Origin of the sequence: Pseudoalteromonas sp. MMG024 (assembly GCF_021654175.1) — a bacterium.
Lineage (GTDB): Bacteria > Pseudomonadota > Gammaproteobacteria > Enterobacterales > Alteromonadaceae > Pseudoalteromonas.
On sequence record NZ_JAKFZO010000004.1, the window covers coordinates 1 to 57,671 of the forward strand.

Here is a 57,671-nt window from a genome sequence, read left to right on the forward strand (position 1 = left end):
GCTATCAAATGACTGAGTAATCATCGGTTGGAAGCGCCAACCCCACATACAAGAATTGTTAGCTCGGAAACTTACAGAGCCTGTTAACTTTTGATTATCTTTGTCTTTTAGTACCACAACATAATTAACTAAACCGTATGGCTCAGTTTCATGTAATTGAACATTTGCATCAATAATTTCAGGGTTCTTGAATTTACTTAGGTCAGCAAACTTGTTTAGCTGCTCATAAACAGCTTCCAAACTTGATAAAGGAGTTCTTTCCGCAATATCAGAGCATAAAAGTTCATGCGCTTTTTTAAAGTTTTTTTGAGTTAAATATAAATCAACAAATTCATGAGCTTTCGCTTTTGTATTCTCAATTGATGACTCAAAGAAGGATTTTGCATCAAACACTTCGGCATTTGATTGGGAACTAAATAAAAAGGTTAATAACAATATACGTGATAATTTCACAACTCTATCCTTGATAGCTAACGCCCGCATAATGGGCGGATTAAGCTTGGCTAAAATTAGCGAAGAATGAGCGCAGCCAAGCTTTAGACGTCCATTCATTAATGCGTTTGTTATATGGCTATTTGCTGTCTAGCCAACATTTAGAAAATACTATGTCATTGGAGTTGGAAACAATAAGCTTGTGAACATAAGCCAAGCCATGAACAGGGGCTGGGTCTTTACCAACCATATACAGAGTATTTGATGAAGCAATGAGTTTTTCATTGATACTTACCGATGCTTCATTGTTTAACAATAAGCCTTCGAATAACCCTTGGTAACCCGCCATAACATGAATTGCTTTATTTAACTCTTGCCCTTGCAATCCTTCTGTCGCGATCCAAAGGTTCGAATGATCCACGAGTTTGTTTTTCGGTAACACAGACAAGCTATTAATTATGTACTCTTTGGCGCTTTTCAAATAAGGTTTATGAGTTGACATATTACCTTCAACAAAATTTATCGCTTTTGAAACAGAGACAATAACTTTTGAGTTGTTAGTTTTATAGAAAATTGCAGGTAGCTCATAAGATACGGGATGGCTTAAATCGGATTTCCATTTAACAGGGTACTTATTTGACTCGCAAGGGTCAGAATCGGCATAAACTAAGCTAGAAGCTAAAAATATCATCAAAACTAAAAATTTACGCATACTTTCCTTAGCCATATAACGCCGTTTGTAACCGGCTAATAATAGTTGGCTAAAATTTGTGAGGAACGAACAAAGCCAACTGTTATTTGTCCGCGTTTACAACCTTGTTAGCTTTCGAGTAGTACTCACTAAAAACTCTTTTGCCATTTTTACTTTTAAAAAAATAGTAAAATGAGAACGGTACCAACAGAAAATAAGACAAAGCAGACCACCACACCAAGTCACTGTTATCTGGTATGACGAATATCCTAACCAGTATTAATGCCAAGAATAAACTAGATATTGTGCTCAGACTTGTTCTTGCCCAATTATCACGCCAAATATGAGTAAGTAGTTTAATATTTTTAAAGCTAACAGCAGTAGTTATCCCAAAAAGAAGAAGTAAGGTTTCGTACCGCCCATTTACAGCATGGATTGCAGCAAAAAAAGGAATAAAAAAGTAAATAAACAACGACTGAGAATACTCTTCTTTTGCTTTCTTTTTCTTAAAGCCCTCAGGGTTATTATGTTTTTCTATATCTTCACTACCTGCGTTTGCTGGGCAGCCGCAAAAAGCACACTTATCCAAATTTGGCTCATTACCAGACTCACATGCCTGACAAGTCCATCTGTAACCTACCATTATTCTCCAATCTCAAAAGAAAGCTAACGCCGCCGTAAGAGGCGGAAAATGCTTGGCTATAATTAGCGAAGAATGAGCGCAAGCCAAGCTTTTTGCGTCGTTTCTTGACGGTTTTGTTAGAGTTTTACTGCCAGATCTTTATTTATCTTGGTATAAACCTGCGTTAGCCTTTTTATATGAAAGCTTACTTTCTTCCAATCCCAAGAATTAGGCTTGCCAAATTCAGGCAATGTATCTTCCCATTCTTTAGCTTCTTTTTCATTACGAGAATGTAAGCTAAATAAACCAAAATGGGCACCTTCAATAAATACGTTGAAGTTAATAACTCCCCAGCCATCACTTGTATATCTGTATTTGGCACCATTACCCTCATCAGGGTTAAGTTCGTGTTTTTCAGTAAACACTTGTCCGCAAGTATCTACATAATGTAATGACAAATTAATATCTTTGTTTAATTCGTTGTTTTTGTTAATTTTATAGGAAACGTAATCTTTTAACTCATTTAGAGAAGAAAATAGCCTTAGCTCAGAATCAAAGTCAGAATAAGCTTCATAAACTAAAACATCATATTCAAATATATGGTCAAAGAAATCATTGAGTTCACTTATGTTGATTCCGCTAGTCATGCCCATCGATATATTCCAAAAACTCTAACGCCGTATTAAACGGCACAAAATAACAGGCTAAAATCAGCGACGAAGGAGCACAAGCCTGTTGTTTTGTGTCCTTGGTTTAAATACCTTGTTAGGTCTTGATTTTAAAACCTTTTAGTAATTCTTGTGTAAAGTTAACAGACTTTTCATAAGACTGACACCAATAATCATGAATAGAAAAAGTCACCAGCTTATTACCCATTCGAAAGTGCTGTGTATAAATTCTAAAGCTACTTTTTTTATCATATGCATCAAGTACAAAGGATTGGATGTCTGAAGCCAAATCTATTGTTTCTTGCATGTATTTAAAATTATTTTCTGGGTTTGAATGCTTGGAGTTTTTAACAATTTCGAGATCTCGTTGTGCCCAACCACTTAAAGGAGTATCAACATTGTATGTGGATACATAAATCGAAAAAATCTCGTCTGCTGAATCTACTCTAACCCCACCTTCGATAGCTTCGGGTTTCCATGACTCAGGTAAAGATAAAACCCAAGTATCAGTAGATAATTCTATGTGTTTCGATTCTGGTTTCACGTCAGCTCCATTAACGTTTAATATTTGAAGAAAGAATAAAATTGATATGGTTTTTATAACCAATTGCATAAGAAATACTCTAGAGACCTAACGCCCACGTTAAGGGGCTTTTTATTAGTTTGCTAAAATCGTGTAGCGAAGCGAAACCGAGCAAACTGTAAAAAGTCCCGCTTGAACTGCTTGTTATAAAGCCATTCACCTAACCCAGTACATTACTTTGTTTACACCTTCATTTTCAACCACTTGAGGATGAGAAGCAACAGACATGATCTTTGATTTAACTGCTTCAATACCAAAAGACTTTACACAGGGCTTAATAAACCATTTATTAAAACTAGGATCATGTTCGATTAATGAAGCAAAGACTAAATCATCGAAAAGAGCTTTAGGTAAAGGATTAACTTTTTCCAAAAGCTTTACCACAAACCACTTTTTCTCAGGGTGCATTAAAGCCGCAGTAAACCAAGCTAAAGAGTCAGGGTTATCTTTTGGAAAATTAGAAGCAATTCTACCTACAATCTTGCGGACAAGATGATGACTTTCATTCTTATCTTTTAGCGATTTTGCTTGAGTATAGTCTTGGTAAAATGCTTCGAGGTTCATCAGTTACCTTAGGCTTTATAACAGTTTATTAAGAGGCAAGTTGCCTCTTTTTCTACCGCAACATCGCCTGTTTATCTTCAAGCCAGTTTATAACATTTGTTACAAACATTTACTAGTCATCAACTTAGCTGAATAACTCTTCATAGTTAATTGGTAAAAAGAGGCAAATTGCCTGTTAACTTGATTAAGGAGGAAAAACCGCAATACTGTATATAAGCACAGTGCGAATGAAAAGTTAATTATTATGAAAACACGTTCTCCATTTTTAAATTTTATTATTGAGGAAATGTATTCTAGAAGATATGCAAAACAAACAATCGAATCATATATTCATTGGATAGCTGCATACATTAATTTTCACAATAAGCGTCACCCAGCTTCAATGGGAGATACCGAAGTTGAAACGTTTTTGAACTACCTAACAGTACAACGAAATCTTGCAGCAAATACACAAGCACTTGCTCTAAATGCTATTGTCTTTATGTATCGGCACATTATTAAACAGACGCTTTCGATAAACTTAAATTTTATTAAAAGTAATCGCCAACAAAAACTCCCCACCGTTTTAACTCGTGAAGAAGTTCGCTTGTTACTTTCAAACTTAACTAAGCGGAATTATTTAGTTGCGAGTTTAATGTATGGCAGTGGCTTAAGAAGTAGAGAAGTGGTTAACTTAAGGGTTCAGGACATTGATTTTGATTACCTCTGCGTGCGTATTTGGAACGGTAAAGGGAACAAACACCGCATAGTCACTCTTGCCAAACAGCTTATTCCTTTATTGAGGAATAAGATAATTCAAGTCAATGAGTATTTAAAACGTGATTTAAACAACACACAATTTGCAGGAGTATGGATGCCAACAGCGCTTGCTAAAAAACACCCTACTGCCAATAAGTCACTCGCATGGCAGTTTTTGTTTCCTTCTTATAAGTTAAGTGCTGATCCAGAAACAGGCGAAATAAGGCGTCACCATTTTGATGTAAGTTGTATTCGTAAAGCTATAAAACAAGCTGCTAAACAATCTGGCTTTATCAAACTAGTAACGCCACACACATTACGGCATTCCTTTGCGACTCATCTTTTACAAAGTGGCGCAGATATTCGTACTGTTCAAGCACAATTAGGTCATAGCGATGTTAAAACTACGCAAATTTATACGCATGTGTTGCAACAAGGAGCGAACGGTGTGATTAGTCCCTTGTCGCATTTGTAAACATTTTGCTTTTTGGCTACTAACCAAAAAACCAATAGCACACACCAATGGCAGTTAGAATACCGGCAAAATCTGCAGCTAAGCCACAACCCACTGCATGGCGGGTATGTTTTATGCCAACTGCACCAAAATACACTGCTAACACATAAAACGTGGTTTCGGTTGAACCTTGAATAGTAGAAGCTAAACGCCCTGCGAATGAGTCTGCACCATGGGTATTCATGGTTTCTAACATCATTGCCCGTGCGCCAGAATCCATCACTGCTAAACATATCCTTATGCGTAATTTTTATAACAAGCTAAGAGGTCGATGGTTTTTATATGCATATATTTCAGTTAGTAAATTAGTGGCATTAATGTAAAAGCCAATATTGTCGAGGCGATTAATGATAGTAATGAACCTAAACGTACCATAATTGTAACTATCAATTCGAAAGTGACGATTGCTGAAAAGCCTGCACCAGCGATAGGAAGCGCTTTACTTGCACCTGTCACGGAGGCAATCGTTATTCCAAGCCAAATAAGTATAAACCCAAGGGCAGAACCATAAGCCACAACAGTCTCAATAAATAAAGGCAACTCTACCAGCGACCAAATCACACCAAAAATTGCCAGAGCCATACCGCACTGAACAGCTGTTAAATGACCAGAAAGCGCCATTCGGGAGTTTTTTGCTCTAGGGATTACCGCACCTTGTATTAAACCAATAAGAAAAAGCACAATTCCCATAAATATTAGGTGCCCGCCTATTTTCGTCAGTTCTATCATAAAAACCTCCACGTATTAACAGCGTGAACTACGTCGTCTGGCAGATTTAGCAGAGCACAATCAGCGTCAAATTTGCGTAACACCCACTGCTGATTTTTAGCTTGTATATGGGGATTAAATTGTTTTTGTGTCTTCATTGTTTAACTCCATTATTAAAAATGGAATGGTAAACAACAAAATAACTTAACTCATTCACCTAGATTCATTTTTTTAATTTACTCAGTGTTTGGGGAGCAACACCGAGATATGAGGCGATATGATAGGATTTAACTTGCTTTAATATTAATGGGTATTCGTCTAGTAAGCGGGTGTATCTTTCGGCAGCGGTTTCTGACATAAGTGAGAGTACTCGCTTATATGTTGATGAATAATATGTGTTATGTAGCCAGATTCTTGCTAATGTCTCCCACTTTTTTTCTTGCATAATAAACTTATCGAGGGTTTCAAGAGACGTTACATAAAAAACCGAATCTTCAAGAACTTCAAAGTTAAGCATTGAACCTGTTTTTTCATAAAAACTGACACTGTCATCCATAAAGTGATTTAAGCCATGTTTGCTCTTGCCGCGAAAATAGAGCTGCCACGTATGGTCTTTCCCATTTATATCGGTAAGGTAAGACCTCGCTAACCCACTTTTTATAAACCAGATTTCACCGAACACGTCACCTGCGCAATGTACCCTGGTGCCTTTTTTAACACGTTTTACCTCAAACATTTCACACGCATGTGCCCACTCAGCATCATTGACTGGAATAAAGTGTTCAATCATTTTTCTAAAATATTTCATAGAGCTACAATTATTAGTTTTAAAAAGTTACGCCTAAATATGAATGAAGATTACTTGGTTAAACTTAATACAAAGGCAAGTTAACTTACTAAATTTATGTGTTATGGAACTTAACGAACAATTTCAGCTTTCCCTAACAATAGTGACCTAACCAAAAAACCAATAGCACACACCAATGGCAGTTAGAATACCGGCAAAATCTGCAGCTAAGCCACAACCCACTGCATGGCGGGTATGTTTTATGCCAACTGCACCAAAATACACTGCTAACACATAAAACGTGGTTTCGGTTGAACCTTGAATAGTAGAAGCTAAACGCCCTGCGAATGAGTCTGCACCATGGGTATTCATGGTTTCTAACATCATTGCCCGCGCGCCTGAGCCTGAAAGTGGCTTCATAAAAGCAGTTGGCATGGCATCTACAAATTGTGTATCTCCGCCTAACGTAATGACTACAGTACGCAGCCAATCCAATACATAATCAAGCGCCCCACTTGCTCTAAACACCCCAATGGCACATAACATGGCTAATAAATATGGAATTAACGAAACCGATAACTCGAATCCTTGTTTGGCACCAGTAATAAAGCTGTCGTACACGTCAATTTTTTTAATGCTTGCCCAACACAAGCACAGAATAATAAACGCAAATATTAAAAAGTTACTGAATATTGCCGAGTGGGTTTGCATCAACTCGGTGGTTAAGTTCATAAAATACAAAATTAACGCCATAACAATTGCTACTAACCCACCAAGGTATAACAGCACAACAGTATTAAACAGTTTAATTCGCTGAATAGCGCAGGTAACCAATAAACCAACAAACGTTGAAGCAAAAGTTGCCAATAAAATGGGAATAAACACATCGGTTGGGCTAGCAGCGCCTTGCTGCGCGCGATAAACAAATACCGCAATTGGAAATAGCGTCACTGAGCTGGTGTTTAATACTAAAAACAGAATTTGTGCGTTGGTTGCGGTATCGGGCGTTTTGTTAAGAGATTGCAGATCATGCATGGCTTTAATGCCCATTGGCGTTGCTGCATTATCAAGACCCAGTAAATTAGCGCTTAAATTCATGGTAATTGAGCCAAACGCTGGGTGGCCTTTTGGCACGCTGGGCATTAAGCGGGTAAATAGTGGCGATAAGCCTTTGGCAAGCACATCTACCATGCCGCCGCGCTCGGCAATTTTCATTACCCCTAACCAAAAGCACAGCGCGCCAATTAAGCCTATAGCAATTTCAACGGATACTTTGGCCATACTAAATACAGCTTGTACCAACCTTTCAAATACTAAGCCGTCACCGCCAATCCAAGTAGCTAATGCAGACACAAACGCGATAATGAAAAATGAAAGCCAAATTTTGTTAAGCATAATCAGATTATTATTATTTTGAATGCTGCTTAGTGTGCCACATTTCCTGTATTATTGTCGCAATTACCCTTACATGGCAGATAAAAAGTGCATTCTAATATTTATATTCCACAAACGTTTATTGACGATGTTGAAAGCTATATTCCAAATCATCTCTCAATAGATGATTATCTTGCCTCATGTAAGAAGCCACTTAGAACCGCCGTTCGCGTAAATACCAAAAAGATGTCAGTTGCCAGTTTTAAACAATACGCAGCCCTAAACGATTGGCAAATAACGCAGGTGCCGTGGTGTGAAAATGGCTTTTGGCTTGAACGCCCTGAAAACCAACAATCACTTTCACTGGGTAATACTGATATTCACTTATCTGGTTGCATTTACGTGCAAGAAGCAAGCTCCATGATGCCTGTTACCGCCCTGTTAGATGGTAACGACATAAGTGACTGCTGTGTACTTGATATGGCAGCAGCTCCCGGCAGTAAATCAACTCAAATTGCTGAGGCCCTTTCAAGCGAAGGTGTATTAGTTGCCAATGAGTATTCGAGTTCGCGTATTAAGTCGTTAAGTGCCAATATGCAGCGTTTAGGTATTAGCAACTGTGCCCTTTCGCATTTTGACGCCAGTATTTTTGGTCAGTATATGGAACAGAGCTTTGACCATATTCTGCTTGATGCACCATGCTCAGGCGAAGGCACTATTCGTAAAGACGAGAGTGCATTAAAAAATTGGTCTATTGAATCTAATATTGAAATTGCCGATGTGCAAAAGCGCCTAATCGAAAGTGCGTTTTATGCCTTAAAAACCGGTGGCACGCTAGTGTATTCAACCTGCACATTAACGCCACTTGAAAACCAAGCAGTATGCCAATATTTACTCACTACATTTGCCGACCATATTGAGGTAGTGCCGCTAAATCACTTATTTGAAAATGCGAAAGACTCGGCAACCGATGAAGGTTACTTACATATTTGGCCACAAATTTACGATACCGAAGGTTTTTTTGTCGCCAAGTTTGTTAAAAAGTCCCATGTGCCACAGCCTGAGCCTAAAGTTAAAAAAGGGGCGTTTCCGTTTACCCCCGCAGATAAAAAAACAACCGAGCAATTTAACCAAATAATCAAAAAGCAATTTGCTATGAAACCGCTTGCAGGCAAGCTTTGGCAACGCGAGCAAGAGCTTTGGTTGTTCCCTAGCAATATAGACTCGGTAATAGACAAAATTAAATACAGTCGCATTGGGATTTTGCTTGGTAAGGTGCATAAAAATGGCATTCGATTACATCATGAATTTGCAACTTGCTTTGGCGCTGAAGGCCTTAAAAACACCCATAAACTGTCAGTTTCAGAGGCTTGTGACTACTTTCAAGGAAAAGATATTAAATTAGCACAAGTTACTAGCGCGAAAGACGAGGTATTACTTTTATTAAACGATACTTGCGTTGGCTTAGGCAAATGGCAAAAGAACAAAATCAAAAATGGGTTGCCACGTGAGTTAGTTCGGGATAGTCGGTTGATAACTTGGGAATAACTTAATGAAAACTTGTTAACAATTTTTTAAATAATTTATAACCAACTGTTTTTGTTGAGTTTATTTTTTAAGCAAAAATTTCCTTTTTTTGATTAATTTAACTACAATTATTAATACTTTTTCACTTCTCCCTATGAAATGATCAAGTTTGTAAGTTAGCGCACGGCTCATTAAATGAGCCATTCCCCTAAGCCCAGGACAATGTGGATTGGTCCTGGGCGATTTTTATTGGGCGTTTGTAAAAGCGCAACAAACTTGGCTTTAGCCCCGTATTTTGCAACTTTTGAGCTGTATTGAAGGTTAAAATCGGGGCTTAATTTAACTTTTCTCTTTTAGATCAAATTCTGTAATGTTTCCATCACCATGTAATAGCTGGTAGTGCGTCAGCCGTTCGTTGTCTAAACACACCAAACTAATTGCCGAATCACTCACTAAATGCTTTGCTGATTGCTTATGACGGTGTTTATGCACCTTCATTTGCCAACGTTTTGTAAAGAAATTAAGCGGGCTACTTGGATGGTACAAAATGCTATCTAAAGTGTTTAATTTGCTGAGCAAAGATTTGGGAAATTCATTTTTAATGCCGCTGGCGGTAAGTTGCCAAATACGGTTATCACGATTTGAAAAACGGCTTTGCACCGAAAAGCAAAACGAATAATGCACATCACCTGACAAAATCAGCGTTTCAATTGGCGTATCTGCGCGTTTGAATATTTGCATTAATTTTCGCGCTGCCCCTTCATGGGCCATCCAGTTTTCCACATCAACTAATAATGGCTGACCACAAAAGTTAAAAATCGCTTGAATCGCTTCAATTGATTTAACACCAAATACCGGCGCTGGTGAGATTAAAATAACCTCCTCAAGCCCTGTCATATTATCGTCAAGCTCTACCAATTGTTCCCAATCTAATAAACCTGACGGTTCGTTAAAATCGGTTTCGTTACGCCAGCGGTGTGTTCGGGTATCGAGTGCAATAATTTTAGGGTGAGTATCAAGGGTGTAATGCCACCTATCAAATGCCAATATTTGATTATCAAATTGCTTTAAATGACGATACTGCGTAGTGATTTGCTCATCTAGTGCATGTAATAGCGCCTTGGTATATTCGCCGCCATCGTTACCCACACCTTGGAATACTAAATAACTTATCAGACCGTTAGCAATAATGCGTTTGCTTATCGGATTTGAATAAACTGCCTGCTCCCACCCCGCCGTTAAATTCCAATCATCAGTGACATCATGATCGTCAAACATGGTGATATGGGAAATATTAGCAAATAGCTTTTCAACTTCGGGCAATCCATCAACAAAGTCGATTAAGTTTTGTTTTTCTTGTAAAAAGGTATTGGTGTGTTTTTGATTATTCGATTCGAATGTTAAATCGTCTAACCCAACCAACTGCCAACACGCTGCACTCGTTGTTAATAAATAAAGCGCAAAAAATTCTTCAAGATGCACCAAGTGGTTATGCGATTTTAAACTGGTAAAGTGCTCCAAATCTTGGCGCAGCCAATAGCCAAACTCGAGTTTAGAACGCTCATGCCATTTGGTTATCGGTAAAATAGTATCGCGCGTATAAAGCGTATGTTTTGCATCAGCCTGAAGTTCGTCAATCAGACTAGGCTCTTTAAAAAGCTTTAGCTGGTGGATTAACTGTTCAACCGCTAATAGCATAGGGCCCGCAACATCATCTGCGTATATCTGATCGCCCGACATCACCAGTAACCTTGGTTCTGGCTCATTATTTTTGCGTTTACTTGCCAAGAAATGGCTTGCGGTTATAAGCGCGTCTTTTGATTCATGATGTGGATTACGACACGAGCCATGCAAAATGCTACTAAGCTGTTTAGCAATAACAAAGCTGCACGATGATTGTCCATCAAGATAAAACGCCGACAAGTCAACGGGCGCGTTGTTGTGCTCTAATTGATAGGAAATTAGCGTATCAACCACAAACCCTGTAGTCGATGTGCTATTTAGAAAGTAAAAGTGGCAAAAACAGTGTTCGCCAAGCGCTAAAATTTGTTGCGTTTGCTCAAATTCACCAAGCGCCGGGGCATTCACTTTAAACGGCGCTTGCTGGGAACTTACAATAAATAACGTGACCTGTCTCGGTTCTGCTCGCCGGATCATAGGTCCTGTTAACAGAATAGGCAGTGTCACGCAGTTATCCTGTTTACTTAGCTAGTTTAAAGAGGTCGTAAAAGTTATCTGTGGTTGCCTTTGCAAGCTCTTTAAACGATAACTTTTTAAGATCCGCGATAAAGTACGCAACATCTTCAACATACGCAGGTTGATTAGTTTTGCCACGATGCGGTACTGGCGCTAAATAAGGCGAGTCTGTTTCAATTAACAAACGGTCAAGCGGAATTTTTTCTACCACTTCGCGCAGCGCTGCGGCATTTCTAAAGGTTACAATGCCCGAAATAGAAATATAAAACCCTAAATCTAGCGCTTGCTTTGCCATTTCCCAATCTTCGGTGAAGCAATGCAATACGCCACCGCAGTTTTGCGCATTGTGAGCGCGCATAATATCAAGGGTATCTTGCTTTGCATCGCGGGTATGAATGATTAACGGCTTGTTTAATTCATTGGCAACATCAATATGCCCTGCAAATGAATCTTGTTGTACTTGGTGGGTGTCTTTACTGTAGTAGTAATCAAGACCTGTTTCACCAATCGCCACTACTTTATCGTGCGTTGCAAGCTCAACTAAACGTGCTTTATCAAGTACGTCTTTTTGGTCTAGTGGATGTACACCACAACTAACTGACACATCGGGATACGCTTTAACCTTTTCCAACATACTTGGAAATTGATCTAAGGTTACCGACACACATAAAAAGTGCTCTACACTTTTAGCGCGGGCGTTTTCTAATACTTGGTCAAGAGAAAGACCAAGCTCATCAAAATTAAGTCTGTCTAAATGACAGTGAGAATCTACAATCACAAAAAGTCCATAAACTACATGGTATAAGTGGGATCGCTAGAGTTTAACATACCGCCTAGCATTTTTTCGATTTTATCGCGCACTTGGCTCTTATCATCGATAAAGCTCACACCAACACCCGGTGGATTTGAGTTTTGGCTACCTTGTGGTGTGATCCACACGACTTCACCGGTGATAACATCTTCTTCAAGTGCATCTGGCAAGCTAATGCGCAATGCTAATGGTTGAGACATTTCAAATTGCATATTGGTGCGTACAAATAAGCCACCTGTTTTTAAATAAGGCATGTAGCTCTTGTACAATTCACGTGTATCTTCAAAATCGACTAGTAATTCTTGCAAAATAATGTCCTATTTATAAATAACTTAATTGTTTTAACAGTTGGTTTAGCTGCAATGATAAATTAAGTCCTTTAACTTCTTTAAACTTATGCGCAAAACTGAGCAATGCTTGATTTTTTTCTTGATAGCGTTTTACATCAAGCGTATTACTGAGTAGCTCAGTTTGCAATTTTTGTGCGCAAAATTGCGCAAATATATCTATATAATCAGTGTTTTGGTTAAAAAGTTCAAGCAATTGCTTATGACATGGTTGTAACGTTTGCTGCTGAGATAACTGATACAAAGATTCAACGGCACTTAGTTGCCCGTCTTCTTGCCATTGCTTCAAACATAGCGGCCTATGTAAAAACGCATTAACCCAAGGTTGTGTCGCATCAATGCTTAAATCACCAATAAATTGTTTTGCTTGATTGGCGTCTACCGTCAACGTAATTTTAAAGCAACGGCTTAAAATTGTTGCTGGCAGTGGCGTATTGGGATCACTTAGCAGTACCAAGTAGCGATTAGCGTTGGGTTCTTCTAAGGTTTTTAACAGTGCATTACTTGCTGATAAGGTTAAAGAATGGGCATCTTTTACAATAACCACTTTATTACCTTGGAAGCTTGCTGTGCTGACAAAAAAGTCGCTGATCGCACGCACTTGTTCAACGCTAATGCTGTCTTTTTCGGCACTGACCAACATAAAGTCTGGGTTTGTTTGGCTTTTATTTAAGGTACATGCTTTACAAACACCACATGCCTGAGTGCCGTTAGACATACACAATAAATCTAACGCCAGCTGATATGCCAAATCGAAACTACCAACGCCCTCTTTTCCAAGTAGCAACAGGCCGTGATGCAGCTGCCCCGTGGCGCCTAATTGCTGAAGCTGTGCGTAATTATGTTGAAGCCAGCTTGGGATCACGCATTCGCTCCATCAATAAACTGCTTAAGTGCTTTTTCAATGTTCATGTGAACAGTTTCCATTGGTAAGCTAGCATCAATGGTAACAATTGAACTATCGTTTTTTGCGGCGTTTAAATACACTTCGCGAGTACGTTCAAAAAAGCTTAATTGTTCAAGTTCAATACGGTCTAACTCACCACGATTCGCGGCGCGTGCTAACCCAATTTTTGGATCGATATCAAGGTACAAGGTTAAATCTGGCTTTAGCTCGCCCAACACTATATCCGCCAAGGCTTCAAGTTTGTGATTATCGATTTCACGGCCACCACCTTGGTATGCTTGCGATGATAAGTCATGTCTGTCGCCTAATACCCAGTCGCCACGATTAAGTGCAGGAAAGATAACATTTTCAACCAATTGCGAGCGTGCTGCGTACATTAACAGTAATTCAGTTGCATCACTTACTTTTTCCTCGTGCGTTGCTTTCACTAAACTGCGCAGCGATTCGGCAAGTGGTGTACCACCCGGTTCCCGGGTATTAACAAAATTAACCTGCGCGTCATTTAATACGCGCTGACACACTGCTATTGCAGACGATTTACCAGCCCCTTCAAGGCCTTCAATAACAACAAATTTACCGTTCATTTTTTTAAAATATATTTCCTAACTGCTGCATTATGCTCAGCTAATGTTTTAGAGAAATGGTGTTTACCATCTCCTGATGCAACAAAATAATAAAAATCAGAGTATCGTGGATTTAAAGTCGCGTAAATAGCCTGCTCTGATGGCATAGCTATAGGTGTTGGCGGCAATCCATTAATACGATACGTATTATAATCGGTGTAACGTTTTAAATGCTCTTTTTTAATATCACCTTGGTATTCATCCCCTAACCCATAAATTACTGTTGGGTCGGTTTGTAAGCGCATGCCCTTATGAAGGCGATTTACAAATACAGACGCAATTAAATCACGCTCTGCATTGTGACCTGATTCTTTCTCAATAATCGATGCAAGAATAAGCGCATCGTATTTTGATTTAAGTGGTACTGAGGTATCGCGGGTTTGCCATGCGATATCTAAGGTATTAGCCATTTTTTCATAGGCGCGGTTTAAAATATCTAACTGCCTATCGCCAGCAGAATAATGATACGTGTCTGGGTAAAACCACCCTTCTGGATTAGTTTGATTAATGCCCCACATGCTGAGTGTGGTCCGCAACGATTGCTCTGATACTAATTCTAAATACGGCGCATCTTTAAAGCTGGCTAACACTTGTTTAAAGGTTGAGCCTTCAACAATAGTAAACGCAAATTGATGATCGCGCCCTTTATTCATCTTGGAAATTAACGATAGCAAAGGCTGCGACTCAATTAAGTACATGCCTTGTTTTAATTCCACTAACTGAGGGTTTATTTTGGCGTATACCTTGAGCCAAAAGCAGTCGTTTATCCAACCATTTGCTTTAAATGTGCGGCACATTGCGTTAACGCCCGTACCTGCCTTTACTTGATAAAGTGTTGGTTCAGAAATGCTAATTTGTGTCGCTTGTAACTGCTTAAGCTGAATACCCACAAAGGCAACCGCTGCAATTAAGGTCGTAAATAAAAACGCAAACGCTCGTATCATAATGCTTGCTCGTTTAAAAATTGAAGTGCGTTTTCAAGGCTGTAGTAATGTGCATCAAGACGTGTAATTGGTACGATCCCCATTAAGCTATTACAACAAAATAAATTATCTGCGCTGTAGCAGTCGCTCAAAGAAACAGTATCAAATTTAATATCGATATGCTTCGCTAAATGCGCTAAAAAAACACCAAACACACCCGATTTGTCGAGTTTTGGGGTAATTAACTGGCCATTTTTTAAGAGCAGAACATTAGCAACCGTAGTTTCAATGACTTCATGGTTACAGTTAAGCAAAAGCCCCTCGCTAACACCTTTTTGTTGTACTTCTTGCTTTGCTAACACCTGCTCCAAACGGTTAAGGGTTTTTAACCCTGCAAGTAAAGGATTAATTGCCAATTGCGTTGATAAGGTATCGAGGGCGACGCCCTGTTGTTTGAGCGTTAAATAGCTCTCTGGAAAATCAGAAGTGTAAATATATACCTGCGGCACTTGTACGGTAGGCAGTTGATAACCCCGACCACCCTGACCACGACTGACAATGACTTTGATAACCGCCAGAGAATGGTCGCTTGCAAGCGCATTTATTTGGTTTTCAATAGCTGATAAATCAACATTATCAAAATACAAACGCGCCACACAGCGCGCTAGCCGTGCTAAATGCTGCTCTAACAAACACGGTTTGCCATTTTCTACTTTAATGGTTGTGAAAAAGCCATCGCCATATTGCAATGCTCGGTCGGTAGAGGCGACGGTTTGAGTTTGGCTATTTTTTATTATTGTTATATCCATACACACAAAAAAGCCTAGGAAATCCTAGGCTTTTATTCGCAATTCGATTTCTGCTAACGATTATATCTTCTTAAATAATAAAGAGCCATTAGTTCCACCGAAGCCAAATGAATTACACAGCGCGTAATCCAATTTCGCATCGCGCGCCGTGTGCGCAACGTAATCTAAATCACAACCTTCACTTGGGTTATCAAGGTTGATTGTTGGTGTTACTTTTTGGTCACGAAGCGATAAAATCGTTACAATTGATTCAACAGAACCTGCAGCACCAAGTAGGTGACCCATCATTGATTTAGTCGAGCTAACTAGCACATCACTTGCTGCAGCGCCGTAAATAGACTTAACCGCGTTGGTTTCAGCAATATCACCTGCCGGCGTTGATGTACCGTGTGCGTTGATGTAACCCACTTGCTCAGCATTAAGGCCTGCGTCATTTAGTGCGTTTTTCATCGCTAACGCCGCGCCTGCGCCATCTTCTGGTGGAGATGTCATGTGATACGCATCGCCACTCATACCAAAGCCTACAAGCTCAGCATAAATTTTTGCGCCACGCGCTTTTGCATGTTCGTATTCTTCTAGGACGATTACACCTGCACCGTCTGCAAGAACGAAACCGTCACGGTCTTTATCCCACGGACGCGATGCCGCTTGTGGGTCATCGTTGCGTGTTGAAAGCGCGCGTGCAGAGCTAAAACCGCCCATACCGATTGGTGTTGATGCTTTTTCTGCACCACCCGCAACCATTGCATCTGCATCACCGTAGGCGATCATACGTGCTGCATGACCAATATTGTGAAGACCTGTCGTACATGCCGTAACAATCGAAATATTTGGACCTTTTAGGCCGTGCATAATCGATAAATGACCTGAAATCATATTGATAATGGTTGAAGGCACGTAAAACGGTGATAATTTGCGAGGGCCACTGTTAAGTAATTTAACATGGTTTTCTTCGATAAGTGTTAGACCACCAATACCTGAACCCACAGCGACACCAATGCGCTCAGCATTTTCTTCAGTTACTTCTAAACCTGAATCCTTAAATGCTTGTACACCAGCAGCAATACCGTATTGAATGAATAAATCCATTTTTTTGGTATCTTTTTTCGCCATATAAAGTGTTGGGTCAAAATCTTTTACAAGACCCGCGAATTTAGTACCGAAATCAGACGTATCAAAATGCTCGATTAAACCAATGCCACTTTGACCCGCTAATAAACCTTGCCATGTTGAATCAACATCATTACCTAGTGGGGTTAACATACCTAGGCCAGTAACCACTACTCGACGTTTAGCCACAGTCATCTCCAAAATATATTAGGTGCAGATAATACAAAAGCCCTAATGAGGGCTTTTGAAAAACTAAAGGCAGCTGGAATGCTGCCTTTAATGTCTATGCTTTAATTACTCAGCGTGAGCAGTAACGTAATCGATAGCTGCTTGAACTGTAGTGATCTTCTCAGCTTCTTCGTCTGGGATCTCAGTGTCAAACTCTTCTTCTAGAGCCATAACTAGTTCTACAGTGTCTAGTGAATCAGCGCCTAAATCATCAACAAATGATGCTTCTGCTTTTACTTCTTCTTCTTGAACACCTAGTTGCTCTACGATGATTTTTTGAACACGTTCTTGGATGTTGCTCATTCTTTTTTCCTTAATTAAAAAACGCTGTTGCGTTATTTTTCAGATTGCGGCGTAGTTTACGCTGCAAAATTTTATGATTCAAGATTCATTTCGATTTTTATTATCTGGTCGAACCTCATAAATCTAAAACTAACCTTTTATCGCCTACTTTCACCGCAATTTCAACCCTAAATTAAACAATTTCGCCGAAATTGCGATAAGCGCATGCGCTAGATCATGTACATGCCGCCGTTTACATGCAAAGTTTCGCCTGTTACGTACGCCGCTGCGTCAGATGCTAAATAAGCCACTGCCGCTGCAATTTCGTTCGGTTGACCTAAACGGTTCGCAGGCACGTTAGCAAGCGTTGCTGCTTTTTGATCATCTGTTAGCTCGTCAGTCATATCTGTTTGGATAAAACCAGGCGCTACTACGTTAACCGTAATGCCGCGAGAAGCCACCTCACGCGCCATAGATTTAGAAAAACCGATTACGCCCGCTTTTGCTGCTGCATAGTTAGCTTGACCTGCATTACCCATAGTGCCAACCACTGAACCAATATTGATAATACGGCCATTTTTCTTTTTCATCATTGGACGTAATACCGCTTTTGATAAACGGAAGATTGACGATAAGTTAGTATCGATAATGTCATCCCACTCGCTATCTTTCATACGCATAAGTAGGTTGTCACGAGTAATACCAGCATTATTTACTAATACATCGATATCGCCTAAGTCAGCTTTTACTGCAGCAAGTGTCGCTTCGATTGATTCAGCGTCGGTAACGTTAAGTGCATAACCTTTGCCGTTTTCGCCTAAGTAATCACTAATTTTACCTGCACCGCCTTCGCTTGTTGCAGTACCTGCAACTTTAGCACCTAGCGATACCAGTGTTTCAGCAATTGATTTACCAATACCACGGCTTGCACCAGTTACTAGTACTACTTTGCCTTCTAAAGAGAATAAGTTACTCATAAAATTTTCCGTAAATTATGCGTCTAAAACGCTAGAAAGAGTGTTTAAATCGTTAACTGCAGCGCAACTTACCGATTTATCAATACGTTTTGCAAGACCCGTTAATACTTTACCTGGACCAAACTCATAAGTCGTAGTTAAGCCATCTTGCGCTAATTTTTGTACTGTTTCAGTCCAACGCACTGGGCTGTAAAGTTGACGCACTAATGCGTCTTTAATTGCTTCGCTTGCAGTTTCAGTAGCCACGTCTACATTATTAATCACCGAGATTTCAGGTGTATTAAATGTAATCGCTTCTAAATCAGCCGCTAATTTATCAGCTGCTGGCTTCATTAATGCACAGTGTGACGGTACGCTAACAGCTAGCGGAAGTGCGCGTTTTGCACCTGCTTCTTTACATAGTTCCCCTGCACGCTCTACTGCTGCTTTTTGACCAGCAATAACAACTTGACCAGGTGAATTAAAGTTTACTGGCGATACTACTTCGCCTTGCGCTGCATCTTCACATGCTTTTGCAATTGCATCATCGGCTAGACCAATAATTGCGTACATTGCGCCAGTACCCGCTGGTACTGCTTCTTGCATATAAAGGCCACGTTTTTCAACAAGCTTTACTGCTTCTGAAAGTGAAATAACGCCAGCACAAACTAATGCTGAGTATTCACCTAAGCTGTGACCTGCCATTGAACTTGGCTTTTCGCCACCTGCTTCAATAAAGTGACGATAAATAGCCACACTTGACGTTAATAACGCAGGTTGAGTACGGTGCGTTTCATTTAATGATTCTGCAGGACCAGTTAGCACAAGTGCTGCTAAGTCGTAACCAAGTGCGTCACTTGCCTCGGTAAAGGTTGCTTTAACAACATCTGATTCTGCAAGTAGTTCAGCCAGCATGCCCACAGTTTGTGAACCTTGGCCTGGAAATAAAATCGCTGTGTTATTTGACATAGTTTCTTCTTCTATAACAAAACAAAACCAGCATTTGCTGGTTATAAAATTCTTTTGGTGGTGAAAGTGGCGCTATTTACTGCACGGTGAACAAAGTGGATCATTTTCCTCATTGTCAAGCGCAAGTTGTTGCCCTTTCAGCGCAGCAAATCGTGCTGCTATTTTCTCAGGAAGTTGCTTTTCAACCTCCCGCACGGCTTCGTTTATCGCCGCCAAAAATGCCGGCGATTTCGCATTACCGTGACTTTTAACCACAATACCGCGTAATCCTACCAAACTTGCACCGTTATACTGGTCGGGGTTCATCTTTTTATAGAGTTTTTTTAGCACTGGAAACATTAAAAGTGCTGCGGCGCGGTAAAAAATGCTTTTTTTGAGGGTTTTATTTAGTTTATGAATGATCATTTTGGCAATACCCTCACAGGTTTTTAATGCAATATTGCCCACAAAGCCATCACATACAATAACATCGGCCTTGCCTTTAAAAATGTCGGTGCCTTCACAATAACCGATGTAGTTAAGTGCATTTGATTGTTCAAACAACTCCGACGCGCGTTTGATATCTTCATGCCCTTTAATATCTTCTGCGCCGATATTAAGTAACCCTACAGTCGGGTTTTCAATGCCTTGCGATTGTTCGGCAACCACACTGCCCATTACGGCAAAGTCAAACAATGTTTCGGGATCTGCAGTAACATTAGCCCCTAAATCCAATAAATAAACGGGTTTAGGTTTTTCAGTTGGAACCGAACTGATTAATGCAGGTCGACTAATGCCCGGCAGCATTTTCAAGATGCAATAAGCCATCGCAAACAGTGCACCGGTATTACCGGCAGACACACATGCTTGTGCTTCTCCTGATTTAACTAAATCAAGGGCTTTTCGCATTGAGGAATCTTTTTTACAGCGTAACGCTGTGGATGGTTTATCGTCGTTATTGACGACTTCGCTACAATGTTTAATCTGTAATCGAGGGTGTTGCAAAGCATCGAGCTTTTCAAGCTCTGTGCGAATGAGGGTTTCGTTACCGCATAATATCAGGGTGATATTATCGTGCGAATTTACAGCTTCAATTGCTGCAGGCAACGAAGAACGGGGGCCGTAATCGCCCCCCATTATATCTAACGCTATGGTTAGATTAGACATCAAAATAGCTCTATTAAGAAACTACTTTTTCGCCTTTGTAGTAACCGTCTGCAGTTACGTGGTGACGACGGTGCGTTTCACCTGATACTGGATCAACTGTTAGAGTTGGACCATTGATCGCATCGTGTGAACGACGCATACCACGCTTAGAGCGAGACTTCTTGCTTTTTTGTACAGCCATTGCCTTATCTCCTAAGAATCTTTCTTAAGTTGTTTCAAAATTTCAAATGGATTTGGTTTGTCATCTTCTGCTTCTATTTCACCAAAGCTCAAAGGCTTTTCTGAAAATCTGCAATGAGACTCTTCATGCATCGGTACTATTGGGATGGCTAACATTAATTCGTCTTCAACTAGTTGATGTAAATTAATTTCACCTTCCTCATCCATCTCTACCACATCATAACATGACGGTAGATGCTCAGATGACTTACCTATACCTATTGGCGAATAAGCAAAGTCTAGTTCCAAATCCAACCCTAACTCTTCATTACAGCGCTGACAAATAGTTGTAATGTTGGCGTTGGCATGGCCTTCAACAACACTAATTCCCTGTTCGTCTTTTCTGAAATGAATTTTAACTTCGACCTCACCCTCGTTCCGTACAACTACATCGAGTAATCGAGGAAGTTGCTCGAACAACACAATACCGTCATAAGTGACCTGTTTTTGTGCGGTTCGTATAGGATCAAGCGTGATCGGAATCTTCACCTTTTGCATAGGGGCTGCATCATATAGATTGTTAGACTTAGAGTCAAAATAAAATTCAACTTTCCTTTGCATTTAGCGCAATTGAATCCTATTCTGCGCAAAAAGTAAGTATTCGATGAAAATTATCATGAAAACCCCGTTTATTTTAGCGTCAAGTTCGCCGTTTCGAAAATCAATTTTAGAAAAAATTTTACCGGTATTTGAGAGCTTTTCACCTAATATTGATGAATCGCCAAAAGCCAATGAAAATGTGATTGAATTGGTTGAGCGATTAGCGCTTGAAAAAGCCAAAACAGCGGTTCAATTTTATCAACAAGGTGTGGTGATTGGTTCTGATCAAGTTGCCGTATTTGAAACGCCTGACAACAAAGTGCAAATACTCGGAAAACCACATACGCGCGATAACGCAATTAAGCAACTTTCGTTATTTTCAAGTAATAAAGTGCGTTTTATTACCTCGCTTGCCGTGTTTGATATTGCAACTAATAACACCTTAGTAACGCATGACACCACCGATGTGTACTTTAAAACCTTGCGCCAAGCCCAAATTGAACAATATATAGATAAAGAACAACCACTGAACTGCGCGGGCAGCTTTAAATCGGAGGGGTTAGGTATTGTGTTATTTGATAAGATCTTAGGTGAGGATCCCAATTCCCTTGTGGGTCTGCCTTTAATTAAACTAACCAACCTGCTTGCACAAATTGGTATTGACCCACTGGATTTAAAATAAATCGACTAGCTGCTCGAACTGATCGATGATCGCGACTGGCGCATAAGGCTCTAATTGAGAAACCGGATGTGCGCCAAAGCTAACACCAATAGAGGCTACCTTGGCATTTTGAGCCATTGCCAAGTCCATGCTGGTATCACCTATCATCACCGCCTTATTAGGAGCAATATTAAGTTCGCTACAAATTTCTAAAATCATTTCTGGTGAAGGTTTAGAAGCGCACTCACAAGCGGTACGTGTCGCTTTAAAAAATGAAATTAGCTGAGTCTCGTGCATTAAACGATCAAGCCCTTTGCGACTTTTGCCCGTCGCCACAGCCAATGTATAACCTTTGTTTTTTAATGCAGTTAAACATTCAAACACATGAGGAAATAAAGTCGATGGCGTATCGTCTTCTGACACATACACCTCTTTATATGATTGCGCTAACTCAAACGTGGCACTTGGTTCATTAAAAAGTCTCTCAATTGCGACCTCTAAACTAAGACCAATAATTTGACGAATAGCATCGTCACTTGGCCTTGTTAACTGGTGGCGATCTGCAACAAGCTTTACCGTATTCACAATTTTTGGCACGGTATCCATAATGGTACCGTCCCAATCAAAAATGATAAGTTCTTTCGCTGTCATCTATGCTTCTTCACGTAGTGTTTTGATGCAGTTCTTTAACTGATTATCCAATGGTGCTTCAACACGCATCCCCTCTTCTGTTTTAGGGTGAATAAAGGTTAGGTCATGTGCGTGTAAAAATAGGCGATTTAAGCCTTTTTTCTTCATTTCGCTATCAAACTCAGCGACACCATATTTATCATCACAGGCAATTGGATGACCTTTACATTGCGTATGTACACGAATTTGATGCGTTCGACCCGTTACCGGTGATGCTTGCACTAACGTCGCAAATTGGCCAAAACGCTCTAAAACACGAAAACGTGTTTGGCTCGGCTTACCTTCTGCTTCGTCTACGCGCACTACTCGCTCACCCGACTGCAAGGTATTTTTACGAAGTGGCTCAGTAACATTCTTAATTTTACTTGCCCAGCTACCTGTAACCAGTGCCCAGTAATTTTTTTCCATGGTTTTTTCACGCAGTTGTTCATGTAACCCACGTAACACCGAACGTTTTTTAGAAACGAGTAAACAGCCTGACGTATCGCGGTCTAGTCGATGAACCAGTTCAAGATTACGTTCATCTGGGCGAATGCTGCGTAGCGCTTCGATTAAGCCATAACTTAAGCCACTGCCACCATGAACAGCCATACCAGATGGCTTATTTAGTACCATAAGGTATTTATCTTCAAATAAAATTGCGTCTTCAAGCTTTGCTATTTTATCTAAATTTTTAGGTACAAACTCTTGTTTCTCAGCCACTTTAACTGGCGGAATACGCACCACATCACCCGCTTGTAGCTTATAAACTGGCTTAATGCGTTTTTTATTTACACGCACTTCGCCTTTACGCAAAATTCGGTAAATTGCACTTTTTGGCACCCCTTTTAAAGCGGTAATTAAAAAGTTATCAATTCGTTGCCCATGGTTGCCTTCATCGATGTCAACAAATTGGACCTGATTTTTTTGCTGTTCTGACATTGCCTAATCACTGATTTGAGTAATAATTTAGTTGCGAAGCGTCCATCTTTAATGGGATAATCGCGCTTGAAATTGACCTTTTGTGAGCAAAATTCACGCTTCACGTGTCAATTTGGTGTTTTATTAGCCAAAGCTAACGATGAAACACGCTTTAAGACGCAGATCATACAGGTCTATGACAGCTTTCTAAAGCTTTTAACGATCTTAAAGCGCATGTAGCGGCCCCCTGAACCAATGAGTGTACTAGATTGTAATTCAGAAAAGCCCCATCTAACTCAGCTAATAAACGTATTTTAAAAGATAAAATACGAGATTTACGACCAAACGTCGTTCAGAATAAAATTAAATGAATTTTTGTGCTGGGTAAGAAACAAATACCGAGCACCTGCCTAGAGTGGCAATTTAACAGAAAATCGGAGTTATACTCCCCCCAGACAGCCCAGTCGTGAGACTGCACAAACTCGTGGGTGTCTGAACAACACTGGTTGTTAATCTCTTACTACTATTACAGAGTTTAACAATATGAAACGTATGCTGATCAATGCAACGCAACAAGAAGAAATGCGCGTTGCACTGGTTGATGGACAGCGCTTATATGATTTAGATATCGAAAGTCCTGGCCATGAACAAAAAAAAGCAAATATCTATAAAGGTAAAATTACCCGCGTAGAACCATCTCTAGAAGCTGCTTTTGTCGACTACGGCGCTGAGCGTCACGGCTTCCTCCCTCTTAAAGAAATTGCCCGCAGTTACTTCCCTGAAGGTTATACTTTCAACGGTCGCCCAAACATCAAAGATGTTGTAAAAGAAGGCCAAGAAGTAATTGTACAAGTTGATAAAGAAGAGCGCGGCCAAAAAGGTGCAGCACTGACTACCTTTATTAGCGTTGCAGGTAGCTACCTAGTATTAATGCCAAACAACCCACGTGCTGGCGGTATTTCTCGTCGTATCGAAGGTGATGAACGTACAGAGCTAAAAGAAGCGCTGTCTCGTTTAGAATTACCAAAAGGCATGGGCTTAATTGTACGTACTGCCGGCGTTGGTAAGTCTTTCGAAGAACTTGAATACGATTTACGCGCCCTACTTGTGCATTGGGATGCTATCAAAAAAGCGTCAGAAAGCGGCCCTGCACCATTTTTAATCCACCAAGAAAGCAATGTAATTTTCCGCGCTATTCGTGATTATTTACGTCGTGATATTGGCGAGATTTTGATTGATAAGCAGCGCGTATTCGATGAAGCAAAAGCACATATCGAACGTTTTCGCCCAGACTTCATTAACCGTGTAAAACTGTACACAGGTGATGCACCACTGTTTACCCATTATCAGATTGAAAGCCAAATTGAATCTGCATTCCAACGTGAAGTACGTTTACCGTCAGGTGGCTCAATCGTTATCGACCCAACTGAAGCGCTAACCTCAATTGATATCAACTCGTCTAAAGCAACAAAAGGCGGCGATATTGAAGAAACGGCACTAAACACTAACTTAGAAGCCGCAGATGAAATTGCGCGCCAACTTCGCTTACGTGATTTAGGTGGCCTAGTTGTTATCGACTTTATTGATATGACACCGCCGCGTCACCAACGCGCTGTTGAGAACAAATTAAAAGAAGCAGTAAAACCAGACCGCGCACGTGTACAAATCGGTAAGATTTCACGTTTCGGTTTACTTGAAATGTCGCGTCAGCGTCTTCGTCCATCATTAGGTGAAGCAAGCCAAGGTACCTGCCCTCGTTGTAACGGCCAAGGTACTGTACGCTCAAACGAGTCACTTGCATTATCGATTCTTCGTCTACTAGAAGAAGAAGCGATTAAAGACAATACGTCACAAGTAAATGCACAAGTACCTGTGCCGGTAGCAACTTACTTACTAAACGAAAAACGCAAGAGCGTGCGTCGTATTGAAAAACGCCACGGCTGTCATGTAGTGATTATTCCAAATCCACATTTGGAAACACCACACTACGAAGTATTGCGTTTAAAGAAAGATGAAACGATTGAAACGGTAAGCTTTGACCAAGTGCAAGCACCTGAAGTAAAAACGGATGCCATTGTTCACGCTGAAAAAGCGGTTAAAGAGCAACCAGTACTACAAGGTGTTGTTGTACCAAGCGAACCTGCGCCAGTTAAAAAAGAAGTAAAAGAAGGCTTATTCACTAAGATCGCTAAGTGGTTTGGTAGCCTGTTTGCTTCTGAAGAACCAGAAAAGCCAGTACAAAAACGCGGTGGTCGTCGTAATAACCAACGTGGTAACGACAATCGTCGTCGCAATCAGCGCAAACCGAACAACCGTAATAAGCAAGGTGCTGGTGAGCAAAAAGAGAAACGCGAACAGCGCGATGAAAAACGTAACTCAAAAGAGAACAACAATCGCCGCCGCCGTAACAACCGCTCAAACGCTAACAAGGTTGAGAAAGAACAAAAGCCTGTTGAGGCGGAAGCAAATCAACAACAGCCGGTTAAAGTAAAAGAGCGTCGTCAACGTCGCAATATGCGTAAAAAAGTGCGCATTGAGAAAACCAATGAAGCGTTAGAGACAAATACAGAAACGCAAGCGCCTGTAGTTGAAAATGCAGCCCCAGTTGAAAAGCAAAAGCCACAGCGTTCTAAACCTGTAAAAGCGAAAAAGCCAGCAAAAGTGACTGAAGAAGTAGAAAACGCTGATCTTGTAGCGGCTTCAGAAACAAAGGCTGACGCGCCGGTTGCAGAGCAGAAAACACAAGAAGTTGCAGAGCAACAGGTTGTTGCTAACGACGTAGCCAATGAACCTGTAGAGCAAGTTAGTGAGCCAAAAGCCGCGACTGAAAGCGCTGAATCACAAAACGACGACGAAAAAGAGACGCGTACGCGCTCTCGCCGCTCGCCGCGCCATTTACGTGCAGCTGGTCAGCGTCGTAAAAAGCCAAGCGAAACCAAATCTGATATTGAACTTGAGACAACAGAGTCACCAGGTTTTATACCAGTTGCTGATCAAGCAATGGCAGAAGTGGAAGTTGACTCAGTCCCAGCTTCTGAAGTGCAAGAGACTAAAACCGAAGCCGTTGAAGCACCGATTGTTGAAACAAAGTTAGCAGAAAATGCAGCAGTTGCCGTTGAACCAACTAAAGTTGAAAAAGCACCAAAAGTTGAACAAGCGCAGCCTGAAGTCAAAGCTGAAGTAGTTGCAGACGCTAACAGTGAAAACCTTGAAGCTGTCGCTCCAGTTTCAGGAGACGTTGTTGTTGAAACGCAACAAGCGGAAACGACGACAGTTGAAACACCAAGTGTTGCAGCGGTTGTCGCTCAAACTGAGACAGACACAGCACCTGCGACAAACGGTGTAGCGTATTGCCATGCTAGTGCGCCAATGACAAAAGCGTCTGGTGGCGCAATGACTGAAGGTTTTGAAATGCCATCAGCAATGCCACACAGTGAACGCCAAGTACCAAGTGCAAGCAGTATGCAACCGGGTAGCATTAACCCAGTTGGTAAAGCAAGCGCACCAATGGCAAAAACAGTTTAATCTTAAGTTGTAACTAAAAGAGCCGCAATATGCGGCTCTTTTTTTGTCTGAAATTTAGTGTAATAGCAATTCGTATTTTTTAATTAAGCGAATTGGAATAGTAACTCTTCAACTAGCGTTAGTTTTCTTCAAAGAAACGCTCTAATTGGTCTTTCAAGTTAGGTGGAATTCCTTTAATGGTTAAGGTGTCGCTGTACTTATCATATAAAACACGTTCGCCTAAATGCTTGCGCTCAAAACTCACACTTACGCCACTACCTTGACCAGAAAATTTCACCATAGACGTTACCGTCTTTTTATCAACCGGAAATGACTCTTCTAAATCGTAGGCTTGCTCTTTATAAAAGCTATCAAAGCTTACTTCATCATCTTTACTTATGGTGCTTGATAACTGTGATACGTCAGCATCGCTGCCGCTAGCAACACAGTCTGAGCAATAATCAAAGACTTGTTTGCGTAAATCATCTTTTTCGGTTTTATCAAATTGTCTATCCGATAAGTAGTCTTCAACCGCAGATAACATTGCTTGCGATTGCTGACGCGCATCAATACCCTCTTCACAACCTAAAAAGTCTAAGAAGAAATCGGCAACTTTACGCCCTGCACGGCCTTTAATAAATGAAATATAACGGTTATCTTCAAGCGCTGTTGCCATACCGTTAAGATCGATACGTGCCGCTAACTGCATTTTCGCGATATCTAAATGACGCGACGAAGTAAGATCGAGCTCTTGGTTAATCGAGTAATGCTCTTTTACATTCACTAATGCAATCATCACATAATCGTCGGCAACAAAGCGGTAATGGCAAAAAATAAGGTAACCCGTTTCATTAAACGCGTATTTGTTTAATTCTTCTTTTAAAACCTCGGCAGCCTGTTCAGTTAAATGGTAAAAATGCATTTCACCTTGGCGATAACTTTGAATACTCGAACTTACCACGCCGTTTTTCTCTGGACTAAAACCGCAAAAGCCTTTTCCTGGCTTACCGTTGTAAGCATGGTGTAACTGCTCAATAAACACATTAACCTTGTCGTTGACTGGCATTTCATCATTACGAAGATGAATTTCAACTGTTTCGTCTTTTTTGTCGACATAGTGAACGACGAGTCTTTCTACTTGCACTGTCATCTTTGTTTTTCGCGCCTCAAATGTTAAAATATGAGTAATTTTATAAAATTAGAACTTAATTGATGCCTATCTTATCAAAATATTCAGACCAGCAAGTAGAAAATCTTGTTGATGACCTTTTAAAAACCCTTGTAGCCCACAAAGCGCCATTAGATTTAAGCCTAATGAGTCTTGGCAATACACTTTCACATATCATTAATGAAAAAGTGCCTGCAGCACAACGACAAGCTCTAATAGATAATTTTACACAAGCATTAAAAGACTCAGTAAAGTAACGCTATGAATTTGTCATCACAACAAGCGTTTTCGTCTAAAGCGGCAAAACTGTTGAGCTGGGGCCACTGGTTCACCTTTGCAAATATTTTATTTGCATTGATTGTGAGTAGCCTCTATTTAATTTCAGACCCAATGCCGATGACGTTTAGCGGCAAAGTATTCTTGTTGTTAAACTGGCTAGGTCACATTAGCTTTTTGACATTTTTATGCTTTGTGCTGACAATTTTTCCGCTCAGTCTTATTTTTCCATACCCGCGGCATATTCGGGGCATGGCTGCGGTAATTGCGACCTTCACCATGTCGCTTCTGGCATTAGACGCCTATGTTTATTTTCAACTTGGCTATCATTTGTCGCCGCAGGTATTTGAACAGATTGTGTCCTTGATCAGTGACACAATTTCTACTAATCCTAGCCTTTCGCTATTTATCGCGGGTGGCATTATTTTTGTCATTTTGTTTTTTGAACTCGTTGCCAGTAACTTTACGTGGCGACACCTCACAGAATTGAGACAAAAACCGTTTCGTCGTTATATCTCTCCGGTATTTATTGTTGCCTTTGTCGCCAGTCACCTACTTCATATTTGGGCTGATGCGAATGTTAAGCTAGATATCACCAAGCAAGATAATGTTTTACCGCTTTCTTACCCAACCACAGCGAAAAGTTTATTAGCGCGTTACCAACTTGTTGATTTAGACGAATACAAAGAAGCGCAAAATGTTAGCTTTGCCAATGAAAAAGTAACTTATGTTGCGCCAAACCAGCCGCTAACCTGTAATACACATTCAGCTTCTGCAGAAATATTAGTTTTTGATAACCAGACCTTATTAACTCAGTATTTAAGCGACAAAGTGCTTAATGCCACAGATAACTTTTATCAGCCAGCAAATAAGCGTGAATCACTTTTCAACCTAGTTTATGGCTTGCCAAGCTATTATCAAAAAGTAATTCGTGCACAGGGGATTTTACCAGCATGGAGCAATAGCGTTAATGCGTCGTTTATCAATCTTCCGCGCTTAGCGGAAGATGAGAGCGCCAGCTTAACGGTTCACTATGTGAAAACACAAGACGAACTTGCAACCATTAAAAATAGCGTTGTAGATTTTGCATTTTCTCTGGCAAACAGTGAAGAAGATGCATGGTCAAAGTCAACACTTTATACCGCTGCACACATTACACCTACAGGCATTATTACACCACAAGATGTGATTACAACAGTGCTTGCCAACACCTTTAATTGCCAAAACGTGCAAAATACGACGTTAGGTAACAACCTGTATAATGGTAGCGACACTGGTGTGAATATTAGTGGCAATACCTTACTTATCTATAAAAAAGATAAACTGACCTTGCTTACGTCTGACGGTAAACATGAAACAGTATCAGCACAGCAAGGATTCGCGATTGATAGTCACCTTGAAGTACCATTTTTAGTGCAAAGCCTGAAGAAATTAAAGCAGTTTGAGCAATAGCCATTCTCTTTCTATAATCTAGTGACGAGACAGGATGTCACTAGATTATGAGGGAATCGCAATGAAACTACTCACCACCCTACTCTTTATTCCATTCACATGTTCAGCGCTTGATTACTATAAATGCACAACACAAAGCGGCATTACTTTTAGTCAATTTCCATGTGAATCGAAACAGCAACAACAAACACTGACTTTGAAAGCGGTTAACACCAGCTCTAAGCCCTTCGCTAAAAAAGACACTATCGATCGCTATACCCAAAAACAACATGTGCTAAAAATTAAATCCGACATAAAAGGAGTTGAGCATAAAATAAGTGCACTGAAAAAGGCGCGATTAAATGAGCTGGCCCAGTTAAAAACACAGCTCGATAAGCACATGTCAAAAGAAGACAAAACAGCCTTAAAAAGAGAGGTTAAAACCATACGCAAGCAAATTAAGGAAGAGTACAGGGATTTAATCAACTTGCAGCAAGACGAATTAAAAAGGCTAAAGAAAAAACTCAGCAACAGTCGAAAATAACTATCATTTTCTAACGTTTTTTAACTTGCGTACTATTTCACTAATACGTGAATAAATGAGAGCAAACAAAATTAAGTATTTATATTTCATCAGTCTAAATAGCTAACTACTAACACCGTTCTGCTGATAGTTATCTGCAGTGGAGTGGCAATAAAAAAAGCCACTAATGTGGCTTTTTAAAACGGGCTTTACTCAATTTTAAGAGTTAAAAGTCCATTATACAAACGCTGGTTTAATGCGTGCTAACAGCGCTAACGATTCACTGTCAATTTCACCTTTACTAAGCCACTGCTTTAACAAGGTTTCATTATCTAACGCTGCACCATTCACTTTTTCTTGAAGTAATGTTACTTGTTCACTCAGTCGTGCCGCATCATCAGATTCTGGAGAGCCCATTTCGTTTAACAATTCAATACGAATCGTAATTTGCTGGCGCGTTAACTCGCTAGGTACTTTTTGTTGCCAAGACGGAGGAATAATACCTTGTTCAAGTTGTTCAAACAGTGAAATTAATTTTTCTTTATCTTTACTGTTTTTGAGTACTTCTTGCTTTGCAGCATACTCAGTCAACGTACTACTTACCTCATTTGATAACTGAGATTTCAGCAAATAAGCCTGCTTCAGTTCATCACGTAAATTCGCTAGCGATGAAATTGCGTTTGTTAGCGATTCTACATTATCTAACTCAACGTCTTGTGTAATGCGCCTGAACTCACTTTGTAGCGAAACGAGTTTCTCGTCTTGCTGCTCTCGCTTAGCTTGGCGCTCACTGTCGCGTAATGAAAATGCACGATCATTAACTGCTCTAAATTCATTCCACAGCTGGTTTTCAAGCTTTTTACCGGCAAAACCGATGTCTTTCCAACGTTGTTGCAATGACTTTAATTGTTCAATCACGTTTTCAATATTATCGTCTGTTAAACAGGCTTCAGCCTCTTTTACTAGTTTCGCTTTTGTATCTGCATTAACCGCATATGTTGCTTTAATAAACGCAAATATTTGGTTATCAATCGGTTTTAGCTCTGCAAGCAGCTGTTTATAATTTTTGTTATCGACTTCACCTGCATTGCGCCAATTTTGCTTAAGCTGCTTATACTGCTTTTCAACTTCTTTTAGTGTTAGCGAACTTACACTATCTGCTAACGCTTTATATTGCGCAATCAGGTTTTTACGTATAACAACATTTTGTTCGCGAGCGGCTTCAAGTGCGGCATAATGTTCACGACACGGCGTAAACGCGATTTCTAACTGTTGATTAAAAGTTTCATCCAGCGTTTTTTCTTCATCCGTTGCAATATAGCCAAGTTCATTCCAACGTTTACGTGCTACCTTAATCCATTGGCTTAACTCGGCAATATCTGCATCATTTTGTGCAATTTTCTGCTTAACTTCTTCAATTAACTCATGGCGTTTCGGCAAACTAATTTCACGTTGCCACTCGTTTACCTTCGTTAATTCTTGATCAACAAGCTGGTATTCTGCTTCGAGCTTTTGTTGTGATGACTTAGGTAGTTTCTCAATATTTTCTTGTACACCTTTAAAAATACCAAAACACACCTTGTAGCGACCAGCGTCAATTAAACGCTTGATATCTTTAAGCTTTTTCGTTACATCCTGCTGTAGCGATTTAACCTCTTTAAGCAGGTCTTGATGCGAAGCTTTCCAGTGCTTATCCATTTCGCGCATTTGCTTTTGATAGTTTTGCAATAACGGTTTTGGTAACTGTTTTAGCATATCTGACATGGTGCTATACCACTGAGACTTAGCTTCTTGCGCTTCATCAAGCCCTTGTAAGTCACTTGCAACAATTAATGTTTTACCTAAATTAACTTGCTCAGCAATCGCAGGCAATAACTCAATAACATCTCTTATTTCAGCACATTGTGCTGTTAAACGCTGAGTGAACTTAGTAAAGTCACTATCGATTTGTGATAAGCCATCTAGCTCTGCTTGATGCGTATTCATTGCTGATAATGCCGTTTCAAGTGTTGATACGTTATCAGCTGTCGGTTCAAGCAATAGCGCATCTAGCGCTTTTTCACCGCGTTCTTTCAAGCTTACGCTTGTTTGCTTTACTGACTTAATTTTATCTTGTTTTAACTTCGCTGCTTGCTCTTCATCAAATTTGGCTTTTAAACCAACTAAATGCTTTTGTGCTTTTGCCGTAATATCTTGGTATTTAGCAACCACACTTTGCTTATCGTCTAAGTAATCTAATTCAAGCTGCTGCCACTGGGCTTCAAGTTGTTTGTATTCGGTATCGCACTTTACAAAATCAAACTTATCGCGCAATGCGTTTAGCTTAGCCAATACTAATGTACTTGCTTTACTCACCTCGACTGGTTTAAGCGCTTCGCGTTTACGTGTTTCTTCTTGTTGTTTTAGTTGTTCAGCAAGTGCTGGTTTTGCATGCTTCAACAATGCTTTATCTAATTGGTATTGTTGCATAACTGGAACTAACTCCAGTTGTTGCGAATCGCTAGCACTAGCAAAAAAATCTGTGATTAACGGCTTTTTACCGATGCGTTTTAGTAACGAAACTTGCACATTAAAATCGTTTACTAGTGGCAGTAACGCTTCTAATTGTTGGGTTTTATCACAACGTTTTACCAGTAACTCAAGCTCATCGTTAGTTGGCTTTTTTTGTTCAAGCTGATTAAAAATTTCTTTTTCAGCTGCACTAACAACTGGCTGGCTGTTTTCTTGTTTATATGTTTGCCACCATAAACTAATGTCATTAATGCGTTTTAATGCTGCAATCTTAACCTTGTCGTCGTCATCATTATTAGCTAACTGGTTTAAGATTGTATTATCTTTTACTTTATTGGCATCAAGTTGGCTAATTGCTAATAAACGATCTGATGCTTTTTTACTTTTCCATTTCGGCGTGAATAAACTACTAAATATCATCTTGCGCGAACCTTGCGATCTCATTTTTAGGACTGAATTCTTTCTTTAATTCTGCTTTTGACTTTTGCACCATCTGACCATCTTCACCAATAGTGAATTGCTCATTGGTTTTAGCTACTTTTGCTTGATACAACATCACGAGCTGAACGGTTTGCTCTCTTTGCTCATCAGACAGTGGCGTGCCATCTGGCCACTTACCGGTTGCAGCGCCGTATTCAAGGCGTTCGAAAATTTCTGGCGTTAAGGTGTTAACTAAGTGTTCAATGTTCATGCTAAGACTTTTTCAATAAAATGATGCGAATACGGTTAATAAGATACCAGACAAAACCCACGGCAATGGCGCCATAAGTGGTCATTTGTTCGATGCTATCTGCAGCGGGCTCTCGTGAGTAAAGATACAAAAAACCGCCTAGGAAAATAATTAATGCAACGAATGATTGATTGAGCAGCGCTTGCTTACGCCTAACGTAACGACGACTGGCGAGCTTTGCTCTTTCATGATCATCAAGCCCTGCTACAGCAGTATCACAATGTGGACATACTTTATGTTTATCGGAAATCGGTTTGCTACACGCTGGACAACTTATCCTCGCCATTTACTGCTCCATTAAACTAATAAAAAAGGCGCCTTAAGGCGCCTTCTATTTTACTCTTTTTCTTGGCTGTTGTCTTTTTTAAACTTCACCCAATAGTCATCTACTGACTGTTTCATTTCTTTACGCAGCAACATAATGCCGAATAAGTTAGGTAAGGTCATTACAACAATGGCAACTGCCGCCAATTTCCACACTAAAGTGGTGTCTGCAAATGATGCCCAGAAAAACGCTGCTACGTAAAATACGCGATAAGGCATTACTGAACGAGATCCTAGTAAATAGGTCATTGCGCGGTCACCATAGTAAGACCATGCAATTGCCGTAGAGAACGCAAATAGTAATAAACCGATCGATACAATGTATTGACCGTTTTCACCAAAGTAGCCACGCTGGAATGCAAGCGTTGTTAGCTCTGCTGAGTGTACAAGCGATTTACCCTTAACAACGATACTTTTATCAACAATTTTACCTTTTTTGATAACAACTGTACCGGTATGCAAGTGGTCGCCATCAAGTAAGAAACGAATTTTCTCACCCACTGAACGATTATGTAACACAGTAAAGTTTTGATTTACAGCCTTGCCTTCAACAATACTTAGCGTACCATTAAACGGCTTAACGCTTGACTCGCCGCCATTTAAATATGCGTAAAGCTCGTTGCGCTGCGCATCAACACGCTCATGATATGTACCATCGATAAATTCCATGCTGGTACGTTCAAAGCGTGTATCAAATTTTTCTGTCCACGCGCCTGATGATAAAATTACAAGACCCGTTAACGTACAAATAATAATTGTGTCGATAAACGGTTCTAGAATTGACACCATACCTTCAGATACTGGCTCGTCTGCCTTCGCTGAGGCGTGGGCAATTGGCGCAGAACCTTGACCTGCTTCGTTTGAGAATAAACCACGGTTTACACCACGGTTAAACGCATAGGCAAATGACGCACCAATAAAGCCGCCTGCTGCTGCAGAACCCGTAAAGGCATTAGTAAATACCGAGGCAAATGCTGGGCCGATATTTTCGATGTTGTAAAAAATTACGCCAAACGCACCAATGATATAAACGGCTGCCATAAATGGCACAACGCGTGAAGTAATTGCCGCAATACGTTTAATACCACCTAAAATAACAAGTGCTAATAAAATTGCTAAAACACCACCTGTTAGCATCGGTTCAAGACCAAAGCTTGCTTCCATACCTTGGGCGATATTATTAATTTGTGGCAGTGAACCGGTACCAAATGAGCTAATTACGGTTGCGATTGCAAACAGTACCGCAAGCCATTTCATATTTAAGCGACGGTCCATGTAGTACATTGGACCACCGGCCATAGTGCCGTCTTCTGTTTTAACACGGTATTTATGAGATAACGTTACCTCAACAAATTTGGTTGTCATACCGAAAAACGCAGTCATCCACATCCAGAAAAGCGCCGCTGGACCACCAATTGATATTGCCAGTGCAACACCACCGATGTTACCCGTACCCACGGTACCTGAAAGCGCTGTTGCTAACGCTTGGAAGTGCGTCGTATCACCTTCGTGTTCTTTTTTATCGTATTTACCACTTACAATTTTCCAGGCGTGTTTAAAATACAACACCTGTGGAAATTTTAAGTAAATGGTAAAAAATAGACCAACCCCTAGTAGCACGTAAGGAAACCAAAAGGCGCTCCCTAACATACCATCTAGCATATCTAAAAAATTGCCAAATGCTTCCACAACTTGTTCCTCTTGTTATTATTTTTTGGGAAGCAATACCAATTCTATTAAGTATGTGATCAGAACTAGCGCTGGAGAAATGAAATGATAACAAGGCAGAATTTTTCTTATGTAGTGGTTCTACATTGATAAATTCAAACGCAGTTAGCATGATATTTAACCCGCTAAAATGACCAGCTATTTAAGTGAATTGGTATAAGCTCCCCTATTTTTATTATCGTAGTTTATCTACCACACTTACGATTGCTGCAAGTGTGTCTTGTCCAAATGAATACGAACGGCGATCTGACCAGCCGTAATCAACATCTGGTAAATTATTATTATCTTTAAATGGCATTTCAATTGTGTAAGACAAACAATTGAATTCTTGGCCTACCCAGCTAGAACCCACAGTTAAATTTGCCTGACCTGGTTCATCTTTTGGATAACCATGTTCATCTTGGAATTCTGGTGTAGTAACAAACATCGCCGCTTTAAAGCTATCTTCTAGGTCTTTTAAGCGCGCATCGTAACGTGGAATGCCTTCACTGCCCGCAAAGAAGTTAAACGGAATAGCTTCATCGCCGTGTACATCAAGACACATATCAACACCGGTAGCGAACATTTTTTCGCGTACAAAATACACTTCTGGGCTCTTTTCGATTGATGGTGTTTGCCATTCACGGTTTAGGTTAACGCCCGCCGCATTCGTGCGAAGGTGACCACGTACACTGCCGTCTGGGTTCATATTAGGCACAATATAGAAAACCGCTTTATTTAATAGTGCAGCGGCATGTGCGTCTTCGTCATCCAATAGTTTGTGAAGTACACCTTCAATAAACCACTCTGCCATGGTTTCACCAGGGTGCTGACGTGCAATCATCCAGATTGTTTTCTTGTCGTCAGCAGGTTCGCCGATTTGTAATACGCTAATATCGCGGCCATCAAGTGTTTCACCTAATGTTTCGATGGTGCAGCTTTCATGTGACTGCGCCCAAGAAAGTAAGTCTTGGTGACGCTCATAGCTGTATGGTGCAAAGTATGCGAAATATATTTGTTCGCACTCTGGTGTAAACTCGATAACTAATTGGTTATTTTCAAACTTAGTTGGTACTCGGAACCATGTTTGACGGTCATACGATGCAACTGCCTGGTAATCAACCCACCCTTCTGGGTATGCTGATTTATCTAAATCAACAATCGTCAAACGATGTAATAAATCAATTTGTGATTCTAATTTAAAGTGAAACCACTGGAAAAATTCTGACTGGTTGTCATTTTTAATTTTTAATTGAATATCTTCACGGTTTTCAAGGCTAAGTACCTCAATATTTCCGCTATCGAATTGGCTTGTAATTCTCATAATCTGTGTTCCCTAACGCACAATAGCTTTAAGCCTATCAAAATAACGAGTGGGCTGAAACAATATGCGAGTAATTGAATAAAAAAGCCGGCACAATGGCCGGCTTTTAGATAAAAAATTAGATTAACGAGGTAAGCTTGGGTGTGTTACTTCAGCCATATCTTGCATACAGCGAACAACCTGACAGCTATAGCCAAACTCGTTATCGTACCAAACGTAAAGTACTACGCGATCACCATCAACAATCGTTGCTTGTGAATCAACAACACCAGCATAACGGCTACCAACTAAGTCAGTTGATACAATTTCAGTAGATGCTGTGTAATCGATTTGGTCACGTAAATCTGAGTAAAGTGCCGTTTCACGTAGGAATTCGTTTAACTCTTCAACTGATGTTGCAGTTTCAAGGTTAAGGTTAAGAATTGCCATTGACACATTTGGTGTCGGTACGCGAATAGCGTTACCTGTAAGCTTACCTTCAAGCTCAGGTAATGCTTTAGATACTGCTTTTGCAGCACCCGTTGACGTGATAACCATGTTAAGTGCCGCAGCACGGCCACGGCGCTCAGCGCTGTGATAGTTATCAATTAAGTTCTGATCGTTCGTGTACGAGTGAACTGTTTCAACGTGACCGTTCTTAATACCGAACTTGTCATTTAATGCTTTTAGTGTTGGCGTAATCGCATTTGTTGTACAGCTTGCTGCTGAGATAATTGCATCTTCAGACAGAATATCTTTGTTATTTACGCCGTAAACAACGTTTTTGATATTGCCTTTAGCTGGTGCTGTAAGAAGTACTTTTGACGCACCTTTTGCCGCTAAATGCTGGCCAAGACCATCTTCGTCTTTCCAAATACCTGTGTTATCAACTACAAGTGCATTTTCAATGCCGTATTGCGTGTAATCTACTTCGCTTGGCGAGTTAGCATAGATAACCTGAATGTAGCTACCGTTTGCTTTAATTGCATTACGCTCGTTATCAACAGTGATTGAACCGTTGAAAGGACCATGAATTGAATCGCGGCGTAATAAGCTTGCACGCTTTTCAAGGTCGCCTTTTTTACCGCCACGTACAACAATTGCACGTAAACGTAAATCAGTGTGAGGACCACTTTTCTCGATTAGAAGACGTGCTAATAAACGACCGATACGACCGAAACCGTAAAGTACTACGTCGCGCGGTTGAATTTTGTCTTCTTTATTGTGGATTTCAGCTAGTTCTTCTGCTAGGTACTCTTCGATTGAACGACCTTCACCCGCATTTTTATAGATATAAGCATAAGCTAGTTTACCTAAATCGATACGTGCTGAAGTCAGTTCCATTTTGTCGATAGCTTCTAAAAACGGGAAGCTTTCGCGAAGACGTAGTTTACTGTCTTCAAATTGTGCAACAGTTTTGTGTGCTTTAATAACATCAATTGTGCTTGCATTAATTAGTGGACGACCGTAGATGGCAATCTCGATGCCACGGTTACGGTAAAGCTTACCAATAATTGGTTGCATGCTTTCAGCGAAGTCTTGGCGTTCCTGCCAGCTATTCAGATAATCTTGCTCGTGAGATGAGGTCATTTTGTCTACCTAAACGTAAAATTTTGAACGGATCGCCTAAAGCGTTAATTGTGAGAAGTGCTTCAGACGCGTGCATTCTAATTGAAAAACATTGTTTTTTCCACCATTTCAATATCAGACTTTTGCCGTGTACCGATAATCCCCTTGAGCGAAAACAAATTTATGCGAATTATGATCAATGCACTATTACATTTAAGCAAAGGATTCGCTAAGCTTAGAACATCCTATTGTAGTTATGTCATTAAATTGTGTTAAAAAAACTTTCTGCACTTTGTTTGCTTTCTCTTCTCGTTGGCTGCGACAATGCCAAAAGTATTCGTGAAATTTGTGACGAAAATAGCCAGTTTTGCGCCGATCTTAATACCGACAGCCATTGTAATACCGAGCGAGCCGATGTTATTTTAGGGCGTTATGCAGAATCAAAAACGCCTGATGATGCCACTAAATACAAACTACTCAGCGCATTTCACGATTATGCGAAATGTGTTGAGTTAGCAGCTAGCATTGAACACATAAAACTAAAAGAAAAAACAACGTCGCGCGTAAATGGCCACCTCACTGCACTAAAAGAGATAAACCGTTTATCAAAAGAGACACGAAACTCACAATATCCACATCTGCTATTCTATCACTGGTCACGAAATGGCGATGAAGGGGCTATTCAATCACTGATTGCAATGGATGAAAAACGTGAGTTGGAAACGTCTGAATTCCAATACAAATTAGCGACTTACTACACTAAGTTTGATAGTGATTTGGCAATAGATAAACTTTACCATGCGCTTGAGTTAAACCCTGCTGGCAACGAAGCTAAGCCAGAAATCTACACTGCGCTAACAAATATGTTTTATCAAATGGAAGAGCATAAGCTTTCTTATATTTGGGCATTAGTAGCAAAAGAAGCTGGCGTACAAAATATTGACTTAGCACCGCTTGAATATGAACTTACCAATCAAGGAAAATCATTAGGTGAGCTCGCAAATCTTGCGGCAGATACTCTATCGCGTATTGAAGACGGTAATTTTACGTCGCCACGATAAGGTTTTCACACCAAGTAAAATTCGATTGCTTGTAATAAAGAACAAATAAAAAAGCCTGCATTAAGCAGGCTTTTTCGAATTGGCTTCATACATACGCTTGGTTAGTCTTTACTGGTACCAACTTCTACGCGTGTCTTCAGTTTTTGACCTGGGCGGAATGTAACAACTCTGCGTGCAGAAATTGGAATATCTTCACCCGTTTTAGGGTTGCGCCCCGGACGCTCTTTCTTATCTCTAAGATCAAAATTACCAAAGCCAGAAAGCTTAATTTGCTCGCCTGCTTCTAGTGCAGTACGAATCTCTTCAAAAAAGCTTTCGACAAGGTCTTTAGCGTCTTTTTTGTTAATACCCAGTTTTACAAATAGGTGTTCAGCTATGTCGGCTTTTGTAAGCGCCATAATCTAGTCCCTCAACGATGCGTTAAATTGTTCAGCCAATTCGGCCACCACTAAGTCTACAATTGAATTGATGTCTTTCTCTTCAAGAGTTCGCTCTGAATTTTGCAGTGTTAATGCAATCGCTAAACTCTTGTGATCAGCCTCAACTCCTTTGCCCTTATACACGTCGAATAAGTTTAGGTCAACTAGTTGATTTCCGCCAACTTTTTTAATTGACTCTAAAATATCACCAGCATTTACCGAATCTTTAACAACTATCGCAATATCGCGTCGGTTAGATGGGAACTTAGAAACCTCAACCGCTTCAGGTAATACACGGTTTTCTAAACCTAACAACTCGATTTCAAAGGCAAAAACTTGATTGTTAATCCCTAGTTTAGACTGTATTTCTGGGTGAATACAGCCTAAGTAACCAATTTTTTTACCATTTCTTATAATCGAAGCTGATTGACCTGGGTGTAAACCTTCATTTTGTTCAGCAACAAACGAAATATTCGCCATATCACCAGTCAGGTTTAACAGTGCTTCAACGTCGCCTTTTACATCAAAAAAGTCGACCGGTGTTGATGCGATACCCCAATGTTCGTTATGCGTATTACCGTAAATCACACCACCTATAATTTGCGTTTGCTCAACACCATTTTCAGCGGCATCGTTTTTAACAAACTTTAAGCCTGACTCAAATAGGCGGATACGTGACTGCTGACGGTTTTGGTTATATACCACAGAGCCTAATAAGCCTGGTAATAAGCTTACGCGCATCGCCGACATTTCAATTGAAATTGGGTGCGGTAATACCAGCGCATCGGCACTTGGGTGTAACAAGTTTTGTACTTTTGGATCGACAAAACTGTAGGTGATTGCCTCTTGGTAACCACGGCTAACGAGCTCGTTACGAAAACGCTTAAGCGGCAGCACTGCTTCTTGGTGATCTGTCATCGCCAATTTCGCCGTTGGTGCTACATTTGGAATATTGTTGTAACCAAATACACGTGCAACTTCTTCAATTAAGTCTTCTTCAATTGAAATATCAAAACGATAACTCGGTACATCAGCTTGCCATGTATCATTTTCAAAGCTAACTGTAAGACCTAAACGAGTAAGAATATTTGTTACCGTTGCATCTTCAATGTGGTAGCCGATAACGCGGTCTAGACGTGCGCGACGTAATGTCACTGATTTAGCTTTTGGTAGGTGCGCTTGTGATACAGCTTCCACTACAGGGCCTGCTTCACCGCCAACAATATCAAGTAATAGTTGGGTTGCACGTTCCATTGCGTCATGCTGAAGTTTGTAATCAACACCACGCTCATAACGGTGCGATGCATCCGTATGTAAACCGTAGCTACGCGCTTGTCCTGCAATTGCCAGCGGGCTAAAGAATGCACTTTCTAATAAGATATCGTGTGTTGTTTCGGTAACACCTGATTTCTCACCACCGAAGATACCCGCCATCGCAAGTGCTTTTTGGTTATCAGCAATTAACAGCGTGTTCTCTTTTAACTTTGCCGTATTGCCGTCAAGTAATACAAGCTCTTCACCTGGATTTGCGTTACGTACTTTAATACCACCTTCAATTGCGTTTAAGTCAAACGCGTGCATTGGGTGACCAAGTTCAAGTAATACGTAGTTTGTTACATCAACAACAGGATCAATTGAACGAATACCGCTGCGACGTAATTTCTCAACCATCCAAAGTGGTGATTCAGCGTTTAGGTTAATGCCCTTAATTACACGACCTAAATAACGAGGACATGACTCAGGATTAACTAATTCAATGTCAATTTTGTCATCAATTGTCGGTGTAACCGGCGTAATTTCAACGTTAGTAACGTCAAGGCTGTTTAATACGCCTACTTCGCGTGCAAGACCTTTAATACCAAGACAGTCACTGCGGTTTGCGGTTAAATCAACGTCAATAGTCACATCATCTAAGCCGAAGTATTCACGAATATCTGTGCCAATTACAGCGTCTCCAGGTAATTCTAAAATGCCGTCTGAGCTTTCAGCCATGCCTAACTCTTCGAACGCACATAACATGCCGTGAGAAGGCTGACCACGTAATTTTGCTTTCTTAATTTTAAAATCGCCCGGTAATACCGCGCCAACTTTAGCAACCGCTACTTTTAAACCTTGGCGACAGTTTGCAGCACCACAAACGATATCAAGTAGTTCGTCTTCGCCAACATCTACTTTAGTTACGCGTAATTTGTCTGCATCTGGGTGTTGGCCACATTCAACCACTTGACCAATAACAACGCCTGAAAAATCACCGGCAACGGCGTCTAAACCATCCACTTCAAGACCTGCCATCGACAGCTGCTCAGAAAGTGCATCAGTATCAATTGCTGGGTTTACCCATTCTCTTAGCCACTTTTCACTAAATTTCATTGTTACTTCACTCTTACTTGAATTGGTTTAGGAATTTTAAGTCGTTTTCGAAAAATGCACGTAAGTCATTTACGCCGTAACGCAACATGGTTAAGCGCTCAACGCCCATACCAAATGCGAAACCTGTGTATTCTTCAGGGTCGATGCCAACAGAGCGAAGTACATTTGGGTGAACCATGCCACAGCCTAATACTTCTAACCATTTACCATTTTTACCTTTTACGTCCACTTCTGCTGATGGCTCAGTGAATGGGAAGTACGAAGGACGGAAACGGATTTCCATATCTTCTTCAAAAAAGTTACGTAAGAAATCGTGCAAAATCCCTTTAAGCTCTGTGAAGCTTACGTTTTTATCAACCATCAAGCCTTCTACCTGGTGGAACATAGGCGTATGCGTTTGGTCGTAATCATTACGGTATACACGGCCCGGTGAAATGATACGCAGTGGTGGTTGTTCCGCTTCCATAGTACGGATTTGTACACCACTTGTTTGCGTACGCAATACCAGCTTAGGGTTAAAATAGAAGGTATCGTGATCAGCACGTGCTGGGTGATGTTCAGGAATATTCAACGCGTCAAAGTTATGGAAATCGTCTTCCACTTCCGGACCAGATTTAACAGCAAAACCTAGCTCACCAAAAAAGCTTTCAATTCGTTCGATAGTTCGTGTTACAGGATGTAGACCCGTAGTCGGTTGAGTACGACCCGGTAGCGTCACATCAATAGTTTCTTTTGCTAGCTTCTCTGCTAATGCTTTTTCTTGTAGCGCTTCACGCTTCGCATTAATTTTTTCTTGAACTTGCTGCTTTGCCTGGTTAATTACCTGACCTGCAGTTTTACGTTCTTCTGGGTCCATTTTACCTAGGCTTTTCAATAGGCTAGTAATCTCGCCTTTTTTACCTAAGTAATTTACGCGCACATCTTCTAAATGAGCGATTTCACTGGCTTTCTCAACAGCTTCAAGGGCTTCAGCCAAGATTGCTTCTAAATTCATAAGGGCTTTTCACTCGTTTTTGCCAACCAGCTCAATATTATATTGAGTTGGCTTGATTTCTCGTAACGTTTAACTATCGATTAACGTAACATTTTTTAATAAAAATTAGCCCATTATGATACCCGAAAAACAATTGTTTTTACTAGAGCGATAATGGTTAAAAAGGCACGTTATTGTTAATTTTAGGTGGTTTTTTTGGGCTTATTTCAATTGCACTAATTTAGTGGTCGCATATTGCGATAAAAAACAATTTAGAACTAAGACGAAGAATCAATAAATAGCGGGTTTATATTTTTATGTTCAACACCGTCTTTGCTGCATTTCGCCCGCATCGATACATGCGCAACAAATAAAAAGGCAAGAGCACGATTTTTCAAAACGTGCCAAACTAGCTTAAAGATCCAAAATAGACTTAATAAAAGGAATGGTAAGCTTGCGCTGTTCAACGATTGAAGCGTGATCAAGCTTATCTAAAATATCCAGTAACGCACGCATATCACGGCTAACGCGCGACAATAAAAAACGTGTTGCTTCTTCAGTGAGTGTTAGCCCACGCATTTTCGCACGTTTTACTAACGCTTCGGCTTTGTCATCATCACTCATCGAGCGGATTTGAAAGGTGGTGCCCCAGTTGAGTCGCGATTCGAGATCTGGCAATGCAATATTAAGCATATTAGGCAGTAAATCCCCCGCTACTACTAACATTTTTCCTTCACTATTGAAGCGATTGAAAAAATTAAATAGCGCTTTTTCCCACAGTGGGTCGCCCGCTACTTGCTGAATATCATCAATGCAAATTACATCGAGTTTTTCTAAGTCGTCAAGCACGTGTGGGTCAAGCCAAGCAAGATCTTTACAGGATAACAAAAAACACGATAAGCCGAGTTCTTGTGCGCGAATACACGTTGCATACAGCAAATGTGATTTACCTGAGTCAGAAAAACCACACAAGTACACATAATTAAATGGCATTGTTTGAAGTTGTGTTAATCCCACTTCAAGTTGTTTAACCACATGGGAATTTTCACCGCCAAAGAAGCTCATAAATGTTTCGTCGTCCGGCAATGTTACCGGCAACGCCATTTGTTGATATTCACTCATTACTGGCTTAGCCACTGATACTCAAGTTGTTGTGTACTTTGATGACTAAATGGATCAAAAATAATCTCAAATTGTGAATCCAATTGTAACGCTTTTTTCAAGCTATCTACGTGTGCATTAAGATATAACACTAAATCCACACGTTCCCCTTGACGGAAATTTATATCTAATTCATCAACTTGGGTCAGTGTACGTAAACGAGTTTTTAACGCCTCAAGCTGTTTAATGCCTTTTACACCAAAAAAGCGTACTGACACACTGCTCGCAACTTCAGTTTCACCAAGTGATGCATACTGCTTGGCGATTTGCGTTGAAATACTACTAACAAGCTCTCCGATAATCGTGAGTTTGTCACCCTTAAGCTGGTGTAATTGGAATGTACCTTGGTTGGTAAACTGCCAATCCAGGTGCCATACATTCTCGCGTTGATACAGCCTTGCCGATACAATTACTTCAGGTTCGTAACGACGCGAGGCATTTAAAATTTGCTGCGGAAAGTTAGCCCACACATCTGTAACCGTTAAATTCATGCGATCTTCAAGATCAAGTAACGGCATAACAATTGGTAAACCTGCATTGTTACTATTGGTATCGAGCAAGTGAAAAATTTGTGGGTAGTCTTCTTTGGTGACTAAGGAACGTTGCACGTCTTCTTCAATTGCAAGCCAAATTAACGTCAGCGGTCTGCGGTTACCCCAAATCGGGATTTCCATCTCATTAAGTACGCCGTCGATTAATTGCGGCTGATACCTAATTTTTAAATACGTTTGGTATAAAGACTCTTCATACTCGTATTTGAGTACAAAGCGAGACAGATTTTTAAACGCATCACCAATTGCAGGGTGTGACTTATCAATACTCCGACCCGATACTTTTTCAAGCACACCAATAAAACCAACACGGTTTGCTCGGCGTTGCTGCGCTTGAGATTTATCATCAACTACCGCTTTATATTGATAAAGATCGGTCACTTCAACGGCTAAAACAGCCTTACTGAAAACCAGTAATAAAGTAAAAATCAGTGCGTTTTTCAAAGTGTTAAACTTGTGTTCCATCGTGGGTCTGATCCTAAAACATCAGATGATGCAAAGCAAAGTAAATTTAGCTAAAAATATGCTTAGAATTATAAGGAATTAAATTTGATATAAAGTGGTGCCCGGGGCCGGACTTGAACCGGCACGTCATTACTGACGAGGGATTTTAAATCCCTTGTGTCTACCAATTCCACCACCCGGGCATCGGGCTGCTTTCGCATGTGGAGAGTATTATCTTTCGATAATGGAGGCGGAACCCGGAGTCGAACCGAGGTAGACGGATTTGCAATCCGCTGCATGGCCACTCTGCCATTCCGCCAATGTCTTCATAATGAAGCTGGATAAATAATTGATTGGAACTCTTAAGGTTATGAGTTCTGCCTTGGTGATACCAAGTTATCAATTATTTTCCCTAAAAATTGGAGCGAGTAACGAGGTTCGAACTCGTGACCTCGACCTTGGCAAGGTCGCGCTCTACCAGCTGAGCTATACTCGCATTCCAATTAGCCGTTTTTTAACTTGGCACTAAAGCTACCTTGTCGCGTTATCACCTCGAGCAGCTGAACTATACTCGCGTTCTATTTCAACCGTTTTTTAACTTAGTAACATAAAGTCACTTCGAGCAGTTGCACTATACTCGCTGCCAATGGCTTTTTGTGAGGCCTAACTCAAATAAGTGGTGCCCGGGGCCGGACTTGAACCGGCACGCTATTACTAGCGAGGGATTTTAAATCCCTTGTGTCTACCAATTCCACCACCCGGGCATCGGGTTTCTACGTTGCAGCAAAAACCAATTTGGAGCGAGTAACGAGGTTCGAACTCGTGACCTCGACCTTGGCAAGGTCGCGCTCTACCAGCTGAGCTATACTCGCATCAAATTGATTCTAACATCAATGGTGCCCGGGGCCGGACTTGAACCGGCACGTCATTACTGACGAGGGATTTTAAATCCCTTGTGTCTACCAATTCCACCACCCGGGCATCGGGCTGCTTTCGCATGTGGAGTGTTGAAAATGGAGGCGGAACCCGGAGTCGAACCGAGGTAGACGGATTTGCAATCCGCTGCATGGCCACTCTGCCATTCCGCCGACTTCTTTAAGAAGTTGGAGCGAGTAACGAGGTTCGAACTCGTGACCTCGACCTTGGCAAGGTCGCGCTCTACCAGCTGAGCTATACTCGCACTTCCAATTGGGTAGTTAGTTAACCACTCCCCTCTCAACACCGACGCATTCTACATAGATTATTAAACGCGTCAACATAAAAATGTCGGAAATAAGTTGTTTGATTATTTTTTATCTAAAATGATTTAAAAACACTCGTTTATGCACTTATTTCAATTCACAAACACCAATTTAATTGTTTGATTGAGACAACGCGCCCCAGCCAGCAACCAAATATTGCACCATCGAAATAAAGGTTAAGATAGTCGCAATATAAAATAATACAAATGATAAGGTGATCATTTGACTATCGTACTGCCAAATCAAACCAATAATCGCCAGCATTTGTGCTGCGGTTTTAATTTTACCTAATTGCGATACCGCCACATTGGCACGCTCACCCACTTCAGCCATCCATTCACGCAATGCCGATACAATAATTTCTCGACCAATAATAATAATGGTCGGAATCGTAATATAGAGCGATTGGTAATGTTGGGTTAATGCAATAAGTGCAACTGAAACCATTACTTTATCAGCAACAGGGTCAAGAAACGCACCAAATGGTGTTGATTGTTCAAGTTTTCTTGCTAAATAGCCATCTAACATATCGGTGACTGAGGCAAGCCAAAAAATAAATGCGGCCCAGAAAAAAGACCACTTAGCTGGAATAAAAAAGAAAACAATAAAAATCGGAATTAAGATCAGGCGAAAAGCTGTAAGTGTATTTGGAATGTTCCACATATTGGTATTTTATTTATTTGTCATCATTTAGATGATGATAGATTCGTTCTGCGATGCTACGACTAATGCCCGGCACTCGCTCCAATTCAGAAATAGTAGCGCTTTTTACCCCTTGAATGCCACCTAAATATTTTAATACGGCTTGACGTTTTTTCGCGCCAACCCCTGAAATTTCTTCTAGCACAGATGTATTGCGCTGCTTTTGACGTTTATTACGGTGCCCAGCAATAGCAAAACGGTGACTTTCGTCACGTATATGTTGAATTAAATGTAACGCTGGCGCATCCGAGGATAAATTCACCGTGCGCCTGCCGCCATCAATTAATAGCGTCTCTAAACCCGGTTTTCGTGATGTGCCTTTGGCAACACCTATTAATAGCGGTAATTTGTTGTGTGGCCAATCAGCAAAATAATTTTCAGCTTGTGCTAACTGTCCTTTACCACCGTCAATAAAAATAATGTCGGGGATTTTACTTTCGTCAGTCAGTTTGTTGTAACGCTTTCTAAGTGCAAATGCCATGGCAGCATAATCATCACCTGGTGTAATGCCTTCAACATTAAAGCGGCGGTACTCTTTGTTTGCTGGACCTTGATCGTCAAATACCACACACGACGCAACTGTGTTTTCGCCCATGGTATGACTAATATCAAAGCACTCCATACGATTAATAGTTTCTAAACTTAGCGCTTCTTTTAATTGAGCATAACGTTTCGCAATGGAGTCTTTTGCACTTTGTTTTACTTCTAAGGCATTTGCTGCATTTTTATTAGCAAGTGCCAAATAGTCAGCCTTTTCACCACGTAGCGCTAACACAAAAGTAATTTTCTTAGTGCAAATTGCCGATAACCCTTCTGCTAACGTATCACTGCCAGCAAATGCAAACGGTACAACTAATTGTTTTGGAATTCGTCCGGTATTGGATAATTGCACATAATATTGCGCACAAAACGATTCCAAGACTTCTTCATTGCTACTGTCTTTTGGCGTTTTTGGAAAATACGTTTTGGAACCCAAAATCTTATGGTCGCGGATCATCAATACATGTACCGCCACCAAGCCATTTTTAGCCGAGAAACCAATTACATCCAGCTCTGCAACATTGCCTGATACTGCTTGTTGTTCTTGCATTTTGCGCAGCAATAAAATTTGGTCGCGCAATTGCGCTGCCTTTTCAAATTCGAGCGAGATACTTGCGGCTTCCATTTTTTCAACCAATGTTGCGATTACTTCTGACGAGCGCCCCGCCAGAAATTTTTTCACCATATCGACTTCTTGCTGGTAATCCGTATCGGATATTTTACCGACGCATGGCGCTGAACAACGCTTTAACTGATATTGTAAACACGGGCGACTGCGTGCCCGATAATACGCATCTTCACATTGACGCACTGGGAAAATCTTTTGCATTAGGCGCAAACTTTCAGACACGGCTCCGGCACTTGGATAAGGGCCAAAATATTCGCCTTTAATTTTTCGTGCACCACGGTGAAATGCTAAACGCGGATGAGTATGGTTAGTTACTAAAATATAAGGGTAGGATTTGTCGTCGCGCAACAAGATGTTGTAACGCGGCATGTATTTTTTTATTAAATTATTTTCAAGCAGTAGCGCTTCGGTTTCGGTATTCGTCAGTGTAACTTCAACACCGCAAATATTCGCAACTAACGCACGGGTTTTGTTTTCGGGAATGTTGTCGCGAAAATAGCTTGAAAGACGCTTTTTTAAATTTTTTGCTTTACCAACGTATATAACTTGCCCTTTAACGTCTAACATTCGATAAACGCCGGGTTCATTTGATACGGTTTTTAGAAAGGCTTTTGCGTTAAACGCCGACATCGTGTTATTCGGCGTCAATCTCAATCATTTTATGGCGAATAGCAAGGTGTGTTAATTCTACATCGCCACCCACATTAAGCTTTTCAAACATACGGTAACGGTATGAATTGACCGTTTTAGAGCTTAAGTTAAGCTGATCTGCAATAGTTTGTACTTTCTCACCTTTCGTGATCATCAGCATAATCTGTAATTCGCGGTCTGATAAGCTTGCAAACGGGTTTTCATCATTGCGTCCGCTAAACTGCGCTAGTGCGATCTGCTGCGCAATTTCTGGCGCAATATAACGCTGCCCTGTTTTCACAGCGCGAATAGCATTAACGACTTCTTCAGGACCTGCACTTTTGGTTAGGTAACCGTGTGCGCCAATTTGCATTACTTTGCTCGGGAATGGGTCTTCACATTGCATGGTCAATACAATGACCTTTACATCTGGGCAGAATCGACAGATCTTTTTAGTTGCTTCTAAACCGCCAATACCTGGCATATTCATATCCATGAGTACGATATCTGGGTTATTTTGACGGCAAAACTGAACCGCCTCTTCGCCAGTTTTCGCTTCACCAACCACTTTAAAGCCACGTACGTCATCAAGTATACGCTTTATACCTGTGCGAACGAGTTCATGGTCATCAACTAACAATACGTTAATCAAGGAGTTACCTCACGGTTATCAATGTAAGACAGATTTAAGAGGCCTAACCATAGCACATTAGTTATCAAAGTCGAACAACTTAAATTGGATTTCCATGGCTATTTTGACCGATTGTTCACTAACTCACCGATTTATAAAAACTTCATCATTTACAATCTATTACATTACGAAATTTTAACGTTCTAACAGCAATTTAATGACGATAACAACACATTGATTGTTGTTAACTTTGAAATATTACACTCACTGTAATATTTCTTTCACATTTCTTTGTTTTAATCCGCGTCGTCACAAAAATGACATGTAAATGTCACATAACACGACCAACAAGGTCGTCGAAAACAAGAGAAATGAAATGAGTCAAAATACGTCAAATCCAATAAACGGCCAACAAAGTGTTACGGCCAAGTTTTTAAACTGGGCTGCTATCGCATTTTTAGTTTATTTGGTTTTAGTTGCAGTTAGTACCGTAAGTGGCGGTTTTAAACTTGCATCGGGTGGCAGTGAAGGTGCGAAAGAAATTTTTGCATTCGCAACCAACCCATTTGTTGCATTATTGCTTGGTGCACTCGCAACTGCGTTAGTACAATCATCATCAACCGTTACCTCGGTTATTGTTGGCTTAGTAGCTGGCGGATTACCTATTAATATTGCAATTCCAATGATTATGGGTGCGAACATTGGTACAACTATTACTAACACCTTAGTATCAATTGGTCATATTCGTTCAAAAGAAGAATTTAAACGCGCATTTGAAGCGTCAACAGTACACGATTTCTTTAACTTAATTGCTGTTGCGATTTTCCTACCGCTTGAATTAGCGTTCGGCATTTTACAAAAACTATCTCAAAGCCTTGCGCATTTATTTGTGGGCGACGCTGACCTATCACTTAAAAGCTATAACTTTATCAAACCACTTGTTAAGCCTGCGGTAGGCGTAATTAAAGATGGTCTTGCATTTTTCGATGGCAAAACTCTTGGTATTGCTATGGTAATTGTGGGTATTGCACTGATTCTATTTGCAGTAACAACTCTTGGTAAACTATTGCAAAAAGCGCTCGTTGGCACTGCCAAAGAAATGCTACACCGCGCAATTGGTAAAGGCCCTGTTGCAGGTATTACATCGGGTGCTGTGGTTACGGTTATGGTGCAATCATCGTCAACAACAACAAGCTTAATGATCCCGCTTGCAGGTAGTGGTGTATTCTCGACTAAACAAATTTACCCGTTTACGCTAGGTGCAAACATTGGTACCACCATTACTGCGCTGCTTGCTGCTACATCAATTACAGGCGCAGCTGCCGAAGTGGCATTAACAATCGCCCTTGTTCATGTAATGTTTAACGTATTTGCTGTTGCGCTTATTTACGGCACACCATTCCTACGTGAATTACCGCTTCGTGCTGCAAGTAAGCTGGCTGAAGTCGGTTCAAATAATAAATCTTTAGCGTTAGGTTATGTGCTAGGTGCCTTTTTCGTTGTGCCTGGAGTAATGATGTTAGTGGCGCGCTAAAAACTAACTACCTTGTAAAAATAACGATAAAGTGGTTACTTTATCGTTATTTTTTGTTGCTTAACCTTATCTAAATTGCTCGAAAAACCGCAACACTCTAAAATACTGCGAAACTATAAAAACTCGTGCAATTAAAATGAAATACACGCTAGCACTGTGTGCTGCTCTACTCTCTACCTCTGCAATAGCAAAAACCGACACCACACTTGAAATACCATTTTTATCAGATTCAGTCGTCATTGATGGCAATATAAATGAAAGTGTGTGGCAGCAAGCAAAACGCATCGAAATCAACAATATCACTTGGCCCTATGAAAATAAGGCAGCCAAGGAGCAAGCCTACGCACTTGTTTATGAAGATGGTGAATCACTCAATGTCGCTTATGTGGTAAGTGATTCAAACCCAAATGCGATTCGCGCGTTTTATCGCGACCGTGATAAAAACTGGAGCGATGACTTAGTGGGTTTGAAAATTGACTCATACAATAACGAAAAGCTGGCGTATCAGTTTTTTATTAATCCCCTTGGCGTGCAAATGGACTCCATTGAAAACGTGCTAACAGGCCAAGAAAGCGATGCGTGGGATGGTATTTGGCACAGCTCGGGGCAATTAACTGAAACGGGTTATGTTGTTGAGATTTCAATTCCGTTTCGCATATTAAATTTCGAACAAGGCAACAACAGCAAAAAAATGGCGATGGAATTTGTTCGCTTTTTACCACGAAATGAACGCTTGCGTATTTCATCAATAAAAATCGACCACGCGAACAGCTGTTGGGTTTGTCAAATGCAAACCGTGTCAGGTTTTGAAAAAGCAGAGCAAGGCAATAACCTAACGCTAGTGCCAACCATTGTTGCTGGCCGCAGCGAAAGCCGCGATGTCAGTGTTGCACCCATTGAAGATTGGCAAGCAGATAACACCTTAGAGCCGGGATTAGACCTAAAATGGGGGATCACGCCTGAAGTTACGCTTACCGCAACCATTAATCCTGATTTTTCACAAGTCGAAGCCGATGTTGCACAGCTCGGTATCAACAACAGTTTCACTTTGTTTTTTCCAGAAAAACGTGCCTTTTTCTTAGAGAATACCGATTACTTTTCAACACCTTGGAATCTCATTTATACCCGTAATGTGGCTGAGCCTGACGCCGGGGTAAAACTAACGGGAAGCGTTGGCTCGCATACCTTTGGTAGCTTTATCGCTAACGATAACCAAAGCAATGTGATTATTCCCGGTAACCTAGGCTCGACTATTGTCTCGTTAGAAAGTAAAAGTAACAATGTTGCGGCACGTTATCGCTATGACTTTACTAACGACTTCTCTATAGCCGCAACGACAACCGCACGAAGTGCAGATGACTACTACAATTATGTCTCGTCACTTGATAGCAAATACCGTTTAACCGAAAACGATACCTTTATCGCACAACTTGCGATGTCGCGAACAAAGTATTCCGATGAATTTAGAGACAGCATTTGCGACGCCGATAACCTTTCGACGTGCAAGCAACAAGCGCGCATTCAATGTGAAAATGAGCAAGATTGCGAAATAAGCGAACAATATTTACGTGTCAGTTCTGAGCAAGCAATTGACGATATTGCCTATAAGCTTAGTTATGAGCACAACGAAAAGTATTGGAGTCTATTTGCACGCTATGACAATCTTGGTGAAGATTTCCGCGGCGATTTAGGTTTTATGAACCAAGTTGATTTCAATAAGTTTGTTAGCGGTGGTCGTTATCGTTGGTACGGTGAGCAAGGTGTTAATTGGTATAATCGCATAGAATTTTACAGTGACTGGGATATTAGCCATAACGCCAACGGCGAACTGCTAGAAAAAGAAGTTCAAGCAGACTTATCATTTAACGGGCCACTGCAAAGTTACGGTAAAATTGAATTGCTCCAGCGCGACCGCGTCGGTCTTCGCCATAATAAAGCGCACTTAGATATAGATGGTAACACCACGCTATTTAACGAAAATCTCGTTGGGGTGTATTTAGAATTTAAACCAATCTCAGGCATGTTTGCCTCACTTTACGCTAATACAGGTAATCATATCGACTTAGCAAACAATCGTTTAGGCGATAAAACCCGTATTCGCCCAGTACTAAATATGAACTTAAACCGCCATATAGAATTGCGCTTGCGTCATACATATGAAGCGATGGACGTGGACGGTGCTGACCTATTCACTGCAAACTTAACGGATGCGCGATTAAGTTATCAGTTTAACAACCGAAGTTTTGTACGATTAGCCGTAATTTATCGCGATATTGAGCGCAACCCAAATAATTACATCGATGATGTAACGGCGCACTACAAAGGGTTTTCAACTCAACTGCTCTACTCTTATAAAGTGAATCCGCAAACGGTGTTTTTTGCTGGCTATTCCGATAACGGTTATCAAGATGATGACTTATCAAAAATTGAGAAGACAGACCGTTCAGTATTTATGAAAATGTCATACGCTTGGATGCTATAAGTTAGAGACGTTTATGGGAAGCTAAGGCTTCCCTTTTTATTTCTGATATTTCGTTTTTTTTCGTGTTATTTCACGTTCTTTACCAATAACACTGCTAATTTAGCCATAAACGCCTATTTCAGGCAGTTTGGCTATATATTATAGCCAAACTTTCCTTTCGTTTTTGCAACTAGTCAGTATGCTTAGCGTAAATGAATCCGAACATTTAGGGATACACATAATGAGTAACATTTTTGAAGATAATTCACTGAGCATTGGTAATACACCACTGGTTAAACTTAACCGTGTAACGTCAGGTAACGTATACGCGAAAATTGAAGCGCGCAACCCAAGCTTCAGCGTTAAGTGCCGTATTGGTGCATCAATGATTTGGGAAGCTGAAAAGTCAGGTGAATTAACCAAAGACAAAGAGTTAATCGAACCGACTTCAGGTAACACAGGTATTGCACTTGCATTTGTTGCTGCATCACGTGGTTATAAACTAACGTTAACTATGCCAAACACAATGAGCCTTGAGCGTCGTAAGCTACTAAAAGCGTTAGGTGCAAACCTAGTATTAACTGAAGGCGCTAAAGGCATGAAAGGTGCGATTGAAAAAGCACAAGAAATTCAGCAAAGCGAACCTGAAAAGTACATTTTACTACAGCAATTCGAAAACCCAGCAAACCCTAAAATTCACTTCGAAACAACGGGTCCTGAGATTTTCGACGCAACTAATGGCGATATAGATTTCTTCGTAGCCGGTGTTGGTACAGGCGGTACGATTACAGGCACTAGCCGTTTCTTAAAATTAGAAAAAGGCCTAGACGTTAAATCAATCGCAGTTGAGCCAGTTGATTCACCAGTGATCAGCCAAAAAATTGCAGGTGAAGAATTAAAGCCGGGTCCTCACAAAATCCAAGGTATTGGTGCAGGCTTCATCCCAGGTAATTTAGACGTTGAAATGATTGACGGTGTTGAGCAAGTTTCAAACGATGACGCAATCTCGATGGCGCACCGCCTAATGAAAGAAGAAGGTATTCTTGCAGGTATTTCTTCTGGTGCCGCGGTTGTTGCAGCAAAACGTATTGCTGAACTACCAGAAAACAAAGATAAGAAAATCGTTGTTATTTTACCAAGCTCTGCAGAGCGTTACCTAACTAGCCCACTGTTTGCTGAAGAGTTTACAGATCAAGAGTTAGTGCAGTAATTTACTGCTTTAAAAGTGCGAAGCACCGCTTCGCACTTTACATCCTATCAAAATCATTCCACACTTAGCCTAAATAAAAATAACGACTATTAGGCATATGTTACGTACTATTTTTCTTTCATCTTTGTTTATATTGCTTGCTGCGTGCGGTGAAACTGCGCCTGAAATAAAAGCAGATAACGACTCACCTGAATATAAAGCATCTGAATTTTTCTACGCAGTATTGCTTGAAGACGACATTAATAAAGCAGTCAATGCATCGGTGCCAAAATATGGCCGCATTATCAAGTCATACGGCTCAACAAAGCAATTTGCACGCAATGTACTAAATATGCGTTTTGACGAAGTGGAAATTGAAATCGACCACGGTAGCCGCAGTGTGCGTAAGCGATTTGGCGATTCTGCCGTGTTAAACGTTATTTTACACGGTAAACATAACGGTAACCGTATCGCCGATATGCGTCAGATTAAACTTATTAAAGTAAAAGGTACTTGGTACATCGAAAAAGTACTCGACGACCCTTACGCGCGTTAATACTGTGCTGATTAAACCGCTCTTTGCAATCTGCGCATTACAAAGAGCGTTTTATTTTAGCCTTCGTTAATCAAACGATTCAAACTCATCTACTTTTATTACCGCTTGACGCAGCGTTTCATACTCAGTGAGTTGCGCTAATTCTTCTTGATTAAACTCATCACTCAACGTGTTTATCGCATTTAGTCTGTCAAACTTAATATCAAAACGCGCATGTTTAATGACTTTTTCAAAACGCGATATCAACGTTTTGTGCTCAGACAAAATCACTAATAAGCGCTCCATATTATCAATATCACTACCCGCTTTGATATGACACAAGTTGCATAATCGCTCACGCATAACTGCGTTGTTACTTAAACTATTAACCACTTGATTTAATGTTTCATCACTTGGTTTGTGATACGGATTTCCCCACGGAAAAACCGCGAAACGAATCACACTGCCAAATGAGATATTGGCAAAAAACGCATCAAAGGCTTGGCCTATTTCATACAAACAATGGTCGATGGCGTAATTAACAAAAGGTAAATCGGAGACTTGCCTACCGTCGTTTTCATAGCGTTTTAACACACTGCTAGCTAAATAAAGCTGGCTTAAAATATCACCTAAACGTGCTGATGTTGCTTCTTTGCGTTTTAATGCTCCGCCCAAACGCAACATTGCGTAATCGGCACAAAACGCAAATGAAGCACTCAGTGTTGTCAGCGTTTGATAATAATGCGCGACTGGTCCTGCGCTTGCCTTAGGCACAAACCAATTTGCGGTTAACCCATGGAAAAAGCTAAAGCCAAAATTACCTAATGTATGTACGATATGTTTGCAAAGATACTCATCAAATTGATGTAAGCCACTTTGTTCGTCATCCATTGCCACCGCTTCCATTTCTTTCAAAATAAACGGATGACAGCGCGTTGCCCCTTGACCAAAAATCATTAAACAACGTGTTAAAATATTTGCCCCTTCAACCGTAATAGATACAGGCGTGCCTTTGTAGGCACTTGCTAAACTATTACTTGGCCCATTTTGCACCGCTTTACCCGCTTGAATATCAAAACCATGATTTACGATATCTCGGCCAATTTCAGTAAGGTGGTATTTAGTAATGGCAGTGATCACCGCAGGGCTTAAATTAAGATCAAGTGCCGTTGTTGTCATACGTCGTGTCGATTCGGTAAGATAACTCATCGCAGCAATGTGCGCTAAACTTTCGCCTACGCCTTCAAACTGTGCGATTGGCAAACCAAATTGCTTACGAATTAATGCATACGCACTGGTTGTGCGCGTAGTTAAGTGAGCTGTTGCAGTCGCAAGTGCAGGCAACGAAATACCTCGCCCCGCACTCAAACATTCAACCAACATGCGCCAGCCTTTACCAATATAATCTTCACCGCCAATTAGCGCATCAAGTGGCACAAAGACATCTTCCCCTTCGGTTGGGCCATTCATAAATGCCATGCCCATCGGGTCGTGACGTTTACCCGTAGTGACCCCTTTTGTTTTTGCCGGAATAAGTGCACAGCAAATGCCTAAATCTTCTTGTTCGCCCAGTAATCCATCTGGGTCATATAATTTAAATGCTAAGCCAATAACCGATGCTATAGGCGCTAGTGTGATATAACGCTTACGCCAATTGAGCTTGATGCCCAGTGTCATTTTGTTTTTATAGCGTTTTTTACACACCACACCGTAGTCTTGAATTGCCCCAGCGTCAGAACCTGCATCTAAGGCAGTTAAAGCAAAACACGGGACTTCATCGCCATTTGCCAGTTTAGGTAGCCAAAAATCTTGTTGCTCTTTCGTACCATAATGAGCAAGTAATTCTGCCGGCCCTAAACTGTTTGGCACCATCACCGTAACCGCCGCTGATAAACTCGAACAGGCAATTTTACTGACAATAGTTGAATTAGCATACGCGGAGAAACCATGACCACCGTGACTTTTCGGTACGATTAAGGCAAAGAAGCCCTCCTCTTTTAAATACTTCCATACCGCTTTAGGTAAATCGC

At 40.6% G+C, this 57,671-nt stretch carries 53 protein-coding genes, 8 tRNA genes and 1 pseudogene (1 of these 62 running past the window's edge); 12 read left to right on the forward strand and 50 right to left on the reverse strand.

Annotated features, from left to right (window positions below):
• The 6 genes from L1068_RS04620 to L1068_RS04645 form a co-directional block, all read right to left on the reverse strand.
• Positions 1-453 (reverse strand): hypothetical protein (locus tag L1068_RS04620; RefSeq protein WP_237129301.1); only part of this gene is annotated, 453 nt, incomplete at its 3' end.
• Between the two features lie 118 nt (positions 454-571).
• Positions 572-1,159 (reverse strand): hypothetical protein, encoded by a 588-nt coding sequence (locus L1068_RS04625; RefSeq protein ID WP_237129302.1) that lies wholly within the window; start codon positions 1,157-1,159, stop codon positions 572-574.
• A gap of 67 nt (positions 1,160-1,226) precedes the next feature.
• Complete coding sequence (locus L1068_RS04630) at positions 1,227-1,766, reverse strand: hypothetical protein (RefSeq protein ID WP_237129303.1); 540 nt, start codon at positions 1,764-1,766, stop codon at positions 1,227-1,229.
• A gap of 116 nt (positions 1,767-1,882) precedes the next feature.
• On the reverse strand, positions 1,883-2,392 hold the full coding sequence (locus tag L1068_RS04635; protein WP_237129304.1) for a hypothetical protein: 510 nt from the start codon (positions 2,390-2,392) through the stop codon (positions 1,883-1,885).
• 118 nt (positions 2,393-2,510) lie between these two features.
• On the reverse strand, positions 2,511-2,957 hold the full coding sequence (locus tag L1068_RS04640; protein ID WP_237129305.1) for a hypothetical protein: 447 nt from the start codon (positions 2,955-2,957) through the stop codon (positions 2,511-2,513).
• A gap of 195 nt (positions 2,958-3,152) precedes the next feature.
• Entirely contained in the window at positions 3,153-3,560 is a 408-nt protein-coding gene (locus L1068_RS04645; RefSeq protein ID WP_237129306.1) for a hypothetical protein, read from the reverse strand.
• 244 nt (positions 3,561-3,804) lie between these two features.
• Between L1068_RS04645 and L1068_RS04650 the strand changes: the two genes are divergently transcribed.
• Positions 3,805-4,773 carry an integron integrase gene (locus L1068_RS04650; protein ID WP_237129307.1) on the forward strand — a complete coding sequence of 323 codons (969 nt, stop codon included), beginning with the start codon at positions 3,805-3,807 and terminating at the stop codon, positions 4,771-4,773.
• Positions 4,774-4,792: 19 nt separating this feature from the next.
• On the opposite strand, the pseudogene L1068_RS04655 reads toward L1068_RS04650, so the two are convergent.
• The 4 genes and pseudogenes from L1068_RS04655 to L1068_RS04670 all read right to left on the reverse strand — a co-directional run.
• Positions 4,793-5,026: pseudogene (locus L1068_RS04655) on the reverse strand (hypothetical protein); the annotation flags it as partial.
• A gap of 83 nt (positions 5,027-5,109) precedes the next feature.
• Entirely contained in the window at positions 5,110-5,541 is a 432-nt protein-coding gene (locus tag L1068_RS04660) for a hydrogenase (RefSeq protein WP_237129308.1), read from the reverse strand.
• 202 nt (positions 5,542-5,743) lie between these two features.
• On the reverse strand, positions 5,744-6,328 hold the full coding sequence (locus tag L1068_RS04665) for a Crp/Fnr family transcriptional regulator (protein WP_237129309.1): 585 nt from the start codon (positions 6,326-6,328) through the stop codon (positions 5,744-5,746).
• A gap of 147 nt (positions 6,329-6,475) precedes the next feature.
• Entirely contained in the window at positions 6,476-7,702 is a 1,227-nt protein-coding gene (locus L1068_RS04670) for a spore maturation protein (RefSeq protein WP_237129310.1), read from the reverse strand.
• Positions 7,703-7,789: 87 nt separating this feature from the next.
• Between L1068_RS04670 and rsmF the strand changes: the two genes are divergently transcribed.
• Positions 7,790-9,229, forward strand: coding sequence for a 16S rRNA (cytosine(1407)-C(5))-methyltransferase RsmF (rsmF, locus tag L1068_RS04675; protein WP_237129311.1), 1,440 nt, complete (start codon positions 7,790-7,792; stop codon positions 9,227-9,229).
• A 318-nt stretch (positions 9,230-9,547) separates the two neighbouring features.
• On the opposite strand, the gene L1068_RS04680 is transcribed toward rsmF, so the two are convergent.
• From L1068_RS04680 to yceD, 14 genes are all read right to left on the reverse strand, one after another.
• Positions 9,548-11,365 carry a metallophosphatase gene (locus tag L1068_RS04680; protein WP_237129462.1) on the reverse strand — a complete coding sequence of 606 codons (1,818 nt, stop codon included), beginning with the start codon at positions 11,363-11,365 and terminating at the stop codon, positions 9,548-9,550.
• 43 nt (positions 11,366-11,408) lie between these two features.
• Positions 11,409-12,182 (reverse strand): YchF/TatD family DNA exonuclease, encoded by a 774-nt coding sequence (locus L1068_RS04685; RefSeq protein WP_010559964.1) that lies wholly within the window; start codon positions 12,180-12,182, stop codon positions 11,409-11,411.
• 14 nt (positions 12,183-12,196) lie between these two features.
• Positions 12,197-12,523: a PilZ domain-containing protein gene (locus L1068_RS04690; RefSeq protein WP_010559963.1), complete on the reverse strand. Its 327-nt coding sequence runs from the start codon at positions 12,521-12,523 to the stop codon at positions 12,197-12,199.
• Positions 12,524-12,536: 13 nt separating this feature from the next.
• On the reverse strand, positions 12,537-13,427 hold the full coding sequence (locus L1068_RS04695) for a hypothetical protein (protein ID WP_237129312.1): 891 nt from the start codon (positions 13,425-13,427) through the stop codon (positions 12,537-12,539).
• Positions 13,424-14,053: a dTMP kinase gene (gene tmk, locus L1068_RS04700; RefSeq protein ID WP_237129313.1), complete on the reverse strand. Its 630-nt coding sequence runs from the start codon at positions 14,051-14,053 to the stop codon at positions 13,424-13,426. The genes L1068_RS04695 and tmk overlap by 4 nt, the downstream gene beginning before the upstream one ends.
• Complete coding sequence (gene mltG / locus L1068_RS04705) at positions 14,050-15,036, reverse strand: endolytic transglycosylase MltG (RefSeq protein WP_237129314.1); 987 nt, start codon at positions 15,034-15,036, stop codon at positions 14,050-14,052. The genes tmk and mltG overlap by 4 nt, the downstream gene beginning before the upstream one ends.
• A complete protein-coding gene (gene pabC / locus L1068_RS04710) occupies positions 15,033-15,824 on the reverse strand; it encodes an aminodeoxychorismate lyase (RefSeq protein WP_237129315.1) in 792 nt (263 codons plus the stop codon). The genes mltG and pabC overlap by 4 nt, the downstream gene beginning before the upstream one ends.
• Before the next feature lie 60 nt (positions 15,825-15,884).
• The gene (fabF, locus tag L1068_RS04715; protein ID WP_237129316.1) at positions 15,885-17,123 is read right to left on the reverse strand and encodes a beta-ketoacyl-ACP synthase II; all 1,239 of its coding nucleotides are present in this window, start codon (positions 17,121-17,123) and stop codon (positions 15,885-15,887) included.
• A 105-nt stretch (positions 17,124-17,228) separates the two neighbouring features.
• On the reverse strand, positions 17,229-17,465 hold the full coding sequence (gene acpP / locus L1068_RS04720) for an acyl carrier protein (RefSeq protein WP_010559957.1): 237 nt from the start codon (positions 17,463-17,465) through the stop codon (positions 17,229-17,231).
• Between the two features lie 209 nt (positions 17,466-17,674).
• A complete protein-coding gene (fabG, locus tag L1068_RS04725; RefSeq protein WP_054981042.1) occupies positions 17,675-18,421 on the reverse strand; it encodes a 3-oxoacyl-ACP reductase FabG in 747 nt (248 codons plus the stop codon).
• Between the two features lie 15 nt (positions 18,422-18,436).
• Complete coding sequence (gene fabD / locus L1068_RS04730) at positions 18,437-19,369, reverse strand: ACP S-malonyltransferase (RefSeq protein ID WP_237129317.1); 933 nt, start codon at positions 19,367-19,369, stop codon at positions 18,437-18,439.
• 72 nt (positions 19,370-19,441) lie between these two features.
• Complete coding sequence (gene plsX / locus L1068_RS04735) at positions 19,442-20,518, reverse strand: phosphate acyltransferase PlsX (RefSeq protein WP_237129318.1); 1,077 nt, start codon at positions 20,516-20,518, stop codon at positions 19,442-19,444.
• Between the two features lie 10 nt (positions 20,519-20,528).
• Entirely contained in the window at positions 20,529-20,696 is a 168-nt protein-coding gene (gene rpmF, locus L1068_RS04740; protein WP_010559953.1) for a 50S ribosomal protein L32, read from the reverse strand.
• 11 nt (positions 20,697-20,707) lie between these two features.
• Positions 20,708-21,232 (reverse strand): 23S rRNA accumulation protein YceD, encoded by a 525-nt coding sequence (yceD, locus tag L1068_RS04745; RefSeq protein ID WP_040641640.1) that lies wholly within the window; start codon positions 21,230-21,232, stop codon positions 20,708-20,710.
• 118 nt (positions 21,233-21,350) lie between these two features.
• On the opposite strand from yceD, the gene L1068_RS04750 reads away from it, so the two are divergent.
• Positions 21,351-21,956 (forward strand): Maf family protein, encoded by a 606-nt coding sequence (locus tag L1068_RS04750; protein ID WP_237129319.1) that lies wholly within the window; start codon positions 21,351-21,353, stop codon positions 21,954-21,956.
• On the opposite strand, the gene L1068_RS04755 is transcribed toward L1068_RS04750, so the two are convergent.
• Together L1068_RS04755 and rluC are read right to left on the reverse strand one after the other, a co-directional pair.
• Positions 21,948-22,586 (reverse strand): HAD-IIIA family hydrolase, encoded by a 639-nt coding sequence (locus tag L1068_RS04755; RefSeq protein ID WP_237129320.1) that lies wholly within the window; start codon positions 22,584-22,586, stop codon positions 21,948-21,950. The genes L1068_RS04750 and L1068_RS04755 overlap by 9 nt on opposite strands.
• A complete protein-coding gene (gene rluC, locus L1068_RS04760) occupies positions 22,587-23,546 on the reverse strand; it encodes a 23S rRNA pseudouridine(955/2504/2580) synthase RluC (RefSeq protein WP_237129321.1) in 960 nt (319 codons plus the stop codon).
• A 522-nt stretch (positions 23,547-24,068) separates the two neighbouring features.
• Between rluC and rne the strand changes: the two genes are divergently transcribed.
• A complete protein-coding gene (gene rne / locus L1068_RS04765) occupies positions 24,069-27,050 on the forward strand; it encodes a ribonuclease E (RefSeq protein WP_237129322.1) in 2,982 nt (993 codons plus the stop codon).
• Positions 27,051-27,168: 118 nt separating this feature from the next.
• Here the strand turns inward: rne and yejK are convergent, their stop codons facing one another.
• Positions 27,169-28,179: a nucleoid-associated protein YejK gene (yejK, locus tag L1068_RS04770; protein WP_100913488.1), complete on the reverse strand. Its 1,011-nt coding sequence runs from the start codon at positions 28,177-28,179 to the stop codon at positions 27,169-27,171.
• Between the two features lie 62 nt (positions 28,180-28,241).
• On the opposite strand from yejK, the gene L1068_RS04775 reads away from it, so the two are divergent.
• The 3 genes from L1068_RS04775 (at position 28,242) to L1068_RS04785 (ending at position 30,448) form a co-directional block, all read left to right on the forward strand.
• Positions 28,242-28,454, forward strand: coding sequence for a DUF1414 domain-containing protein (locus tag L1068_RS04775; protein ID WP_010559945.1), 213 nt, complete (start codon positions 28,242-28,244; stop codon positions 28,452-28,454).
• A 4-nt stretch (positions 28,455-28,458) separates the two neighbouring features.
• A complete protein-coding gene (locus tag L1068_RS04780) occupies positions 28,459-29,925 on the forward strand; it encodes a DUF3413 domain-containing protein (protein ID WP_237129323.1) in 1,467 nt (488 codons plus the stop codon).
• A gap of 61 nt (positions 29,926-29,986) precedes the next feature.
• Complete coding sequence (locus L1068_RS04785) at positions 29,987-30,448, forward strand: hypothetical protein (RefSeq protein WP_237129324.1); 462 nt, start codon at positions 29,987-29,989, stop codon at positions 30,446-30,448.
• A 216-nt stretch (positions 30,449-30,664) separates the two neighbouring features.
• Here L1068_RS04785 and L1068_RS04790 read toward each other — a convergent pair whose 3' ends face one another.
• The 6 genes from L1068_RS04790 to L1068_RS04815 all read right to left on the reverse strand — a co-directional run bounded on the left by L1068_RS04790 (position 30,665) and on the right by L1068_RS04815 (position 38,592).
• Positions 30,665-33,358 carry a DUF349 domain-containing protein gene (locus tag L1068_RS04790; protein ID WP_237129325.1) on the reverse strand — a complete coding sequence of 898 codons (2,694 nt, stop codon included), beginning with the start codon at positions 33,356-33,358 and terminating at the stop codon, positions 30,665-30,667.
• Entirely contained in the window at positions 33,348-33,629 is a 282-nt protein-coding gene (locus L1068_RS04795; RefSeq protein ID WP_010559941.1) for a DUF1315 family protein, read from the reverse strand. Before L1068_RS04795 ends, L1068_RS04790 begins: the two co-directional genes overlap by 11 nt.
• Before the next feature lies 1 nt (position 33,630).
• Positions 33,631-33,954, reverse strand: coding sequence for a hypothetical protein (locus L1068_RS04800; RefSeq protein ID WP_237129326.1), 324 nt, complete (start codon positions 33,952-33,954; stop codon positions 33,631-33,633).
• Between the two features lie 50 nt (positions 33,955-34,004).
• Positions 34,005-35,681, reverse strand: a complete 1,677-nt coding sequence (locus L1068_RS04805; protein WP_237129327.1) for an amino acid carrier protein — start codon at positions 35,679-35,681, stop codon at positions 34,005-34,007.
• A gap of 214 nt (positions 35,682-35,895) precedes the next feature.
• A complete protein-coding gene (locus L1068_RS04810) occupies positions 35,896-37,023 on the reverse strand; it encodes a M14-type cytosolic carboxypeptidase (protein ID WP_237129328.1) in 1,128 nt (375 codons plus the stop codon).
• A 123-nt stretch (positions 37,024-37,146) separates the two neighbouring features.
• A complete protein-coding gene (locus tag L1068_RS04815) occupies positions 37,147-38,592 on the reverse strand; it encodes a glyceraldehyde-3-phosphate dehydrogenase (RefSeq protein WP_237129329.1) in 1,446 nt (481 codons plus the stop codon).
• A gap of 248 nt (positions 38,593-38,840) precedes the next feature.
• On the opposite strand from L1068_RS04815, the gene L1068_RS04820 reads away from it, so the two are divergent.
• The gene (locus L1068_RS04820; RefSeq protein WP_054981054.1) at positions 38,841-39,632 is read left to right on the forward strand and encodes a DUF2989 domain-containing protein; all 792 of its coding nucleotides are present in this window, start codon (positions 38,841-38,843) and stop codon (positions 39,630-39,632) included.
• Positions 39,633-39,733: 101 nt separating this feature from the next.
• Here the strand turns inward: L1068_RS04820 and ihfA are convergent, their stop codons facing one another.
• From ihfA to uvrY, 16 genes are all read right to left on the reverse strand, one after another.
• Positions 39,734-40,030: an integration host factor subunit alpha gene (ihfA, locus tag L1068_RS04825; protein ID WP_010559935.1), complete on the reverse strand. Its 297-nt coding sequence runs from the start codon at positions 40,028-40,030 to the stop codon at positions 39,734-39,736.
• A gap of 3 nt (positions 40,031-40,033) precedes the next feature.
• Positions 40,034-42,421: a phenylalanine--tRNA ligase subunit beta gene (gene pheT, locus L1068_RS04830; protein ID WP_237129330.1), complete on the reverse strand. Its 2,388-nt coding sequence runs from the start codon at positions 42,419-42,421 to the stop codon at positions 40,034-40,036.
• Between the two features lie 13 nt (positions 42,422-42,434).
• Complete coding sequence (gene pheS / locus L1068_RS04835) at positions 42,435-43,415, reverse strand: phenylalanine--tRNA ligase subunit alpha (RefSeq protein ID WP_010559933.1); 981 nt, start codon at positions 43,413-43,415, stop codon at positions 42,435-42,437.
• A 393-nt stretch (positions 43,416-43,808) separates the two neighbouring features.
• Positions 43,809-44,516 (reverse strand): DnaA inactivator Hda, encoded by a 708-nt coding sequence (hda, locus tag L1068_RS04840; protein WP_010559932.1) that lies wholly within the window; start codon positions 44,514-44,516, stop codon positions 43,809-43,811.
• A complete protein-coding gene (locus L1068_RS04845; protein WP_237129331.1) occupies positions 44,516-45,571 on the reverse strand; it encodes a DUF2066 domain-containing protein in 1,056 nt (351 codons plus the stop codon). The genes hda and L1068_RS04845 overlap by 1 nt, the downstream gene beginning before the upstream one ends.
• A 95-nt stretch (positions 45,572-45,666) precedes the next feature.
• Positions 45,667-45,753, reverse strand: a tRNA-Leu gene (locus tag L1068_RS04850).
• 42 nt (positions 45,754-45,795) lie between these two features.
• Positions 45,796-45,869, reverse strand: a tRNA-Cys gene (locus L1068_RS04855).
• Positions 45,870-45,970: 101 nt separating this feature from the next.
• Positions 45,971-46,046 (reverse strand) — tRNA-Gly (locus tag L1068_RS04860).
• 181 nt (positions 46,047-46,227) lie between these two features.
• Positions 46,228-46,314 (reverse strand) — tRNA-Leu (locus L1068_RS04865).
• A 32-nt stretch (positions 46,315-46,346) separates the two neighbouring features.
• Positions 46,347-46,422, reverse strand: a tRNA-Gly gene (locus L1068_RS04870).
• Positions 46,423-46,444: 22 nt separating this feature from the next.
• Positions 46,445-46,531, reverse strand: a tRNA-Leu gene (locus L1068_RS04875).
• Positions 46,532-46,564: 33 nt separating this feature from the next.
• A tRNA-Cys gene (locus L1068_RS04880) sits at positions 46,565-46,638 on the reverse strand.
• Positions 46,639-46,654: 16 nt separating this feature from the next.
• A tRNA-Gly gene (locus tag L1068_RS04885) sits at positions 46,655-46,730 on the reverse strand.
• A 172-nt stretch (positions 46,731-46,902) separates the two neighbouring features.
• A complete protein-coding gene (gene pgsA / locus L1068_RS04890; protein ID WP_010559930.1) occupies positions 46,903-47,454 on the reverse strand; it encodes a CDP-diacylglycerol--glycerol-3-phosphate 3-phosphatidyltransferase in 552 nt (183 codons plus the stop codon).
• A 13-nt stretch (positions 47,455-47,467) separates the two neighbouring features.
• Positions 47,468-49,291: an excinuclease ABC subunit UvrC gene (gene uvrC, locus L1068_RS04895; protein WP_237129332.1), complete on the reverse strand. Its 1,824-nt coding sequence runs from the start codon at positions 49,289-49,291 to the stop codon at positions 47,468-47,470.
• Positions 49,292-49,295: 4 nt separating this feature from the next.
• Positions 49,296-49,943: a UvrY/SirA/GacA family response regulator transcription factor gene (gene uvrY, locus L1068_RS04900; protein WP_010559928.1), complete on the reverse strand. Its 648-nt coding sequence runs from the start codon at positions 49,941-49,943 to the stop codon at positions 49,296-49,298.
• 355 nt (positions 49,944-50,298) lie between these two features.
• Between uvrY and L1068_RS04905 the strand changes: the two genes are divergently transcribed.
• The 4 genes from L1068_RS04905 (at position 50,299) to L1068_RS04920 (ending at position 55,662) form a co-directional block, all read left to right on the forward strand.
• Complete coding sequence (locus tag L1068_RS04905) at positions 50,299-51,456, forward strand: Na/Pi symporter (protein ID WP_054981505.1); 1,158 nt, start codon at positions 50,299-50,301, stop codon at positions 51,454-51,456.
• 136 nt (positions 51,457-51,592) lie between these two features.
• Complete coding sequence (locus L1068_RS04910; protein WP_237129333.1) at positions 51,593-53,938, forward strand: DUF5916 domain-containing protein; 2,346 nt, start codon at positions 51,593-51,595, stop codon at positions 53,936-53,938.
• A gap of 220 nt (positions 53,939-54,158) precedes the next feature.
• Positions 54,159-55,127, forward strand: a complete 969-nt coding sequence (gene cysK / locus L1068_RS04915) for a cysteine synthase A (RefSeq protein WP_010559925.1) — start codon at positions 54,159-54,161, stop codon at positions 55,125-55,127.
• Between the two features lie 97 nt (positions 55,128-55,224).
• On the forward strand, positions 55,225-55,662 hold the full coding sequence (locus tag L1068_RS04920) for a hypothetical protein (RefSeq protein ID WP_237129334.1): 438 nt from the start codon (positions 55,225-55,227) through the stop codon (positions 55,660-55,662).
• 66 nt (positions 55,663-55,728) lie between these two features.
• Here L1068_RS04920 and L1068_RS04925 read toward each other — a convergent pair whose 3' ends face one another.
• Positions 55,729-57,671, reverse strand: the 3' portion of a protein-coding gene (locus L1068_RS04925) for an acyl-CoA dehydrogenase (RefSeq protein WP_237129335.1). The gene runs 313 nt beyond the window's last position; the window shows 1,943 of its 2,256 coding nt (coding positions 314-2,256); its start codon lies beyond the right edge, outside the window — the gene reads right to left on this strand; its stop codon occupies positions 55,729-55,731.

What these genes read in the sequence shown, in the direction of transcription:
- mltG (WP_237129314.1), bottom strand. Translation starts at nt 15,036, where the DNA reads ATGATACGAGCGTTTGCGTTTTTATTTACGACCTTAATTGCAGCGGTT.
- acpP (WP_010559957.1), bottom strand. Translation starts at nt 17,465, where the DNA reads ATGAGCAACATCCAAGAACGTGTTCAAAAAATCATCGTAGAGCAACTA.
- L1068_RS04660 (WP_237129308.1), bottom strand. Translation starts at nt 5,541, where the DNA reads ATGATAGAACTGACGAAAATAGGCGGGCACCTAATATTTATGGGAATT.
- hda (WP_010559932.1), bottom strand. Translation starts at nt 44,516, where the DNA reads ATGAGTGAATATCAACAAATGGCGTTGCCGGTAACATTGCCGGACGAC.
- L1068_RS04635 (WP_237129304.1), bottom strand. Translation starts at nt 2,392, where the DNA reads ATGACTAGCGGAATCAACATAAGTGAACTCAATGATTTCTTTGACCAT.
- L1068_RS04650 (WP_237129307.1), top strand. Translation starts at nt 3,805, where the DNA reads ATGAAAACACGTTCTCCATTTTTAAATTTTATTATTGAGGAAATGTAT.
- L1068_RS04750 (WP_237129319.1), top strand. Translation starts at nt 21,351, where the DNA reads ATGAAAACCCCGTTTATTTTAGCGTCAAGTTCGCCGTTTCGAAAATCA.
- tmk (WP_237129313.1), bottom strand. Translation starts at nt 14,053, where the DNA reads ATGAACGGTAAATTTGTTGTTATTGAAGGCCTTGAAGGGGCTGGTAAA.
- rne (WP_237129322.1), top strand. Translation starts at nt 24,069, where the DNA reads ATGAAACGTATGCTGATCAATGCAACGCAACAAGAAGAAATGCGCGTT.
- yejK (WP_100913488.1), bottom strand. Translation starts at nt 28,179, where the DNA reads ATGACAGTGCAAGTAGAAAGACTCGTCGTTCACTATGTCGACAAAAAA.
- L1068_RS04645 (WP_237129306.1), bottom strand. Translation starts at nt 3,560, where the DNA reads ATGAACCTCGAAGCATTTTACCAAGACTATACTCAAGCAAAATCGCTA.
- L1068_RS04755 (WP_237129320.1), bottom strand. Translation starts at nt 22,586, where the DNA reads ATGACAGCGAAAGAACTTATCATTTTTGATTGGGACGGTACCATTATG.
- L1068_RS04910 (WP_237129333.1), top strand. Translation starts at nt 51,593, where the DNA reads ATGAAATACACGCTAGCACTGTGTGCTGCTCTACTCTCTACCTCTGCA.
- ihfA (WP_010559935.1), bottom strand. Translation starts at nt 40,030, where the DNA reads ATGGCGCTTACAAAAGCCGACATAGCTGAACACCTATTTGTAAAACTG.
- L1068_RS04670 (WP_237129310.1), bottom strand. Translation starts at nt 7,702, where the DNA reads ATGCTTAACAAAATTTGGCTTTCATTTTTCATTATCGCGTTTGTGTCT.
- L1068_RS04790 (WP_237129325.1), bottom strand. Translation starts at nt 33,358, where the DNA reads ATGATATTTAGTAGTTTATTCACGCCGAAATGGAAAAGTAAAAAAGCA.
- L1068_RS04680 (WP_237129462.1), bottom strand. Translation starts at nt 11,365, where the DNA reads ATGATCCGGCGAGCAGAACCGAGACAGGTCACGTTATTTATTGTAAGT.
- L1068_RS04810 (WP_237129328.1), bottom strand. Translation starts at nt 37,023, where the DNA reads ATGAGAATTACAAGCCAATTCGATAGCGGAAATATTGAGGTACTTAGC.
- yceD (WP_040641640.1), bottom strand. Translation starts at nt 21,232, where the DNA reads ATGCAAAAGGTGAAGATTCCGATCACGCTTGATCCTATACGAACCGCA.
- pgsA (WP_010559930.1), bottom strand. Translation starts at nt 47,454, where the DNA reads ATGTGGAACATTCCAAATACACTTACAGCTTTTCGCCTGATCTTAATT.
- L1068_RS04845 (WP_237129331.1), bottom strand. Translation starts at nt 45,571, where the DNA reads ATGGAACACAAGTTTAACACTTTGAAAAACGCACTGATTTTTACTTTA.
- L1068_RS04665 (WP_237129309.1), bottom strand. Translation starts at nt 6,328, where the DNA reads ATGAAATATTTTAGAAAAATGATTGAACACTTTATTCCAGTCAATGAT.
- L1068_RS04785 (WP_237129324.1), top strand. Translation starts at nt 29,987, where the DNA reads ATGAAACTACTCACCACCCTACTCTTTATTCCATTCACATGTTCAGCG.
- pheT (WP_237129330.1), bottom strand. Translation starts at nt 42,421, where the DNA reads ATGAAATTTAGTGAAAAGTGGCTAAGAGAATGGGTAAACCCAGCAATT.
- rpmF (WP_010559953.1), bottom strand. Translation starts at nt 20,696, where the DNA reads ATGGCTGTACAAAAAAGCAAGAAGTCTCGCTCTAAGCGTGGTATGCGT.
- rluC (WP_237129321.1), bottom strand. Translation starts at nt 23,546, where the DNA reads ATGTCAGAACAGCAAAAAAATCAGGTCCAATTTGTTGACATCGATGAA.
- L1068_RS04815 (WP_237129329.1), bottom strand. Translation starts at nt 38,592, where the DNA reads ATGACCTCATCTCACGAGCAAGATTATCTGAATAGCTGGCAGGAACGC.
- fabD (WP_237129317.1), bottom strand. Translation starts at nt 19,369, where the DNA reads ATGTCAAATAACACAGCGATTTTATTTCCAGGCCAAGGTTCACAAACT.
- L1068_RS04625 (WP_237129302.1), bottom strand. Translation starts at nt 1,159, where the DNA reads ATGGCTAAGGAAAGTATGCGTAAATTTTTAGTTTTGATGATATTTTTA.
- uvrC (WP_237129332.1), bottom strand. Translation starts at nt 49,291, where the DNA reads ATGTCGGCGTTTAACGCAAAAGCCTTTCTAAAAACCGTATCAAATGAA.
- L1068_RS04795 (WP_010559941.1), bottom strand. Translation starts at nt 33,629, where the DNA reads ATGAACATTGAACACTTAGTTAACACCTTAACGCCAGAAATTTTCGAA.
- pabC (WP_237129315.1), bottom strand. Translation starts at nt 15,824, where the DNA reads ATGGATATAACAATAATAAAAAATAGCCAAACTCAAACCGTCGCCTCT.
- pheS (WP_010559933.1), bottom strand. Translation starts at nt 43,415, where the DNA reads ATGAATTTAGAAGCAATCTTGGCTGAAGCCCTTGAAGCTGTTGAGAAA.
- L1068_RS04905 (WP_054981505.1), top strand. Translation starts at nt 50,299, where the DNA reads ATGAGTCAAAATACGTCAAATCCAATAAACGGCCAACAAAGTGTTACG.
- L1068_RS04800 (WP_237129326.1), bottom strand. Translation starts at nt 33,954, where the DNA reads ATGGCGAGGATAAGTTGTCCAGCGTGTAGCAAACCGATTTCCGATAAA.
- fabG (WP_054981042.1), bottom strand. Translation starts at nt 18,421, where the DNA reads ATGAGTAACTTATTCTCTTTAGAAGGCAAAGTAGTACTAGTAACTGGT.
- L1068_RS04775 (WP_010559945.1), top strand. Translation starts at nt 28,242, where the DNA reads ATGCCTATCTTATCAAAATATTCAGACCAGCAAGTAGAAAATCTTGTT.
- L1068_RS04920 (WP_237129334.1), top strand. Translation starts at nt 55,225, where the DNA reads ATGTTACGTACTATTTTTCTTTCATCTTTGTTTATATTGCTTGCTGCG.
- cysK (WP_010559925.1), top strand. Translation starts at nt 54,159, where the DNA reads ATGAGTAACATTTTTGAAGATAATTCACTGAGCATTGGTAATACACCA.
- L1068_RS04780 (WP_237129323.1), top strand. Translation starts at nt 28,459, where the DNA reads ATGAATTTGTCATCACAACAAGCGTTTTCGTCTAAAGCGGCAAAACTG.
- L1068_RS04630 (WP_237129303.1), bottom strand. Translation starts at nt 1,766, where the DNA reads ATGGTAGGTTACAGATGGACTTGTCAGGCATGTGAGTCTGGTAATGAG.